The organism is Paraburkholderia fynbosensis (assembly GCF_902859935.1).
Lineage (GTDB): Bacteria > Pseudomonadota > Gammaproteobacteria > Burkholderiales > Burkholderiaceae > Paraburkholderia > Paraburkholderia fynbosensis.
The window spans coordinates 1-57671 of record NZ_CADIKI010000022.1 but is presented as its reverse complement, the minus strand read 5'-3'; the positions used below and the strand labels follow the sequence as shown (position 1 = coordinate 57671).

Sequence of the window (57671 nt, the reverse complement as noted above, 5' to 3'; positions counted from 1 at the left end):
CGTGTCGGCAATGAACGACCGCGTGCAGGGCTGGCTATTCGACCCGAACCGTCTCGCACCGACCTACACCGAAGCACAGATCACACGTCCGTTCCCGTTCAATGCGTTCTATGGGATCGACGATGTGCCGCACGTCGATGGCGGCGATTTCCGCCTGAAAGTCAGCGGCCTCGTGCAGGACAGGAAGGACTGGACGCTTGCCGACCTTGACGCATTGCCGAAGGCCGAACAGATCACGCGGCATATCTGCGTCGAAGGCTGGAGTGCGATCGGCCGATGGGGCGGCACGCCGTTCGCGGCGTTTCTCAAGCGTGTCGGTGCGGACACGTCGGCGAAATACGTCGGCTTCAAATGCGCTGACGACTACTACGAAAGCATCGATATGCCCACGGCGCTGCATCCGCAGACGCTGTTGACCTTTACCTTTGACGGTCAGCAATTGCCCGCCAAATACGGCTTCCCGATGAAGCTCAGAATGCCGACCAAACTCGGCTATAAGAATCCCAAGCACATCATCGAGATTTTCGTGACCAACACGTTTCCGGGGGGCTACTGGGTCGATCAGGGCTATAACTGGTTTGGCGGATCGTGAGTCGCAGGCCGAACACCGGAGCCGGCTGAGGTGCGCATGCAGTGGGTGCGGAGTAATATCGCTACCAGGCTCAGATTCCCGCCCGAGCGCGATCGGGTGCCCGTGCGCACGTCGGTCCATGAGCCGGAAGCGGGCTCACCGGAACGCCTTGACGCCGCGCCGAGGAAACGCACGGCGGTGTCGGCATTGCCGAGGACATCGATCGTGTCAAGCGAATGGAAGCGCCGCCTGCGGTTGTTTATCCAGCGTTTCTGGCAGCCGACCAGCGCGTGCATGACCTGTATGCCCGGCAGCTGGGGCAATGTCATGAGCCTCGCCCACTGGACGATCGCCTTGCAGACAGGTCTGCTGACCGGGCTGCTGGCGGTCTTGCTGACTTTCACGCCTGCGGCCCGATTCTATAAGCACCGATATAGCAATGCGCTGCTCGTCGGTTTGCTGACGGCGATAGGCGACGCTTATGGTCACGAGAGCCACTACCGCATCCCCTATGTGGAGCACATCGTGACCGGTGTGGTCTCCGCTCTCCTCACGTTGGCCGCGTCATATATCTTCGAAGATCGGGCGCGACGCCTTCGCGCGGCGTGGGCTCGGGTTTTCGGGTAGCTAAACTGTGACGCGCTGAGCGGGCGGTCGGGTCAGTCGTGACCGCGGTCCGGATCTTCGATCCTTCGTGGGGTTGCCTTATATTTGCCCTCAAGCAAAACCGGCGACTCGCTTCGCGACGAAGTAAGGCGTATCGACACGTGCCAACGCGTCCCGCCCGCGAATCCGGTCGGCGATCTTCTCGGCCAGCATGATGGTCGGCGCGTTCAGATTGCCGGTCGTGATGCGCGGCATGATCGACGCATCGACGACCCGCAGCGCGTCGATGCCATGCACGCGGCCCTCGTTGTCGACCACCGCCATGTCGTCATAGCCCATCTTGCACGAGCACGACGGATGAAACGCCGTTTCCGCGCGCATCCGTACGAACTGATCGAGTTGCGCGTCGGTGCTCAGTTCGGCACCGGGATTCAGCTCGCGGCCACGATAACGATCGAGCGCCGGTTGACGCATGATTTCACGCGTGATGCGGATGCCGTCGCGGAATTCGCGCCAGTCGAGCGGATCGGCCATGTAGTTGAACAGGATGCTGGGGTGTGCATTGGGATCGCGCGAGGTGAGCTTCACGCGGCCCCGGCTCGGCGAACGCATCGAGCCGACGTGCGCCTGGAAGCCGTGCATCCTGATCGCATTCGAGCCGTTGTAGTTGATGGCGACCGGCAGGAAGTGATACTGAAGGTTCGGCCACGGATCATCGTCGCGCGTGCGGATGAAGCCGCCCGCTTCGAACTGATTGCTGGCGCCGATGCCCGTGCCGTTGATCATCCATTCGAGTCCGATGGCAGGCTGGTTCCACCACTGCAATGCGGGGTAGAGCGACACAGGCTCCTTACATTCGTACTGGATATACATCTCCAGATGGTCCTGAAGATTCTCGCCGACACCCGGCAGATCGTGCACGAGCGGCACGTCCAACTCGCGCAGCCAGGTCGAGCGGCCCACGCCGGAGCGCTGCAGCAGTTGCGGCGACGCGATTGCGCCGCTGCACACGAGCACTTCGCGGCGCGCATGCACGTTCGCCGCCGTGCCATGACGCAGATACGCGACGCCGACCGCGCGCTTGCCCGAAAACAGCACGCGCTCGGTTACCGCATGCGTGACGATCGTCAGATTCGACCGCGTTTTCGCGCGATCCAGATAGCCGCGCGCGGTACTCGCGCGCCGGCCGTTGGCCGTGACCGTGCGATCCATCGGACCAAAGCCTTCCTGCCGATAGCCGTTCAGATCGTCGGTACGCGCAAAGCCCGCCTGCACACCGGCCTCGACCATCGCGGCGAAGAGCGGGTTGTTGCCCGGCTTGCTGGTGCTTACGTGTACCGGGCCGTCGCCGCCGTGATACGCGTTCGCGCCGATGTCGCGCGTTTCGGCTTTGCGGAAATACGGCAGGCAGTCCAGATAGGTCCAGGTCTCGAGACCAGGCCGCGCGGCCCAGCCGTCGTAATCGAGCGCATTGCCGCGGATGTAGCACATGCCGTTGATCAGCGACGAGCCACCGAGCCCCTTGCCGCGTCCGCACTCCATGCGCCGGTTGTTCATGTGCGGTTCGGGGTCCGTCTCGTATGCCCAGTTATAGCGGCGTCCTTGCAGCGGATACGCGAGCGCGGCCGGCATCTGGGTGCGGAAATCGAAACGGTAGTCGGGGCCGCCTGCTTCGAGCAGCAGCACGGTCACGTCGGCGTCTTCGGTGAGGCGCGACGCGAGGACGTTGCCCGCGGAACCCGCGCCGACGATGATGTAGTCGTATTCGTTCGAGGCCATCGCCGCCACTCCTTAGAACACCGGTTGATAGGGGCCGAGTTCGACTTGCACGGACTTGATGCGCGTGTAGTGTGCGAGCGTCGTGATGCCGTTTTCGCGACCGACACCCGATTGCTTGTAGCCGCCCACCGGCATTTCCGCGGGCGACTCTCCCCACGTGTTGATCCAGCAGATGCCGGCATCCAGGCGATGAATCACCCGGTGCGCGCGAGAGAGATTTTCGGTGACAACGCCCGCGGCGAGGCCATAGGAGGTAAGGTTCGCGCGCGCGATCGCTTCGTCCTCGTCGTCGAACACGAGGATGCTCATCACCGGGCCGAAGATTTCTTCGCGCACGATGCGCATGTCGTCGTGGCAACAGGTGAAGACGGTCGGCGCGACATACTGGCCGCGGGCGAAATGACCTTCGGTCAGGCGCCGGCCGCCCGCCAGCAAGCGCGCGCCTTCCTGCACACCGCTATCGATATAGCCGAGCACCTTCCGCAATTGCGCGGCACTTGCGAGCGGGCCGAAGTTCGTATCCGCGTCAGTGGGCGCGCCCACGCGGATGCGTTCGACCCGCGCGAGCAGCAACGCTTCGAACCGGGCGACCACGCTGCGTTGCACGAACACGCGCGTGCCGTTGGTGCAGACCTGCCCCGCGCTGAAGAAGTTGGCGCTCATCGCGATGTCGGCGGCGCGCTCGAGGTCGGCGTCGTCGAACACGAGGAGCGGCGACTTGCCGCCGAGCTCCATCGTCACTTCTTTCAGCGACGACGACGCGGCAAGCGACATCACCTTTTTGCCCGTTTCGACGCCGCCGGTAAACGAAATCTTCTCGATGTGAGGATGGGCGGCGAGCATCGCACCGATCCGGCCATCGCCCTGGACGACGTTGAATACGCCCGCCGGCACGCCAGCCTCGGTGTAGATCTCCGCGAGCTTCAACGCCGACAAAGGCGTGATCTCGCTTGGCTTGAAGATCATCGCATTGCCGGCCGCGAGCGCCGGTGCCGATTTCCAGCACGCGATCTGGATCGGGTAGTTCCATGCGCCGATGCCCGCGCATACGCCGAGCGGCTCGCGGCGCGTGTAGACGAACGACGACGGGCGCAGCGGAATCTGCTGGCCTTCGATCGCGGTGGCGAGTCCCGCGTAGTACTCGATCACGTCGGCGCCGGTGACGATATCGACCGCGCGCGTTTCGGCGATCGGCTTGCCGGTGTCGCGGGTTTCGAGCAACGCAAGTTCGTCGTTGCGCTCGCGCAGCAGGTCCACCGCGCGACGCAGAACGCGCGAGCGCTGCATCGCCGTGAGCGCGGCCCACTCGCGTTGCCCGGCTTGCGCCGTTAGCACGGCGCGCTCGATATCGGCCGCCGATGCCTGCTCAACGCTCGCGAGCGTCTCGCCGGTGGCGGGGTCGAGCGTGTCGAAGGTTTCTCCGCTGGTTGCATCGACGTAAGCGCCGCCTATGTACAGACGTTGCGTTGCGAATACCGCCATCACGTGCTCCTTTCAGGAAATGCCGCCGGCCTGATTGCGCGCCGTCAGCATCAGGTCGATATAGTCGTTCGCGACGCGTAGCGCCGCCCTGGTGTCGAATGGTTCGCCCGACAGCGCGCCGCGCAGCCACAAGCCGTCGATCAGCGCCGCGAGGCCGCTCGCCGCACGGCGCGCCGCCGCGCGCGGCAGCGCCTTCGAAAAATCTGCGCACAGATTCGAGTTCAGGCGGCGCGTGTTCACGTATTGCAGCCGCCGCAGCTGCGGCTTGTGCATGCTCTCGGACCAGAACGCGAGCCACGTTTTCATGACCGGGCCGCTGGTTTGCGCGGCGTCGAAATTCGCGGCGACCACCGCGCGCAGTTTCGCGCGCGGGTCCGCCTTCGCCGCCCGCCGACGGCTCGCGGTGGCCTGCCACAAATCGCGCAGCACGTGACGCATGGTGGCTTCGAGCAGACCGTCCTTGTCGCCGAAATAGTGGCTGACGATGCCCGTGGAAATGCTCGCGCGTTGTGCGACCGAGGCGACCGTCGCGCCCGCGAGGCCGCTCTGGTCGATCGTGAGCAGGGTGGCGTCGATGAGCTGCGCGCGGCGGATTTCGCGCATTCCGAGTTTGGGCATGGTGCTGGAGGTGGGAGCGCACCCAGGTGCGAGCTGCCCGCATGGAGTCGATGGCGCATGATAAGTTTATTTATATTGAACGGTCAATCAATAAAAACTGACGTTCCTCCGCTTGTCGGTTCCAGCCAAACCTGTGTCGCGTCAGATACATGTGCTCGATGCCGGTGCACGCTACGCTCGTTGAACGGCGTGCCGCGCTGACAACCCGCACTCGGTCACGCCGCTCACAAGACATGGAGACGGACAATGAGCAGCAATCGCGGCGTCGTGTATCTCGGGCAGGGCAAGGTGCAAGTGCAGTCGATCGACTATCCGAAGATGGTCGATCCACGCGGGCGGTCGATCGGCCACGGCGTGATTCTGAAAGTGGTGAGCACGAATATTTGCGGCTCCGATCAGCACATGGTGCGAGGCCGCACGACCGCCGAAGTCGGCCTCGTGCTGGGCCACGAGATTACCGGCGAGGTGATCGAGGTAGGCCGCGACGTCGAAACGCTCAGAATCGGCGACCTCGTGTCCGTACCGTTCAACGTTGCGTGCGGACGCTGCCCGACCTGCAAGGCGCAGCACACCGGCGTGTGCCTGAACGTGAACCCGTCGCGGGCGGGCGGCGCGTATGGTTACGTGGACATGGGCGGCTGGATCGGCGGCCAGGCCGAGTACGTGATGGTGCCGTACGCGGACTTCAATCTGCTGAAGTTTCCCGACCGCGCGCAGGCGATGTCGAAAATCCGCGACCTCACGTGTCTGTCCGACATTCTGCCGACCGGCTATCACGGCGCGGTGATGGCGGGCGTGAAACCCGGCGCGACGGTGTATATCGCGGGCGCGGGGCCGGTGGGCATGGCCGCGGCGGCGTCAGCGAGATTGCTGGGCGCGGCCTGCACGATCGTCGGCGATATGAACGAGGCGCGTCTAGCGCATGCGCGCAAGATGGGCTTTCAGACCATTGATCTTTCGAAGGACGCGACGCTCGGCGAACAGATCGAGCAGATACTCGGCAAGCCCGAAGTGGATTGCGCGGTGGACTGCGTCGGCTTCGAGGCGCACGGCCACGGCAGCAGCGGCGCGCACGAGGAGGCGCCGGCCACGGTACTCAATTCGCTGATGGAAATCACGCGCGCGGCGGGCGCGATCGGCATTCCGGGCCTGTATGTGACCGACGACCCGGGTGCCGCCGATGCGGCCGCCCGCAAAGGCAGCCTGAGCATCCGTTTCGGGCTCGGCTGGGCCAAGTCGCATTCGTTCCACACCGGGCAAACGCCGGTGATGAAGTACAACCACAATCTGATGCAGGCGATCTTGTGGGACCGTTTGCCGATTGCGGATATCGTCAACGTGACGGTGGTGTCGCTCGACGAAGCGCCCGATGGTTACCGGCAATTCGATGGCGGTGCGCCGAGGAAGTTCGTGATCGACCCGCATGGGTTGTTGAAGGCTGCTTGAGGGTACGCTCGAGCGTGCCCTGAAGCACGATCACGACAAACGCGCTGAGCGGCTTCCCGTTCAGCGCGTTTGTTTTTGCGGTGATGAATGGCGCTGATGCAAAGTGAAGTCGATTATGCGTAGCGCCACCAGATGCTTCAGGCGGCCATCACCGGCACCGCGGCCAGCGAAGGCGCCTGCTTGCGCCGCTCGCGCGTCGGCGCCGTGCCGAACGCATCGCGATAGCTCTTCGAGAAGTGGCAGGCGGACTGGAAGCCGCAAGCCATCGTGATATGCATGATCGACATATCCGTTTGCAGCAGCAGCTCGCGCGCGCGCCGCAAACGCAGCGTCAGATAGTAATGGGTGGGCGTCATCCCGAGATGCTCGCGAAATAGCCGCTGCAATTGCCGTTGCGACATGCCCGCAAGACGCGCGAGTTCTTCGCGCGACAGCGGCTCTTCGATGTTGTTCTCCATCAGCGAGATCACTTCGAACAGCGACTTGTTGGCCGAGCCGAGCCGCGCGACCAGCGGCATCTTCTGTTGCGCGCTGGTGTCGCGCACATGTTCGACGATGAACTGCTCGGCGATCTGCGTGACGCGTGCGGTGCCCACACGCGGCGCGATCAGGTTCAGCATCATGTCGAGCGGCGCGACGCCGCCCGTGCAGGTGACGCGATCGCGATCGATGACGAATAGCTCTTTCAGAAAGCGCGTATCGGGAAACTCCTCCTTCAGTGCCGACATGTTCTCCCAATGAATCGCGCATGCATAACCGGCCAGCAAGCCGGCACGCGCGAGCGCATAAGTGCCGGTGCACAGGCTGCCAAGCACGCTGCCCATGCGCGCGAAGCGGCGCAAGGCGGACAGGTGAGCGGGCGTGGTGGCGCGCTGCACGTCGATGCCGCCGACCACGAACACGATATCCGGCTGGCCGACGCATTCCACCGGCCCGGTGTCGACCGACAGACCGTTGCTCGCGCTAACCGGCCCGCCTTCCGGGCTCACGATCGACCAGCGGTAAAGCGTCTGTCCCGTCAGGTAGTTCGCCATGCGCAGCACTTCGATCGCGTTGGTGAACGCGATCATGGTGAAGTTGGGAACTGGCATGAATGCGAAGTGCGACAACGACGCCGTGCGATCGGTGGACATGGGAGGAGTGAATCCTTCGAATCTATGTAATGTCGCGTCGCCGTGGGGGGAGCGGCGGCTCATGCAATTTTGAGTACGAGTGCAACTACCGTGCCATCAGGCTAAACCCTTGGTTGGCATCAGGAAAGCTCGGATAGCTAAACAAATGGGCACTACAACGGCGCCGTTATCGACGCCGTTGCACTCGAACGGCGCACGACGATCAACCGCAGTGCAGCAAAAGGCCCCGCTTTTCTTAAGCGCTTGCCGGGCGACTTTGCCGGGAAGTGACGGGCTTTTCGCGGCGCGCGCACGCCGACTTGTGGAAAAAGGACGCGCATGGCGGAAAAGGCAAAGAACGCGTCTGAATTCGTAAATTGGCGCGTTGCCCGAGCGTCAAGAATAGACGCAATGCAGACCGGTGGCGGCAATGCGCAAGCGCCGCTTCCGGCCCTCCGTCAACGACCCCACGGACCTTTCATGTCGAACCCGAATCCTTTTTTCGAAGACTCGCTGGCCACGCGCGATAGGGCGGTGCGCGGCGCCTTACTGAAAGAACTCGAGCGTCAGCAGTCGCAAGTCGAACTGATCGCGTCGGAAAACATCGTGTCGCGCGCGGTCCTCGAAGCGCAAGGCTCGGTGCTGACCAACAAGTATGCGGAAGGGTATCCGGGCAAGCGCTACTACGGCGGTTGCGAATACGCAGACGTGATCGAGACACTGGCGCTCGATCGCATCAAGCAGTTGTTCGACGCGAAGTATGCCAACGTGCAGCCGCATTCGGGCGCGCAGGCGAACGGCGCCGTGATGCTGGCGTTGACGAGGCCGGGCGACACGGTGCTCGGCATGTCGCTCGACGCGGGCGGCCATCTGACCCACGGCGCGAAGCCGGCACTCTCGGGCAAGTGGTTCAACGCGGTGCAATACGGCGTGAATCGCGACACGATGCTGATCGATTACGAGCAGATCGAGGAACTCGCGCAACAGCACAAGCCCACCTTGCTGATCGCCGGCTTTTCCGCTTATCCGCGTGCGCTGGATTTCGCGCGGCTGCGTGCGATTGCCGACGGCGCCGGCGCGAAGCTGATGGTCGATATGGCGCATATCGCCGGTGTGATCGCGGCGGGGCGTCACGCGAACCCGGTCGACCATGCGCATGTGGTCACCTCGACCACGCACAAGACCTTGCGCGGTCCGCGCGGCGGCTTTGTGCTGACGAATGACGAGGAGATCGCGAAGAAGATCAACTCGGCGGTGTTTCCCGGCTTGCAGGGCGGCCCGCTGATGCACGTGATCGCCGGCAAGGCGGTCGCGTTCGGCGAGGCGCTGGAGCCCGGCTTCAAGACTTATATCGACCACGTGCTCGCGAATGCGCAAGCGCTCGGCGACGTGCTGAAGGCGGGCGGCGTCGATCTGGTCACGGGCGGCACCGATAACCATCTGCTGCTGGTCGATCTGCGGCCCAAGGGACTCAAAGGCAATCAGGTCGAACAGGCGCTGGAGCGCGCGGGCATCACCTGCAACAAGAACGGCATCCCATTCGACACCGAGAAGCCGACGGTCACGTCAGGCATTCGCCTCGGCACGCCGGCGGGTACCACGCGCGGCTTCGGCGTGAGCGAGTTTCGCGACATCGGGCGGCTGATCGTCGACGTGCTCGATGCGCTGCGCGAGCACCCCGAAGGCGACGCCGCCACCGAACAACGCGTGCGCCGCGAGATTTTCGCGCTGTGCGAGCGCTTCCCCATTTACTGAGAACGCCTGGAGCAAACGATGAGCACTTTGCACGAGAACAGCATCATCATCGACGGTCTGAACATTTCGAAGTTCGAGCGCTCGGTGTTCGAGGACATGAGAAAAGGCGGCGTGACCGCGGTGAACTGCACGGTATCGGTCTGGGAGAGCTTCCAGAAGACCGTCGACAACATCGCCGAGATGAAGCAGCAGATTCGCGAGTACGGCGAGATTCTCACGCTCGTGCGCACCACGGACGACATCTTGCGCGCGAAGAAAGAAAACAAGACCGGCATCATCTTCGGCTTCCAGAACGCGCATGCGTTCGAGGACAACCTCGGCTATATCGAAGCGTTCAAGGATCTCGGCGTGAACGTGGTGCAGCTTTGCTACAACACACAGAACCTCGTGGGCACCGGTTGCTACGAGCGCGATGGCGGCCTGTCCGGTTATGGACGCGAAGTGATCCAGGAGATGAACCGCGTCGGCATCATGGTCGATCTCTCGCATGTGGGCGGCAAGACGTCGTCCGAAGCGATTGCCGCATCGAACCGCCCGGTATGTTATTCGCATTGCTGTCCATCGGGGCTCAAGGAGCATCCGCGCAACAAGAGCGACGAGCAGCTGAAAGAGATCGCCGATGCGGGCGGTTTCGTCGGCGTGACGATGTTCGCGCCGTTTCTCAAGCGCGGCCCGGATGCGACCGTCGACGACTATATCGAGGCGATCGACTACGTGGTGAACCTGATCGGCGAAGACCAGGTGGGCATCGGCACGGACTTCACGCAGGGCTATAGCACCGAGTTCTTCGACTGGATCACGCACGACAAGGGTCGTTATCGCCAGTTGACGAATTTCGGCAAGGTCGTGAATCCCGAAGGCATTCGCACGATCGGCGAATTTCCAAATCTGACCGCGGCGATGGAGCGCGCAGGGTGGAGCGAGACGCGCATCAAGAAGATCATGGGCGAAAACTGGGTGCGGGTGTTCGGCCAGGTCTGGAAGGTCTGAGCCGGTCTGCCAAGCCATCGTCTACCTATAAGCGGAGCCCCCACATGCAACCCCAACTGCCTATCGACGTCGACGCGAACACCGGCGTCTGGACCACCGACGCGCTGCCGATGCTCTACGTGCCGCGCCACTTCTTCACGAACAACCACACCGCCGTCGAGGAAGCGCTCGGCCTCGACACCTACGCGGAGATTCTCTACAAAGCGGGCTACAAGTCGGCCTATTTCTGGTGCGACAAGGAAGCCAAACAGCACGGCATCAGCGGCATGGCGGTATTCGAGCATTACCTGAAACGTCTGTCGCAGCGCGGCTGGGGCATCTTCACGATTACCGAGGCCGATCCGTCGAGCTCGCGTGCGCGCATCGAATTGCATCACTCGTCGTTCGTGCTTGCGCAGCCGGAGAAGGTCGGCAAGCTCTGCTACATGTTCGCCGGCTGGTTCGCGGGCGCGATGGACTGGGTCAACGACAGCGCGCCCGATGCTGCGCGCAAGGGCCCGCCCTCGTATTCGAAAGAAGCGCGCTGCGCGGCGCAAGGGCACCCGCACTGTGTGTTCGAAGTGTCGCCGCTGAAGTCCTGAACGCAGCGCACGGCAGTACACAGCAACAGCAGCACGGTAAAGCGCAACAAGCCTATCCATTCCGAGGTCGATCGCGATGCGTTACCCGAACCTTTTCAAGCCTCTCATGCTGAACAAGCTGACCTTGCGCAACCGCATCGTCAGCACCGCGCACGCGGAGGTCTATGCGGAACCGGGCGGCCTGCCCGGCGACCGTTATATCCGCTACTACGAAGAGAAGGCGAAGGGCGGCGTCGGGCTCGCCGTGTGCGGCGGGTCGAGCCCGGTGTCGATCGACAGCCCGCAAGGCTGGTGGAAGTCGGTGAATCTGTCGACCGACAGGATCATCGATCCGCTCGCACGGCTCGCCGAAGCGATGCACACGCACGGCGCGAAAATCATGATTCAGGCCACCCACATGGGACGCCGCTCGGCGTTTCACGGCGAGCACTGGCCGCATCTGATGTCGCCTTCGGGCGTGCGCGAGCCGGTGCATCGCGGCAACGCGAAGATCATCGAAGTGGAGGAGATTCGCCGCATCATCGACGATTTCGCGGCGGCGGCGAAACGCGTCAAGGATGCGGGCATGGACGGCGTCGAAATTTCGGCGGCGCACCAGCATCTGATCGATCAGTTCTGGAGCCCGCGCACCAATTTTCGCACCGACGAATGGGGCGGCTCGCTCGAAAACCGCCTGCGTTTCGGCACCGAGGTGCTGAAGGCGGTGCGTGCGGCGGTGGGCGCGGACTTCTGCGTCGGGCTGCGCATGTGCGGCGACGAGTTCCATGAAGACGGGCTCGATCACGAACAACTGAAGGAAATCGCTCAGGCGATGAGCGAAACCGGCCTGATCGATTACCTCGGCGTGATCGGCTCCGGCGCGGACACGCACAACACGCTCGCCAACTGCATGCCGCCGATGGCGCTGCCGCCCGAGCCGTTCGTGCATCTCGCGGCCGGCATCAAATCGGTCGTGAAGGTGCCGGTGATGCACGCGCAGAGCATTCGCGACGCGGGCCAGGCCGAGCGGCTGCTGGCAAGCGGCATGGTCGATCTGGTCGGCATGACGCGCGCGCAGATCGCCGATCCGCATATGGTCATCAAGATTCGCGATGGCCGCGAGGACGAAATCAAGCAATGCGTCGGCGCGAACTATTGCATCGACCGCCAGTACAACGGCCTCGACGTGCTGTGCGTGCAGAACGCCGCAACCTCGCGTGAAGCGACCATGCCGCACGTGATCGCGAAGACGCGCGGCCCGAAACGCAAGGTCGTCGTGGTCGGCGCGGGGCCGGCGGGGCTCGAAGCGGCACGCGTCGCCAAGTCGCGCGGCCATGACGTGGTGCTGTTCGAGAAGAACGATTACGTGGGCGGCCAGATCATGCTGGCCGCGAAAGCGCCGCAGCGCGAGCAGATGGCGGGCATCGTGCGCTGGTTCGACATGGAGACGAAGCGCCTCGGCGTCGACCGGCGTCTCGGTGTCGCAGCCGACGAGAAAACCATCATGGCCGAGAAGCCGGACATCGTCGTGCTCGCGACGGGTGGCTCCGCGTTCACGTCGCAAGTGGCGGCGTGGGGTGTCGACCAAGGCCTCGCGGTCAGTTCGTGGGACGTGCTCTCAGGCAAGGTGGAACCGGGCAGGAACGTGCTCGTGTACGACGGCGTCAGCACCCATGCCGGGGCGGGCGTCGCCGATTTCATGTCGAGCCGTGGCTCGCACGTCGAGATCGTGACGCCGGACGTGAAGGTCGCCGACGATGTCGGCGGCACCACGTTCCCGATCTTCTACCGGCGTCTCTATGCCCAGGGCGTGATTCATACGCCGAACTACTGGCTCGACAAGGTCTACGAGGAGGACGGCAAGAAGATCGCCGTGATCCGCAACGAGTACACCGAGGAGCAGGAAGAGCGCGCGGTCGATCAGGTGGTGATCGAAAACGGCAGCACGCCGAATGACCGGCTTTACTGGGCGCTCAAGCCGGAGTCGGTGAACCGCGGGCAGGTCGACGTGCACAAGCTGTTCGCGTCCGAGCCGCAGCCATCGCTTAGCGAAGAACTTGGGCATGGCCGCTTCCTGCTGTTCCGTGTGGGCGACTGCATTTCGATGCACAACATTCACGGCGCGATTTACGACGCACTGCGCCTTTGCAAGGATTTCTGACGATGAGCCCCGTGTTTGTCATCACCGTCCTGCTGTGGCTGTCGGTCGCGGGCCTCGCGTTTGCGCTCGCCAAACGCGCGGCGTACTGGCGCGAAGGCCGCGCGAGCGCAGCCGGCGCTTATGGCTGGTTCAACCTGCTGGCGATTCCCAAACGTTACTTCGTCGATCTGCATCATGTGGTGGCGCGCGATCCGTATATCGCGAGGACGCATGTGGCCACCGCGGGCGGAGCGATTGTCGCGATGGCGCTGGTATTCGTCAACTACGGTCTTGCGATCTACTCGCCGTGGCTCGACAAACTGATCTTCGTCGCCGCGCTCCTGATGCTGGTCGGCGCGGTATTCGTCTGGCGCCGCCGGCATGGCGCGAAGGCGGTGCCCGCGCGGCTCTCGCGCGGAGCGTGGGATCAGCTGCCGCTGCTGCTCGGCTCGTTCGCGCTCGGGCTGGCACTCTTCATCGCGTTGCCGGCGGCGGCCATGTCCGGCGCGCTGGCGGTGCTCGTCGCGCTGCTGATCGCGGCGGGCGCCTTCACGATGACGTTCGGCGCGGCGCGCGGCGGCCCCATGAAGCATGCGCTTGCCGGTCTGCTGCACCTCGCGTTTCATCCGCGTCAGGAGCGCTTTGCCGAGCGCAATGACAACGACGTCGTGCCGCCCACTGCACTGAAAGTGCCGCTGCTTGATGCGAAGGAGTACGGCGTGGGCAAGCCGGTCGAATTCCGCTGGAACCAGTTGCTCGGTTTCGATGCGTGCGTGCAATGCGGCAAGTGTGAGGCGGCCTGTCCCGCGTTCGCTGCGGGCCAGCCGCTCAATCCGAAGAAGCTGATTCAGGACTTGGTGACGGGCATGGTCGGTGGCACCGATGCCGACTACGCGGGCAGCCCGACGCCCGGCATCGCGATCGGCAAGCATGCCGGTGCGCCCACGAAGCCGTTGATTTCGAGCCTGATCGAAGCGGACACGCTGTGGTCCTGCACGACCTGCCGGGCCTGCGTCCAGGAGTGCCCGATGCTGATCGAGCACGTCGATGCGATCGTCGATATGCGGCGCAATCAGACGCTGGTCGAAGGCATGGTGCCGGGCAAGGGGCCGCTCACGCTCGCGAATCTGCGTGAGACCGGCAGCGCGAACGGCTACGACATCGGCGCGCGTTACGACTGGGCGGTCGATCTGCAAGTGCAGGTCGCGCAGCCGGGGCGTCGTGTGGACGTTCTGCTGATTGCCGGCGAAGGTGCGTTTGACATGCGTTATCAGCGCACGCTGCGCGCCTTGGTCAAGGTGCTGAACCGCGCGGGCATCGACTACGCGGTGCTGGGCGGCGTCGAAACCGATACCGGCGACACGGCCCGGCGTCTTGGCGACGAAGCGACGTTCCAGCAGCTCGCGCACAAGCTGATCGGCACGCTTGCGCGGTATTCGTTCGGCAGGATCGTCACCGCCGATCCGCACGTGCTGCATAGCTTGCGCAACGAATATCGCGCGCTGGGCGGCTTCTATGAAGTGCAGCACCACACCGCGCTGATTGACGAACTGGTTGCGAGCGGCAAGCTCTCGCTGCAGGCGGTCGCCGCGTACGCGCAGCGCAAGATCACCTATCACGACCCGTGCTATCTGGGCCGCTATAACGGTGAAACCGAAGCGCCGCGCCGGTTGTTGAAGAACATCGGCATCAAGGTCGTGGAGATGGAGCGTCACGGCATGCGCGGACGCTGCTGCGGCGGCGGCGGTGGCGCGCCGTTGACCGACATTCCGGGTAAGCGGCGTATTCCCGACATCCGCATCGACGACGCGCGTGCCACCGGCGCGGAGATTGTCGCGGTGGGCTGCCCGAATTGCACGGCGATGCTCGAAGGGGTGGTGGGGCCGCGTCCGGAAGTGCTGGACGTCGCCGAACTGGTTGCTGCGGCGCTGGAGTAACGCGATGAACTCGCTCAAACGAATCGATCCGCGCCGCCCGTTCACGGTGACGGCGCAAGGACTCAAACGCATCACGCTCGGCGTCACCGGTGTGGCGGGCGTGACGGAATTCAACGTGCCTCTCGCGGCGCATGGCGAACAGCCGAAGCCGCGCCGCACCACGGCCGCGCCGCAACGCGTGCTGCTGGTGGCCGCGCACGCCGATCGCGGCGCGCTCGACGATCACGCGCGCCAGACTTTGGCCGGCGCGGCATTGATCGCCGATGCGAGCACCGAAGTCGTGCTGCTCGTTTTCGGCGAATTCACGGACGACGCCGCCGCGCTCGGCGCCGACAAATTAATCGTGTTGCCGATGTTCGAGCGCCGCACGTTCGCGCCGCTCGACGAATTGAACGCACTGGCCGCGTGCGTCGCGGCTTATGCACCGGTGCATATTTTCCTGCCCGACAACGCGACCGGCGACGGCGATCTCGGCCGTCGCTATGCGGCAGCCGCGAACGCGAGCGTCGCCACGCACGTCGTCGAGATCGATGCGGCGCACGTGGCCGCCTATATCCATGCGAATACGGCGCTTGCCGCACGCGCATTGCCCGACGTCGTGCTCCTCGCGCCGAATGCGGTCGAGCCGAAGCTGCCATTCATCGGGGCGGGCGAGCGGATCGTGTGGCGTTTCGACAATGACACTGTGGCGTCGAAAGGGGTCGTGCGCGATCTCGGCGTCGAGGAAATCGACGCGGCGCAACTGGCGCTCGAAGAAGCGGATTTCATCGTGTCGGCGGGCAACGGCGTAAGCGACGTGCCCGCGTTCGAACGGCTGGCCGCCACGTTGGGCGCGGCGATCGGCGCAAGCCGCGTCGCCGTGGACGACGGCAAGTTCACCCGGGACAAGCAGATTGGCGCGACCGGCAAGACCGTCGAAGCGAGCGTCTATATTGCGTTCGGCATTTCCGGCGCCGTGCAGCATCTGCAGGGCATCAAGGATTGCCGGCACGTCATTGCCGTGAATCTCGACGCCAGCGCGCCGATCGCTAAGCGCGCGAATCTGACGGTGATCGCGGATGCCCGCGAAACCATCGCGGCGCTCAATGAAGCGGCGGCCGCGGCACGTAGCGCGCGGGGCACGGGTGCCGCCTTGCTCAATTCGACTGCTGTCGCTGAAGGAGTGCTCGCATGAAGATCGCCGTGCTGGTTTCGGTGGGCCGCCATCCGGTCAGCGGCACCGCGCGCTATAGCCGCAACGACGCGGCCGCGCTGAGCATCGCGCTATCGCTCGCCAAAGCGCACGGCGCGAAGCTCGACGTGCTGCACGCCGGCGATCCGTCCAGCCCTGCGTTGCGCGAGTATCTGGCGCTCGGCGCACGCTCGGTCGAGGTACTCGAAACTGCCGCCGCGCAAGCGCAAGCGCGGGCAGACGAGGCGACGCTGCTCGCCGCGCGCCTGCAAGGCTACGACCTCGTGTTGACCGGCACACGCGCGGAAGGCGCGTTCGATAGCGGCATGCTGCCGTATCGCGTTGCGCACGCATTGGGGATGCCGCTCGTCGGCGCCGCCGTCGACCTGAGCGTGCGCGACGCTTGCGCGCAAGTCAGGCAATACATGCCGAAGGGTTTGCGCCGGCGCGTCGAAGTCCGACTGCCGGCGCTGATCGCGGTGCATCCGCTCGCCAATGCCACGCCGACTTACGCGTATGCACGGCTGCGCGAAGGCTCGATCGACCGGAGCGTGCCGCGAGCCGCAGCAGATGCGCATGCCGGCAATTCCGACGACCTCGCCTGGACCATCCGTTGCGCTACCGCCAAACCGGTGCGCCTCGCCGCCGCCGAAAAGCGCTCGGGCCATGCCCGCATGCTCTCGGCGACGACGACCGAAAGCCGCGGCGGCAGCGTCGTAATTGAAGGGAGTTCCGTCGAAAAAGCACAAGTGATCCTCGCGTATTTGCGCGAGCATCAACTTGTGGATTACTGAATTCCGGTTCGGGCCAGCATGCGTCCAGGAGGGCCTGGCGCGGCGCCAGACGTGACATGCAACGGAGCACACAATGAAAGTTTCGGCAGACGTTCGCGCGATGATCGAACGCCGCAAGAGGAATTACACGCTGGAAGCGCCGTTCTATACGAGCGAAGCCATCTTCGCACTCGACATGGACGCGATTTTCCGCCAGCACTGGATTCAGGTCGCGGTCGAACCCGACGTGCCGGAACCGGGCGATTACATCACCGTGGAGATCGGCCACGATTCGATTCTGATCGTGCGCGACGACGACATGCAGGTGCGCGCGTTTCACAACGTGTGCCGCCATCGCGGCGCGCGTCTGTGCAATCAGGACAAAGGCTCGCTCGGCAACATCGTGTGTCCGTATCACAGCTGGACGTACAGCCTGAACGGCGAACTGATGTTTGCCGAACACATGGGCGAGCAGTTCGACCGCTGCAAGCATAGCCTGAAGGCGGTGCACGTCGAGAATCTCGCAGGGCTGATCTTCGTTTGCCTCGCCGAGCGGCCGCCCGCGGATTTCGCCGTGATGCGCGCCGCGATGGAGCCGTATTTGCGGCCGCACGATCTGGCCGGCTGCAAGATCGCCGCGCAGATCGACATCGTCGAAGAGGGCAACTGGAAGCTCACGATGGAGAATAATCGCGAGTGCTATCACTGCGTCGCGAATCATCCGGAACTGACGATTTCGCTGTACGAATACGGCTTCGGTTATCAGCGTACGCCGGCCAACGAAGAAGGCATGGCCGCCTTCGATGAAACCGTGGCACGCCGCACCGCGCAATGGGAGGCCATGCAGTTGCCGTCGGCGGAGATCGAGCGGCTGGCGGATCTGGTCACGGGCTTTCGCACGCAACGCTTGCCGCTCGATCGCGACGGCGAATCGCAAACGCTCGACGCAAAAATCGCATCGAAGAAGCTGCTTGGCGGTTTCGAGCAGGCCGATCTGGGTGGCCTGTCGTTCTGGACGCAGCCGAATTCGTGGCATCACTTCATGAGCGACCACATCGTCACGTTCTCGGTGATTCCGCTATCCGCCGGCAAAACGCTGGTGCGCACCAAGTGGCTCGTACACAAGGACGCGCGCGAAGGCATCGACTACGACGCCGACAACCTGACCGCGGTCTGGCGTGCGACCAACGATCAGGACCGCGCGCTAGTCGAGTACTCGCAGCGCGGCGCAACCAGCAGCGCGTATGAACCGGGGCCGTATTCGCCGTTCACCGAAGGCCTCGTCGAGAAGTTCTGCGAGTGGTACATCGGCCGTCTCGCGGCTTACGGCGACGCCCCGCAAACCGATGACGCCGGTGCCGCCGCGCCGGCTTCGCACGGCGAAAAAGTCGTGTCCTTCATGCGCTGAGCGCGACACCGCAACCAGGAGCGGGAGAAAACCATGATGCGCGATCAGGCGACGTTTCAGCCCGGCACCGAGCCGCCCATTCCCCGCGCCGCGAGCCGTGTCACGCAGCCGCGCTTCTGGGAAGCACTGCCTGCGCGCTGGAATAGCGATGCCGACGATACGCTGGTGTGCTGCCAGGTGCGCGACGAAACGCACGACGTGAAGAGCTTTTTCTTCCGCGCGCCGTCCGAGCGGGCATTCGTGTTCGAGCCGGGCCAGTTCTTGACGCTGGAGTTGGAGATCGACGGCGAAGCAATCAATCGCTGCTATACGATCTCGTCGCCGCCGACCCGGCCGCATACGATTTCGATCACGGTCAAGCGGGTGCCGGGCGGCAAGGTGTCGAACTGGCTGCACGACAATCTACAGGCGGGCATGGAGGTTCGCGTGCTGGGGCCGTCCGGCGAGTTCACCTGCGCGCGCCATCCGGCGCGCAAGTTCCTGTTTCTGTCGGCAGGGTCGGGCATTACGCCGCTGATGTCGATGAGCCGCGCCCATCACGAGCTCGGCGAGGATAGCGACATCGTGTTCGTGCATAGCGCCCGCACGCCGGACGACATCATCTTCGCGCGCGAACTCGATCTGATCGCGTCGAATCAGGCGCATTTCCGTACCGCGTTCGTATGCGAGCGCGTCGGCGCACGCACGAACTGGCCAGGTGTGACCGGTTTTCTGACGTTGCCGCTGCTCAAGCTGATTGCACCGGACTTTATGGAGCGTGAGATTTTCACGTGCGGGCCCGCGCCGTATATGCAGGCGGTGCGCACGCTGCTGGACGAGGGCGGTTTCGATCGCAGCCACTATCACGAGGAAAGTTTCTCGTTCGAAACGGTGGGCGAAGTCGCGGCGCAGTTGACTACCGCGCATGTCGCGGATGCGTTGCAGCATGCAGGCGCGTCTGATATGGCGGAGTATTTTGTCGAAGCGCGTGCCGACGCTGCCGGCTTCGAGCCGGCCCCCGCGCCGCTCGAAACGGAAACGCGCTTCAAGGTGAGCTTTGCCAAAAGCCGTCGTGAGATCGAATGCGGCGGTGGTCAGCACGTACTCGATGCGGCGAAGAAGGCGGGCGTGCGGCTGCCTGCGTCGTGCACGCAAGGCATGTGCGGCACTTGCAAGGTCAAGCTCGTATCCGGTGAAGTTGCGATGAAACACGCGGGCGGGATTCGTCAGCGCGAAATCGATCAGGGCATGGTGCTGCTGTGCTGCAGCAAACCACTCACCGATCTCGTCGTCGATAAGTAGGACGAGAAATGCACGCGCAAACGCGCTCGAAGTCGCATGCGGACAACTGCATGTCGCAAAACAACGCTACCCGGCAATTCTGGCTGGCGATTCTAAATGCTCAATGGGTCGTATGACGGCAACTGGCAAACGGGAGAACGGCGATGAGACTGATCAGAAAGATATTCGTGGCGAGCGCATTGAGCGCGGCGCTGGCAGCCAGCAGCGTGAGCGTGTCGGCCGATACGAAGCCGACCATCAAGATCGGTTACGTGGAGGGCTGGGACGATAGCGTCGCGACCTCCAACGTGGCCGCACGCGTGATCGAAAAGCGTCTCGGCTATCAGGTCCAACTGGTGCCGGTCGCAGCCGGCGTGATGTGGCAGGGCGTGGCGCGCGGCGACCTGGACGCGACGCTGTCCGCATGGCTGCCGGTCACGCATGGTGCTTACTGGAACAACTTCAAGGAGAAGGTGGTCGACCTTGGGCCGAACTTCAACGACGCGAAGATCGGCCTGATCGTGCCGGACAACGCGGATGTGAAAACCGTCGGCGATCTCGAAGCGAAGAAGGCGGAGTTCGGTTCGCGCATCGTCGGCATCGATGCCGGTGCGGGCGTGATGCAGAAAACCAGCGAGGCCATCAAGGCCTATGGACTCGACTATCAGCTGATGCCGAGCTCGGGCAGCGCAATGACCGCGGAACTGGCGCGCTCGGAAGCGGCGAGCAAGCCGATCATCGTGACCGGCTGGAAGCCGCACTGGATGTTCGCGAAGTACAAGCTGAAATTCCTCGACGATCCGAAGAAAGTGTTCGGTGAAGCGGAGCACGTGGACAGCGTGGTGAATCCGGAACTCGAGAAAAAGGCGCCGACGGTCGTGGCATTCCTGAAGAAATTCCAATGGAAGCCGGGCGAGATCGACAGTGTGATGCTGGCGACGCAGAACGGCGAGAAGCCGACCGCCGCGGCCGATGCGTGGATCGGCGCACACGGCGATCGCGTGGATAGCTGGGTGAAGTGATTGAACCGGTGGGCCGTATGCAGGCATTGCCGCCTGGTTGAAGCGGCGATGCCGTCACGGGTGTGATTCAAAGGAAAACGCCGCTTTTCAGCGGCGTTTTCCGTTTGCTTCTTCTTATTGCAACACCACCGTCCGATCGCCGTTGATGAACACGCGCCGCTCGACAAACGCCTTGACGGCCCGGGCGAGCGTGATGCATTCGACGTCGCGTCCGGTGGCGAGCAGCCGCTCCGGGCTATACGCATGATCGACACGCTCAACCACCTGTTCGATGATCGGGCCTTCGTCGAGATCGTCGGTCACGAAGTGTGCCGTGGCGCCGATCAGTTTGACCCCGCGCGCGTGCGCCTGGTGATAAGGTTTCGCGCCTTTGAAACCGGGCAGAAATGAGTGGTGGATGTTGATCGCGCGCGCGGCGAGCGCGCGGCTCGTTGCGCCGGACAAAATCTGCATGTAGCGCGCGAGAATCATCAACTCCGCGCCCGACGTCTCGAACAGGTCGAGCAGACGCGCTTCCTGCTGCGGTTTGGTATCGGCGGTGATGGGCAGGTGGTGAAACGGCAGACCATGCTGCTGCGCAAGCGGTTCGAGATCGCGGTGATTCGAGCCGATGCCGACGATGTCCATCTTCAACTCGCCCATGCGCCAGCGGAACAGCAGATCGGCGAGACAGTGTTCGAGCTTCGAGACCATGATCAACACCTTCGGCCGCGTGCCGACGTCGTGCATCGCCCATGTCATCCGAAAGCGCTCGGCGATCGGGGCGAACTCGCGTTCGAGCGCGGGGACGTGCAGCGCCTCGTCGTACGCGACGCCGTGAAAGACGCAGCGTACGAAGAAGCGTTCGCTGAGATCGTCATCGAATACGGTCAGTTCGTCGATATAACAGTGATGCCGGTCGAGAAAGCCGACGACGGCGGCGACCTGGCCCGCGGCGCTCGGACACGCTACGGTGAGAACCAGTTGAGCGGGACGGAAATCGGCGGACATGCGCTCTCCACTTGAACGATAGGGCGACGCCGCGGGGCGCGGCAGCCATCGTCGCAGTAGAGCAAACAGGCAGGGCTCGCGGATAGAAGCTAACCGCCGTCCCGCTGGAACGGGAACGTCAGGCTCATTGCGCGTCGAGTCCGCACTCGTCGAGCAGCCACCGGCGAAACGCGTTGACCGCCGGCGTCGCCGCGCGTTGCGTGACGAGCAGATAGCCACGTTCGGTCACGACCGGCGCGTCGAACAGTTCGACGAGCTGGCCGGTTGCGAGCAGTTCGTCGATGAGCGGCGCCCAGCCCAATGCGACCCCCTGGCCCATGATCGCCGCATGGGCCACCAGCGCGAAACTGTTGAACGTGATGCCGCGGTGCGCGGCCGGTGCGTCCAGGCCGTGTGCGGCGAACCAGTCGGCCCACGACAGCCAGCGTGCCGGCTGGGTCGCCTCCAGATGCAGCAGCGGCAGGCTCGGCAGGTCGGCTGGCGCGCGCAATGCCGGATGCGCGGCGCGAAAGGCCGGGCTGCACACCGGCGTGACGCGTTCGGCGAAGAGCTTGATCGCGCCTCGTGCGGTCCAGTCCGCGTGCTGATCGCCGAAGGCAATCGCGATGTCTGCCTGGTCGTGCGAAGGATCGAACACATTCTGCGACGTGACGATCTTCACGTCGACGTCGGGCATGAGCGCCTTGAACTGCGAGAGACGCGGCATCAGCCAGTAGGTGGCGAAGCCGAAATCGGTCGACAGCGTGAGCGTTTGCGGCGTGCGTCGCGCACGGATGTCGGCGCTCGCACTGCGGATCGTGTCGAGTGCGCTGCGCACCGCTTCGAAGAGGCGCACGCCGTCTTCGGTGAGGGTAACGCCGCGATGGCCGCGCTCGAAGAGCGGCGCACCGAGCGCTTCTTCGAGTTGCACGACGCGCTGGCTGACTGCCGGCTGCGTCGAACCCAATTCGCGCGCGGCCGCACTGAAACTGGCCAGACGGGCGGCGGATTCGAACATGGTCAACGCCTGCATTGGCGGCAAGCGATCCTGCCTCGACATAAGCCCCCCTTATAGGCACATAACGATTTGCCGTCTTCACAGTGGCGAATTGACCGGCAATAGTGATGCTCGTGCTGAGTTCACCTGTTGGACTCAACGCCTGCATCAACCTTCTGCAATTCTATTCGAGGCGCGTCCCATGCTTGAAAGCGGAAAGAATATTCTGATTCTAATGGCCGACCAGATGACCCCGTTCGCGCTTGCCGCATACGGACATTCTCTGACGAAAACGCCCAATCTCGATCGTCTCGCGAAAGAGGGCGTCGTATTCGAATCGGCCTACTGCGCGAGTCCGCTGTGTGCGCCGTCGCGCTTTTCGTTTCTATCGGGCAAGCTGCCGTCCGCGATCGGTGCGTATGACAATGCCGCGGAGTTTCCGTCGCAAACGCTGACGTTCGCACATTATCTGCGTGCCGAGGGCTATCGTACCGTGCTGTCCGGCAAGATGCATTTTTGCGGCGCGGACCAGTTGCACGGTTTCGAAGAACGGCTCACCACCGACATCTATCCCGCCGATTTCGGCTGGACGCCCAACTGGGACGATGGCGAGGCGCGCCCCACCTGGTATCACAACATGAGTTCGGTGATCGATGCGGGGCCCTGCGTGCGCACCAACCAGCTCGACTTCGACGACGAAGTCACCTTCACCACTCGCCAGAAGCTGTTCGACATCGCACGTGACCGTCACGCGGGGAAAGACACGCGGCCGTTCTGCATGGTGGCCTCGTTGACGCATCCGCACGATCCGTATGCGATTGCGCAAAAGTACTGGGACATGTATCGCGACGATGAGATCGACATGCCCATGCACCGCGATTCGCTCGCCGAAGCCGACGCCCACTCCAAGCGCTTGCGCCACGTGTGCGAAACCGATCTCACGCCGCCCACCGAGCAGCAGATCCGCAATGCGCGCCGCGCATACTACGGCGCGATTGCCTACGTCGACGACCAGTTCGGGGCGATTCTCGACGCACTCGAACAGTCCGGGCTCGCGAAAGACACCGTGATCGTCGTCACGTCCGACCATGGTGAGATGCTCGGCGAGCGCGGCCTCTGGTACAAGATGACGTTCTTCGAAGGCGGCTGCCGCGTGCCGCTGATCGTGCATGCGCCGCAGCAGTTCGACGCGCATCGCGTGCAGGCGTCGGTGTCGCACCTCGATCTGCTGCCGACGCTCGTCGAGCTGGCGCGCGGCGAAGCACCGGCCATGTGGCCCGATTCGCTCGACGGCCGCAGCCTCGTGCCGCATCTGCGCGGCACGCGCGGCGCTCACGACGAGGCAATCGGCGAGTATCTGGCGGAAGGGGCCATTGCACCGATCGTGATGGTGCGGCGCGGGCGCTTCAAGTTCATTCATACGCCCGCCGATCCGGATCAGATTTACGACGTGCAGGCCGACCCGCTGGAGCGAGAGAACCTCGCCCAGCGAAGCGAATACGCGTCACTGGTTGCGGCGTTTCGCGAGGAAGTCGCCCGGCGCTGGGATCTCGCGGCGCTGCACGACCGGGTGCTGCAAAGCCAGCGGCGGCGGCGCTTTCATTTCGCGGCGACCACGCAAGGCTCGGTCGCGTCATGGGACTGGCAGCCGCTCGTCGATGCGAGCCAGCGCTATATGCGCAATCACATCGATCTCGACACGCTCGAAGCGATGGCGCGCTTTCCCGCCGTTGCACGGTGACGATCACTTCTTTTTCTTTCGACAGGAAGCCAGCATGATGAAAAAGCGCTTAAAACAGGCGGTATTTGGCGCGGCGGCGCTGTGCGCGAGCGTTGGCTTCGCGGCGGCCGCAGAGCCTCAGTCGTGCACGCGGGTCAACATGGCAGGGCCCGGATGGAGCGACATCGACGCGACCAATGCGATGACGGGCGTGTTGCTGAAGGCGCTCGGCTACCAGCAGAGCGTCGCCAATCTATCGGTGCCGATCACCTATCAGGGGTTGAAAAAAGGGCAGATCGACGTCTTCCTCGGCAACTGGATGCCGGCGCAGGCGCCGGTGGTCAAACCGTTCGAAGATGAAAAATCGATCGACGTCGTGCATCCGAATCTGAGCGACGCGAAGTTCACGCTCGCCGTGCCCGATTACGTGGCCGCCGCCGGCGTCCATTCGTTCGCGGACCTGGCAAAGAATGCGGACAAATTCGACAGCAAGATTTATGGCATCGAGCCCGGGGCGCCCGCGAATCAGAACATCAAGAAGATGGTCGGCGACAAGGTATTCGGACTCGGCAACTGGCAACTCGTCGAATCGAGTGAGACAGGCATGCTCACGCAGGTTGAACGCGCGGTGCGCGACAGAAAGTGGATCGTGTTCCTCGCGTGGGAGCCGCATCTGATGAACACGAAGTTCAAGCTGAGCTATCTCGATGGCGGCGACAAGTACTTTGGACCGAACTACGGCGGCGCCACGGTCAATACGGTGACGCGCAGCGGCTACGCCGGTGAATGCCCGAATCTCGGCCGTCTGTTCAGGCAGCTCACTTTCAATGTCGATCTGGAAAACGGCGTGATTACCGAAGTGCACGAGAAGAAGACCGCTGTCGACGCTGCCGCAACCGACGCGTTAAAGCGCCACCCCGAACTGTTGAAGTCATGGCTCGACGGTGTGCGCACGGTCAATGGCGCGAATGGTTTGCAAGCGGTGCAAACTGCGCTCGGCGTGAAATAGCGGCGATATTCGCGGCGCATCTCAAAGTCGTCGAGCGCCAGATTCATGTCGCTTTCGCGCGAATGGTCATGAATCTGGACCCGTATTCTTGGTTCGTGCGACTTAACGTTCAAAGACAAAGCGTGTATTGCCGCGCGCGCCTCGATTGCGCGGGGCATGCGTCGTTGTATCCGGAAAAATACATAGGCAAAGAGCGGGGAGAAGCATATGAAGAACAGAAATGCGCTGGGTCTGTCGGCCCTCGCCATGGTGGCCAGCGCCGCCTGCGCGCCAACTGTCGTGCACGCGCAAAGCAGCGTCACGCTGTATGGCATTCTGGACGCGGGCGTTACCTATGTGAGCAACGCGGGCGGCTCCCACCAGTTCAAATTCGACGACGGCATTTCATATGGCAACCGCATCGGCTTCAAGGGCGTTGAAGATCTCGGCGGCGGCTTGCAAGCGGTGTTCGCGCTCGAATCGGGTTTTCACCTCGGCAATGGTCAGCTGGCGTTCGGCGGCGCTCAATTCGGACGGCAGGCGTATGTGGGGTTGAAGAACGGCTGGGGCACACTATCGCTCGGCAACCAGCTCGACATGACGGAGGAGTTCGTGTATCTGTACAACATCTCGGCGTGGGCGAGCGGCTATGCGATCCATCAGGGCGACTTCGACCGGATGAATGGCGACCGGCTGCCGAATTCGATCAAGTTTCTCTCGAATGATTTCTCCGGCTTGACGTTTGGCGGCATGTACTCGTTCGGCAATACCGCGGGCGATTTTCATGAGAAGAGCGCGTGGAGTGTCGGCGCGCACTATGAGCACAACGCGTTCAACATGGGCGCGGCCTATACGCAGTTGAACGACCCGTACGGCATCTATGCGTTCGATCCGTTCGCGATGCTCGGCGTGCATACCTTCCTCGGCCAGCCTGCCGTCTCCGTCGATCCGGCGACGGGTGCGATAACGGACCTGTATAGCACGTCGTCGTTTCCGGTCGACCGGCAAGGGGCGTTTGCGATCGGCGCGGCCTACACGATCGGCAAGGTGATGCTCAGCGGCAATTTCACGTACACGACCATCAAGGGCGTCGGGCAGACCTCGCATATGCAGGTCTACGAAGGCGGCGCCGCGTACACGTTCACCCCCGCGCTATTGCTGTACGGTGGCTATCAGCACACGCGATTCGAAGGCAATCACTGGAATCAGGGCTCGCTCGGTCTGCATTACCTGCTGTCCAAACGCACCGACGTTTATCTCTCCGGCGATTATCTGCGCGCATCGGACGGCGTGAACGCGGTGATCGGCTATAGCTTCACGCCGTCGAGTTCCAGCACGCAGGCCGATGTGCGGATCGGCATGCGGCATTCGTTCTGATACTGCGTTACGTGGGATCAGCAAGCTGTCGCTTCAGCGTTTCAATCAATGCGCGCACTTTCGCCGGGGGGTGGCTGGTGGGCGGGAATACGGCCTGGATACTCGCGGCATCGGTTGCCCAGTGCGGCAGCAGACGAATCAGCCGCCCCGTCTCGATGTCATTGCCGATCGAAAAATCCGTCAATAAACCGAAGCCGCCGCCCGCGAGTGTCGCTGCGCGGCACGCGTCGGCGGTGTTGACCAGAAACGCATTTTCGCATCGCACGCTGTCCGTTGTGCCGTCGTCGCGCCGCAACTCGAGCGCCAATGGGTGCGGCAATACCGTCAATGCGCAAAAGGGCAGCGCCGCCAGGTCGGCCGGTGTTCGCGGTGTGCCCCAGGTGTCGATGAACGCCGGACTCGCGACAATCCATTTAACGAAACTGCCAAGCTTCACTGCCCGGTAATTCGAATCCGCCAGCCGGCCCAGCCGAATCGCGACGTCGATCCCGTCGGCGATCAAGTCCACGTATTGGTCGCTGCACAGCAATTCGACGTCGAGTTGCGGATGTTCGCGGCGCAGTTCGACCAGTGCGGGCGCTACCATCAGTGCGCCGTAATCGATCGGCGAACTGACGCGTAACGTGCCGCGCACTGGCGCCGTCTCTCCGCTGACTGCGTTCAGCGCTTCTTCGGCCGCTCGCAGAATCTTCACGCTCGCTTCGTAGAACGCGCGGCCTGCTTCCGTGACGCCGAGCCGCCGCGTCGTGCGCACGAGCAGACTCGCGCCCACTTCCGCTTCGAGCCGCTGCATGTGCGTGCTGACCATCGTTTTGGCGAGTCCCAGGCGGGCGGCGGCAGCGGTCAGCGAGCCGGCGTCGACGACCGCGACGAAGACCGCCAGACGATTCAGGTTCACGTCACGTACGTCGGCCATAGTCGATTGTCCATCTTCGATTGAATGTGTTTCCGGGATTATCAGGCTTCCGCGAGCTACCGCGTGCGCCTATGCTGGCTACGTACCTCATCGAACTCCGGAGTCTGACATGCCTGCTGCCAAACCTGCCCAACCTATCCGACTGTATACGACGCTGCTGTCCGGGCATGGGCATCGGGTGAAGCTGTTTCTGTCACTGCTCGATCTGCCGTTTGAAGTCGTCGAACTGAACATGAAGGCCGGCGATAACCGCAAGCCGGACTATCTGGCGCTGAACCCGTTCGGCCAGGTGCCGACGATTCAGGACGGCGAGCTCACGCTGTTCGATTCAAATGCGATTCTCGTCTATCTGGCCAAGCGTTACGGCGATGCGTCGTGGCTGCCGGACGATGCGCCCGGCGCCGCGGCCGTGCAACGCTGGCTCTCGCTTGCCGCCGGGCAGATTGCGTACGGACCTTGCGCCGCGCGACTCGTGACGGTATTCGGCGCGCCGAATGATCATCAGACCGCGAAGAACATCGCCGTCAAACTGTTCGACGTGATCGAACAGGAACTGGCCGATAAACCTTTCGCGGTGGGCAATCACGTAACGATCGCCGACATCGCCGCGCACACCTACATTGCCCACGCGCCGGAAGGCGGCGTGTCGCTGCAAGCGTATCCGAACATTCGTGCATGGCTGCGTCGCGTGGAGGCGTTGCCGCGTTTCATTGCGATGCCGGCGACGAAGGCGGGTCTGGTCGCCGCGTAACCTGTGCTTGGCTGTTGGCTGGAGTCCGATCATGTCCGCTTTTGTTCCACTGAATGGCTGGGGTGTCGACGCATCGCCGTTTCACGCGGGCGAGGTGACCGCGCAGCAACGCGCCGGGGTGACTAGCCAGGCGGAATCGGCTGGACGTCGCGGGATTCGGCGCTATATGCCGGAGCAGCATCGACAGTTTTTTGCCGACCAGCCATTCGTGGTGTTCGGCGGCGTCGATGCGAACGGTCAGCCGTGGGCGACGCTGCGCGCGGGCAAGCCGGGTTTCGTGTCGTCGCCGGATGCGAAGACGCTGCGCATCGACGCAGGCGTGCTGCCCGGCGACCCGCTCGCGGGGCACTGGCAGCCAGGCGCGATGATCGGAGGGCTCGGGCTGCAGCCGCAGACGCGGCGGCGTAACCGGGTCAACGGTGTGGTGAGGTCGGTGGAAGGCGAAACGCTGTTCGTCGAGGTGACGCAGAGCTTTGGCAATTGCGCGAAGTACATTCAGAGCAGAACGCCGACCTTTGTGGAAACGGGTGCGCCGTTGGCTTGCGAGCCGGAAGTCGCTGCACAACTCGGCGACGCGGACCGTGCCTTGATCATGCGCGTCGACACGTTTTTCATCGCGAGCGCCAACCTCGAAGAAGGGGCGGGGCTCGCGCGTGGTGTCGACGTCTCGCATCGCGGCGGTGCGCCTGGCTTTGTTCGCGTCGACAACGCAAGCACGCTGACTACCCCGGACTACAGTGGCAATCGCTTCTTCAACACGATCGGCAATCTGCTCCATGACCCGCGCGCCGGTTTGCTGTTCATCGACTTTGCGACGGGCGATCTGCTCTATCTCGCGGTGCGGGCGGAAGTGATCTGGGACGGTGCGGAACTGGCGGGCTTCGCAGGCGCGGAGCGGCTTGTCCGTTTTCGTATCGACGCAGTACGTCGCAGCCGTGGTGCATTGCCGTTCCGGTGGTCGGAAGTTGAATTCGCTCCGCAGTTCGCAGCCGCTATCCGTCAGCAAGGCACGAGTACTTCCGCCTGGCAGAATCTGAAGGTTGTGGAAGTTATCGAAGAAACGCCGTCGATTCGCTCGTTTTACTTTGAATCAATTGACGGTGTGCCGTTGCCGCCGTTCAAGCCGGGACAATTTCTGCCGATTCGTGTACCGGTGACAGGACCGAACGCACCGCTGGTGCGCACCTATACGCTTTCCGATTCGTATGACGCGCGGCGTTATCGGATCAGCGTAAAACGCGAGGGGGTTGCGTCGAGCTGGTTGCACGATCGCCTCGTCGTCGGTAGCCGGATCGAAGCGAAACGGCCCGGCGGGACGTTCGTCTACGACGAGGACAGTCAGCGGCCCGCCGTGCTCGTTTCCGCAGGCATCGGCATCACCCCGATGATGGCGATCCTGCATCACGTACTGCATTCGCCGGAGGGCGATAAGGCGCGCGCGAAACGGATGTTCTTTTTTCATGGCGCGCGTAGCGATGGCGAACGGCCATTCAGCGGTCATTTGAAAGACGTCGCGAAGCGTTATCCGGCGGTTTCAGTGCATCTGTTCGATAGTGCCGCAGATGGATCGACGCAGGGCGCGCCGGCCGGGCGTATGAGTATCGACACACTCAAGCGCGTACTTCCGTTCGATGACTATGATTTCTATCTGTGCGGGCCTGAGCAGTTCATGCGCGACATGTACGACGGGCTGCGCGGCCTCAATGTGGCAGATGAGCGGATCCGATTTGAGGCCTTTGGACCGGCGAGTATCAAGCGCGCGGTGATCGAACGTGAGACGCCGGCGGCAGCGTCGATCGCGCGCGGCGCTGGCGTATTACCTGTGACTTTTGCGAAATCGGCGCGCACGCTTCAATGGTCGCCGCGCGACGGCAGCTTGTTGGAATTCGCCGAGGCGCACGGTGTCGACGCGCCGTCGAATTGCAGGTCGGGTACGTGCGGGACATGTTCGACGCGGTTGTTGTCAGGGCGGGTTCGGTACGAGGGTGAGGTCGTCGCGGATATCGAAGCTGGGCATGCGCTTGTTTGTGTGGGACGTCCTGCGAAAGGCAGTGCGCCGGCGGGCGTCGTGCTGGATTTGTGAGCGGCGGTTGATGCCGTTCTTCGAGATCGGGATACGAGCCCGTACATTCGGAACCTGCCACGCGCACTACCAGCCGATCCGATGCTTCTCATCGGTCTCCTTGTGACGCCGATCATCGTCGGCATGCAGATACTGGCTGGTCGTGGTGAGTGACGCATGCCCCAGGTTGTCGCGCACCAGACGAAGGTCGACCTGCTGATCCACCATGTTCGATCCCGCGCTATGCCGCAGCCAGTGCGCTGAGGCCAGTTCGAGTTGATCGGCTTGCTGCGTGTACTCGTCGCCACGAGCACGGAGCGCCTGCGCCGCGCCGCTGAAAACCTGCTTGACGATGAGGTGCAAGGCGGCCCGTGTCAACGGTTTGCGCGACTGCCCGATCGGCAGCACGAGCGGCGTGTCCTCGTGCGGTGAAGGCAACGGCGGCAATCCCTGTTGATGGCGATAGGCGGAGAGCTCCGCCATCATTTCCGCCGTGGCAGGCACCAGTCGTTCCTTGTCGCCTTTGCCCAGCACCTCGAGCCACCAGCGATCGACGCCGTTCGCATCGCGACGGCAGAAAAAACTGCCCATCGTATTGGTGGCCACCTCGGTAATGCGCAAACCGCCCAGATAGAGCAGGGTGAAGAGCCAGCGCACGCGCACGGCGTGCTCACGCTCGCGGTCCGTCTCTTTCGGCATGGCCTGAATCCAGTTTTTGACTTCGAGCCATCGCTCCGGCGAAAGATAGCGGGTGACGCGCGGCTTCGCGCGGCGCGCGCGCTGACGGGAGAGCGACAGCGGGTTGCCGGCAAGATAGCCTGCCTGCACGAGCCACGCGAACATGACGTTGAGAATCACCAATGCCTGACGCTGACTGGTGGCGCAGAGCGGTCCGTAGAACGGACGCCAGCGCGGATCGCCACGCGGATGCTTGCGCCCGCCGTTTGCGGTCCATTGCGCGCCCGGTTGCGGATCCGAGAGAAAGTGCTGATAGACGAGCAGGTCCTCGTGCGTCAGCGAAGACAGCGGCTTGCCCAATTGAAGCAGCGACCACAGCAGCAGGCGCTCGGCTTCCTTGCGGTAGGTGTCGAAAGTGGTTTTCTTGTCGACGACACGCGCGAGCCAGGCACGAATCGCGTCGAGATCGTTTTGCGCCGCAATCTGGGCGATGACGTTCTGCGCGCGGTTGATGCCCGTGCGGCCATCCAGGTCCGGGGGGATGACCAGCGTCTCAATAGGGCATGGGGTTGGCAGAAGGACGGTCACGGAGGGTTTTGGGTGCGAGGTGCGTCTGTTACACATACGGCTGGATAATTCTCAACATTATAGCCGTAATGTCAAACTGTCCGTGTAGAATGATTGTTTATAATACACAATACGTTGTACTACCAACGTATCGAACGTTGCTGACCATTAGTACGACGCACCGGGCACCAAGCGACGCGGTCGTAGTGAAGAGACCCGAGGAAAGGGAATGCTCACAACCGAAGCCGCAAGCGGGGAAGGGGGATGCGATCCAAGAGGGGTGCCGTCAAGAAACGGCATTTTCATACGCTAAGCTGCGCAGGCACACCGTTCCTTGGTCGGCGCGTTGGCGTTGGCTGCCAGCATGCTCGCACTGACCCACCAACCGCCAAGCCCGATTCAATAAGCCGACCCTGTTCCAACGGGGATTTGAAACCGGTAGCTCGTTCGTAACAGCACTTTCAGCATGCCTTTAAGCTCTCGAAGGCCGCGTAAGGTTTAGGCCCGAGCCATAGAACCGGCAGCGAGCGGCTTGCGCCAGGCAATCCAGCCGACAACAATCGATAGTATCGCCGCGACAAGCGGCGCCACCCCATGCCCGTATTCGCCGTGGACTGTGACGGTTGCCAGCGCAGCCAACATCACGGTGCAGCCGAGCGCCGAGCCCCCCAGCCGCGTCCGCGCTCGCGCCAGCAGAATGGCGGCCATGAGTTCCAGCGAACCGGTCACGAAATGGAACCAGTGCGGATATCCCCACTTCAGGTATTCCTCAAAGATGGATCGCGGGGCGACGATGTTGCTGAGCGATCCCACGACGAAAAAAACGGCAAGAACCCAAGGTAATACTTGGCGCCAGTAAATCTTGGACATTCGTTCTACCTTCTCTGATGAGATGCTGCCGAGGAGCAGTGCGGCCACCTGGCCGACGAGGCGGCCGAACTCCGCTGTTCATGCCGTTGCCTTGTGGGCCGCCGCAAAGACATCGCGAGGGGACGTGGTGCCGGCGACGTGCTCCGTACCCGCGACGCCGAGATCCATCCAGCCCGAGTTGACGGCATCGAACATCGCTTCTGCCGGTGCGGTCTGGCCCTGGGGGATGCCTAACTGTTCGAACGCTGCTGACCACTCGGCCCGCGGGATGGCAAAGGCCTTGACGTCGCGCTGTAAAACTTCGCCGAGCTGGGCCGCGACTTCATCCGCGCTGACCATCGAGCCAAGCTCCACGACGCGATGCCCGGACCACGCCGGGCCGGTCAGCAGCGTCGCCACCTTGGCGCCGATATCGTCGGTCGCGACCATGGTCGACTTCCGACTCGTCGGGTTGTAATAGACGGGTAACGTGCCGCCCTGGGCGACGTGCAGGCCGTAAAGGAAATTCTCGAAGAACCCGCCGGCGCGCACGAAAGCGACTGGCGACGCCAGGTGGCGCAGTCCTTGTTCCAGCAGCGACAGGGCGGTGATCATTCCCAGTTCGCTGTTTCTGTTCGCACCCATCGACGACAGCGCAACCACCCGCGGCGGCGCTGCCCTGGTCAGCGCCTCGACATAGCTCGCGATGACGGCCTTGGCCTCCTTGAAATCCGGCGTGGGGGCCCAAACGGTCGGCAGCATGACGAATGCGCCGTCGACGCCGTCGAGTGCCCGCTCGATGGCGGCCGCATCGTTCCAGTCGCCATCGACCAGTTCGACACCTTGCTTCGCCCAACTTTCGGCCTTAGCTCGGTCGCGGACGAGCGCGCGGACCTGCTGGCCGCGGTCCAGCAGATGTCTCGCCGTTGCGCCGCCGACTTTTCCTGTGATTCCCATAACCAGAAACATGTATGCTCTCCTAGCGGTTGATGGTCTACGTCATAGACAAGGTCTAATATATAGACCTTGCGACTGCGCCGTAAGGAGGCAGTTATTTGTAACCAGGTAAGATCAAAGGAACCCGTATGAGCCCCGCCGCAAGCGCGATCGAGCGTTTTACCCGATACCAGTCGGACGACGCCCAGTCGGCAGGACCCGTGCACTGTCCGGTGCGCGACGTGCTCGACCGCATCGGGGACAAATGGAGCATTCTCATGATCATGACCCTCGCGACGCGCCCACAGCGCTTCAGCGAGCTTCACCGAGCTGTGCGCGACATCTCCAAGCGTATGCTCACCCAGACCCTGCGCGACTTGGAGCGCGACGGACTGATCACCCGGCAGGTCTTTCCGACCAAGCCGCCGAGCGTTGAATATGGCCTTTCGCCGCTGGGCCAATCGTTGTTGGACCCGATGGCGGCCCTCATCGATTGGGCCGATCGTCGTTATTCCGACATCCATGCCGCGCGCGTGCGCTTTGACGGCGCAGCTCGCGATGTCTCGCGCTAGATGCTCAGCCCGATGTGAGGTGGTGGCGAAAGCCTGAAGCGGGCAGTTCATATGTACTGGCTTTGCAGATGGCGCGGAAGGAGGTATCACGCGTTACGCGCTCGTCGCTTACTCCGAAAGGGGACCAACGGTTTTCGGCGCGACTGGCCGCTACGCGAAGAATCTGGATGGCAATCGTGAGCGCTTCAGCGCGGTCCTGGAGCAGGGGCGCGTGCATGCGGTTCAACTGCATTCCAGGGCTTCATCTAAGACAATCGCGCGTTCCATCAGGAAATCGTGCGTGTGTGCGGCAATCCGCAATTAGGCGAACTGATCGATAAGTACCAGTTGCCGGCCTTCGTGATCCAGTTGCGCCAGACTGTTGGCGCCGACCAGATGATCGGCAATTCGCTCGCCGAACACGAGGATAGCTGGGCGTGCGGCGTGGTGGCGTGCCTAGTCGTGAGTGGAATGCTGAGTTCTCCAGTTGAGTACTATCCGGTTTCGTGATTTGACATAAGATAAATTATCAATTTTTATGGTGTAGGTCCCAAATAGAAATGTCGGGTTTCCGCTAAATAGAAATGTCGTGTTTTGGTAGTTTGAGCGCCGGACATCTGCACTGGGAGCCGGCGATGAACGCGACTGGGACGATCACGATGACGATGCGCGAACTGGACAGGTTCAAGGTCATTCAGGACGTCGCCGACGGCAGGCTCAAGCCCTGGCGCGCGGCGGAACGGCTCAGGCTGACGACGCGGCAGGTTCGCCGTCTCGTTGGACGGTTGCGCGAACATGGACCCGCAGGTGTGGTGTCGCGTCGGCGCTCGAAGCCCAGCAACAACCAGCTGGACGCGGTGACGGCCGATCGGGCACTCTCGATCATCCGTGAGCGCTATGCCGATTTTGGGCCGACGCTGGCCTGCGAGAAGCTGTACGAATGTCACGGCATCCGGCTTGCAAAGGAGACGGTCAGGCGCCTGATGACGGATGCAGGCCTCTGGATTCCCCACCGGCAGCGGCCACCGAAGGTTTACCAGCCGCGCGCGCGGCGCGCGCGTGTGGGCGAACTGATCCAGATCGATGGCAGCGATCACCGGTGGTTCGAGGAACGGGCGCCGGCCTGCTCGCTGCTGGTGTACATCGACGATGCGACGAGCCGGCTGATGATGCTGCATTTCACGGCCACCGAGTCCACGTTCAGCTACTTTGAAGCGACGCGTGCGTACATCGAACAGCACGGCGCACCCGGTGCGTTGTACAGCGACAAGTACAGCGTGTTTCGCAAGACCGGCGCGAACAAGGATGGCAGCAGCGTGACCCATTTCGGCCGGGCGATGTACGAGCTGAACATCGACACGTTCTGCGCGAACAGCAGTCCAGCCAAGGGGCGCGTCGAACGGGTGAACCTGACGCTGCAGGACCGGCTGGTCAAGGAACTACGGCTGCGCCACATCGACACGCGGGAGGCTGCCAACGCTTGTGCGCCCCACTTCATCGCCAGCTACAACGCGCGCTTCGGCAAGGTGCCGCGCAGCGCCTTCAACGCGCACCGGCCGCTACGTGTGGACGAGAATCTCGACACCATCCTGACGTGGCGTGAACCGCGGCGGGTCACGTGCGCCCTGACGCTGCAGTACGACCGGGTGATCTACCTGCTCGATGATACGGGCACGGACCGCAGGCTGGTGGGACGCTACATAGACGTGTGTGAGTATCCCGACGGGCGCCGAGATCCGCGCCGATGGCGTCGCCCTTCCCCGCAGGCCTTATGGCCGGCTCTCCGAGATTGATCAGGGTGCCGTGGTCGATCACAAGCGGCTGGGGCATGTGCTGCAGGTCGCGCAACTGATCCGATGATGGACGTTCGCAGGGTCTGCCAAGGCATCACTAACTGCCCCTGCGCAAGTCGTCCGGCGCCCGGCGCCCATGGTGGTGACTGGTGCGCGACAGGGTTGTCGACAATTCGAGGCAGGTCGTCCCGATTGCACCTACCAAGTCGAATGCGCCGGACTCAACGTATTGCGCTTGCGCCGGCATCCGTTGGAACGAAAGCCCCGATTACGTATTTTCTATTGTAACTTCATTTTTTGAAGTAACATGCCGCTTACGGATCTGCTGATGACCGAAACATTGAAGGACTCGATATCCGGGACATCACCCGTCTGATCGTGACACGGCAAAGGCCGCGGCTCCCAAAGAGCGTTCTTCATCGTCGAGCGCACCCTCAATCGCAAGAAGGAGCTTTCCATGGCAATCCCAACCTACTCTACTGATGTGTCCGCACTTGTTCTCGTTGATGTGCTGAACGACTTTCTTGCCGAGGACGGAAAGATCAACAGCCTGATCCGGGAGCAGATTGAAAACGTAGGCTTGATCGAAAATCTGTTACGTCTTCTATCGGGAGCACGAGCCGCTTCTCTTCCGATCTTCTATGCGCCACATGGCCTGCACGAGCATAGTTTTGATGATGTGAAGTACGTGCCCGTGCGAATGCAAGGGGCAATGCAGAACCACATCTTTTGGGAGGGCGAATATGGTTCCGACTTCTATGAACCGTTGCGCCCTCATGACGGCGACACCGTCGTGGGGCGCCATCGCACATTCAATGCGTTCATGGGAACGGACCTCGATGCGCAACTAAAAAAGCGCGGCATAGAGAAAGTGATCCTGGCAGGTTTGACGTCGCATACCTGCGTCGAGGGGACGGGCCGACATGCGACGGAGGCTGGCTACCACCTTACGTTCCTGAAGGATGCCGTCGCGGAGTTTACCCCCGTGGCTCACAAGATGGCGGTCGAGATTTCATACCCGACTTTTGGGCATGAGGTGCTCACCGTTGACCAATTCCTCGCGTCAGTGCGCCAATCCGGTCAGTGAAAGCTTACTGACTCCAGCCGTTTCACATTCGCCTTAACGGAGTTGCCATGTCCGCATCCAGTTACGAACACGACCAGACAGCATTGCTGATCGTAGACCCCTACAATGATTTCATGAGCGAGGGCGGAAAACTTTTCAACGCGATCAAGGAGACGGCCGACGCGTCGCATATGTTCGACAATCTTCGCCTCATTATTCCGCGTGTGCGTTCGGTGGGAATCCGGGTGTTCATTGTTCCGCATCATCGGTCGTGCCCGGGCGATTTCGATCATTGGCAGCACATCAACATGTTCCAGAAGGCGGGACTGCCGACGAAGGCGTTTGAAGCGGGGAGCTGGGGTGGCGAGTTTCATCCCGAGTTCGGTCCGCAGGAAGGCGACGTCGTCGTCAAGGAACATTGGGCGCAAAGTGGCTTCGCCAACACCGACCTGGATCTTCAACTCAAGCAGCACGGCATCCGGAAAATCATCCTGGTCGGTCTCATTGCGAACAGCTGCATTGAGTCCACCGGTCGTTTCGGCATGGAACTGGGCTATCACGTGACGCTTGTAAAGGACGCAACAGCGGCGTTCAGCCATGAAGGAATGGTGGCTGCCGAGACGAACGGACCGATGTACGCTCACGCCATTCTGACGACCGAAGAACTGCTGTCGAGGTTACCGCCGGCGCCGTGAGCGACGAGTCGTCACATTGCCGGCCATCGGTGAACCAGGTCGGACCGGATTCGCGCCTGCTTCTGACCGGCTTCTCACGGTCGGCATACCGGAACCGCGCATTGGGGCGGACCGCATAGCTTCAGTATGAAGGGACATATAATGGAGCCAATTAGCTGGAAACAGTCGTTGCCTTCGCCGTGACATGCGCGGGCAAGCAGATTTATGCGGTCGGTCTAGGGGGCAACAATGAGTTGGGACGAAGTATGCGACAGCGTTTGCCCTATCGCGCGGTCGCTCGCCGTCGTCGGAGATCGTTGGACGCTGCTGATTCTTCGTGAGCTGGCGATGGGCACACGCCGGTTCGACGAAATTCAAGCGCAAACAGGCATGTCATCGTTCCTCTTGTCGAGCCGGCTGAAGCGTCTCGAGAAAGATGGTGTCGTTGAGCGACGGCCGTATAGCGACCGCCCTCCCAGGTTTGAGTACCACACGACGGAAAAGGGAAAAGACCTCGACGGGGTGCTGCTCCTGCTACGGGCCTGGGATATGAAATGGGGACGTGGTGCGGACGAAGAGCCGGCGGTCCATATGGTCCATAAGCGAACCGGGAAAGTGGTCGACGCCGCGTGGCGTCCTCCTGCGACCGGAAAGCCGTTCTCCTTCGACGACGTCAATTCAACCGTCAGTTCAGCGTTCGCGGCTGAACGGGAAGCCAGACGGACGGCGTTTCTTGCCGCGAAGCGCGGTGACGATTCCTGACGGAACCTTGTTGCCGCTTAGCGATTGTTCTTCTACGGCGCCGCGCGGACCTGCACGATGCGTTTTGCTGACATCAAGGTCATCGATGGGCGAGCGGCAGAAAAGGAAACCTGTAGCCGCATTATCGGGTCCTTGCGTGAAACGTCAGCGAAGCCCGCCGCCGCTATGCAGAGCATTGCTGCCCTCGCGTCCGTTAATGAAGCGGAGCAGTCGCACCAATGTCCATGCCACGGACTTGGGAATGGCGGCTCTCGGCCGTTCAGTGCCTCATGCAAGCGGCACATGCACGCCCAGGCAGCGCTAGGCAGCGATGGACAGCAGCCGACCCAACGCAGCCACTCAAGGCTTGGCATCGTCAGCGTCTCATAACGGCGAACTCAGTCATAGGGGGGCCTCCATTCGTCGCTGCGGTCGGTGTCACGACCAACAAAAGACACCGTTATTCGGGATAAGGCTGCGTTTTGTGCAAACATTAAAACAGCAATCTGATTTAAAAAGATCCATTACACCGAAGGCCGCTCCCCGGGAGATGCTCTGGTCAGCGCTTCGACCAGTTCCGCAAGCGCAACCGGCTTGACGAAATGCTGCTCGAATCCTGCGTCGTTCGAACGCCTGCGGTCCTCGGCCTGCCCGTAGCCGGTCAGCGCGAACACCCTCACGGGCGTCGCCGTCTGCTGTGCGCGCAGCGCGCGGGCGAGCTGGTATCCGTCCATTCCGGGCAAGCCAATGTCGAGTATCGCGAACGCCGGCGAGAACGCCGCCGCTACCTCGAGCGCGGTCGCCGGATCGGTCGCCGTCGCCACGTGGAAACCCATCTCGACGAGATAGGCTTCCATCGCCATCAGGCCGTCCTTGTTGTCGTCGACCAGCAGCACGCGCACGCCGACGCCGTTGCCGTCCGGATGCGGCGCGGCCGGCTGCTTCCCGCGATCGGTCGTGGGTGCCGATGCGGCCGGGAGCGTGACGGTGAAAGTCGCACCCCTACCCGGTCCGTCGCTGCTTGCGACGACCGTGCCGCCGTGCAGTTCGACAAAGTTCTTCACGAGCGCAAGACCAACCCCGAGCCCGCCGTTCGCGCGGTCGATCGTCGTCTCTCCCTGCTCGAAGAAGGAGAACAGACGCGGCATCAAATCCGCGCTGATTCCGACGCCGTTGTCCGCCACCGACACGACGATTTCAGTGGTGCTCGACACGGCTTTTACATGAATGCGCCCATCCGTCTGCGTGAACTTTGCGGCGTTGTTCAGCAGGTTGCCGAACACCTGCGTGAGACGGACGGGGTCGCCGGACACTGTGCCGCCGTCGTCTGCGAGGTCCAGCGACAGTGTCTGTGAACGTTGTTCGAGCAACGGATTCGCTGCCTCGATCGCGCGCGCAAGCACCGTCGCGATCGGCACGGGCTCGCGCGCCAGTTCGATCGCGCCGCGCGTGATGCGACTCACGTCCAGCAGATCCTCCACGAGCCTCGACAGATGCGCCACTTGACGCTCGATGATGTCGTAGTGTTTGTCGGTCGTGCCGCCGTTTTGCTTGCGCACGAGCACGAGCGCGGTCGAGATCGGCGCGAGCGGATTGCGAAGCTCGTGGCCGAGCATCGCGAGAAATCGATCTTTTGCACCGTTCGCGTTGCGCAGATCCGCGAGCAGCGCTTCGCGCTCGATGCGCGACTTCTCGACGGCCTCGCGTGCACGTACGTAGCCGGTCACCTCGACGGCACTGAGGATCACGCCGTCGACGTTTCCCGACGACGCGCGCAACGGTTCGAAATGAAGCGTATAAACGCGCTCGTCGCCGGTTCGGTTTGCCCGATACTCTTCATGGACGATCGGCACGCCATCGGCGAACACGCGCTGCAGTGCGGCTACAATCGCGCCGCCCTCCTCTTCCGGAAATGCGTCGAGATAAGCGAGGTTGATCAGGTCCGCGCGGCCGACCATCGCGAGATAGCGGGGATTCGTCAACTGAAACGTATGCCGGCTGCCGAGCAGCAGTGCCGACGCGATCGGCGAATTCATCAGCACGGCATCGCGCTGAAGCTCGGCGCTCCTTCGGCGGCGCATCTCGTCTTCGAGCGACGTCGCGCGCTGCTGCGCGAGCGCGAGTCTCAGATGCAGGTTCTGATCGCCCGCGTCGCGCAACGCACGGGTAAGCAATACATGCTGGTGTGCGTCGCAAATGTGACGAAATAGCGGCGTATGCTCGGCGCCGGTGAACGCCCGGTCCGGATACGCGCAGAAAAGCGAGAACCGGTGCTCGCGGGCGAGTCCGTTCCACAGGTCTTCCAGATGCAGCGCTGCTTCGCCGAGACCCTGCGCGTACAGGATCGCGACCATCTCGCCGAACGCGTGCACCGGCTGCCCCGCTCGCACGGTCCGCGCGACGAGCGCACCGACAGTCGACATGAAGCGCGCCTCGTCCGGCCACCCGTCGACCATGAAGCCGTCGAGCGCGGCGTGCGCGTCGACGAAAACGGCGTCGTGCGCGCGACGCGTGGCAGTATCGGCCGAGTCGAGCCATGACGTCAGCGAGGCAACGTGATCGGCGGTGGCGATCGCAATGGCACTCCCCCCCGCGTCCAGCGCGCGTTGCAAAAACGCGCCGACGTCCTCGATCAATTCGACGTCGGACTCGTAGAACTGGACGAAATGGCTGGAATCGTGTTCCGTGTGCCGAGCCGCAGCCGGCTCTGTGCTGATCGTCATCGTTAAGCCGTATGAAAACTCCGCTGCGAGCCGCGAGACTCGCAGTCGAACATTGGGGAAAAAGCTCGCGGGCATCGCTCCGCCCGCAAGAATCATACCTGCGGCGCGTTCGCGCGCGGTAAGGCGGGCGAACGCGTTGCGGCGCGAAGCGGGACGACACAGACGTCAGTTACGACCTGAAGGTTCAGCGACCAGTGCCGATAAGGCTGACACATCCTGGTAGAAGCCTCGTAACCCAGGTGCGAGCCAGAACGTCAGCATCCTGTCGCTAACGCTCGACGACGAAAAGGACGGACCGGCTTATCCGGTTGACGATACCCGCTGGGTTCCGGCGCCGGGACCGAACGGAGCGACATTCATGCTCTTCACAGACGCCAGCAACACGATCTACCGCGTAGATGCACCGTTCAAGCAGGGCGAAGCGTATAGCGCCGCGCAAGGCCAGGTTATGCAACTGGACGTCAAGTCTGGCCATCTCACACCGGTAGTTGCAGGCATTGGAAGCGCCTCTGCGCTGCAAGATCCGCAGGCGTACTGTTCGTTGCTCTATAAAACCGCACGGCCATCGCCTCCCCCCTTCATCTGCGTGTCGCAGGAAGAGGGGCACCGATCCAAGGCAAACCTGCCGCCGGGAGTGTTTCAACTGCGTGGTAAGCGGCCGATCCAGTTTACTACGGCGAGTTTGCATTAACTGAACGTCGCGAGCACAACAAAACTGCTCGGAGCTTCGGCTTCATGGCCATCATCGGCCCTGCAACGCCAAGTGTGTTCATGACCCGCTTCAGGTTGTAAGTCAGCACCCGCAGGCCGCCCCAATCAATTCCCGTCTTGTTGCCATGCTGAGTCGCCTCGTCATGAGTCGCCCCTGCCAGCCATCTGGAAGGTAGCAAATTACATGAGGCAACAACCCCGGCTTGGTAACAATAATCTGAGTCAATGCGTCTTCCGCTGAATCAGGCGGCATTACATTCGCAGGTGCGAGGAGGCAGCACTGCCGGTTCCGTCCTTAGTACTGCAGTTCAATTGATGAACTGGTGTTCAGTCAAAGTGCTGGTTGTCTGCTTTCTGGTAAAGAAAGAAATGCTCCTGGCTATCGCCCGGCCGCGATCCACTCCAGAACGGCTTCCAGGTGGGTCGCGCCGGCGCTGTCGCGGAGGGCGTCTGGACCACAAGGATCCTGCATCGCCATGAATCAGAGGTCCCTGCACCGACCACCTGGCGTTTCGTATAAAACTCGAACATCGGCGCCTCAGATTCACCAAAGCCGTCTGAGGTGACGCATCCTCCAGATGGAACAGTCGTCGTCATTGCGTGAGCGGCGTGCTCGAACACGACACGATAGCTCTTGGCGTCATCAATCCACGGTAGCACGAGCGTGGCCGCGAGCCCCCAACCAAGGGTGAGCGCGGCAGCCCAACTGGCAGCACCTCGCAAGCTCCCACTTCGGGCAATGGAACGCTGCGCTGCGATCCACGCCATCGTCAGCGCGAGCGCCGTAAGCACGGCAACCGGCTGTCGCGCTGGCAATTCGTATTCAAGCGGCAACCACCGATGGAGCGGTGCGAGCCAGTGATGTTGCCCGACCGGGCCCCGCATGATCCACCATGCTGACCAGACGATGGATAAACAGACGACCGCCACCATGCTCGCGAGTCCGGCCCATGCGCGTTGAAGGGCCAGAGGCAAGCGCGGCAGCGCATCGGCCCCTAGCGGCGTTAACGCCGGCAAAAGCGGCAAGAGATAAAGCTCACGCATTGTTGCCGACAGGCATAACGTTACCAGCCCCGTACAGGTGACCAATGCCGCGACGATCAAACCGGGCTGCCTCCAACTGGCAGCTCGAGTTATTGTCGTCAACGCGAGCGGACCAACAGGAAAAGCGAAGAAAAATAACGCTTTGAGCGATGTCGAAAGCGTGTTGTCGGAGCCGAGCTCAGGTACGGAAAATCCCAGGAATCGTCCGACGTTGTTGTCCCAGAACCATGTCTCGAAGAGCGATGTTGAACGCTCGGCAAGCAGCCACGGCCAGATGAACATCAGCGGCAATGCGACTCCCCCAGCGATCAGAAGTGCCGCCATGTAGCGGCGTGAGCGGCACGACCGGACCAGGGAGGGAACGATACATGCAGACGACCCAAGTACGCCCGGCATCAGCAAACCCTTCGTCATGAAAGTAGCTGCTGTGCTAATCCCCAGTAAGGAGGAGGCTACCCAAAGCCGCCCCGGGCTCGAATCATCAACAATAAGGACGATCTTTGTCAGCGCGTATAGCGCAACGGCGCTAGCTCCCATCTGTCCGACGTCCGTGAACAGATCGTGAGCGTGCTTGACGAGCCCGATAGTCCCTGCCAGGAGCAGCAAGGCGCCGGTCACATCGCGGGTATCCCAGCGGGCACCTCCTGAAATTACCCGAGCGGTCGCCGCGACTGCGGCAAACGTGATTAACATCGAGAGGAGCGTCGCAAGGCGTGCCCCGTCTGCTGGCCTCAAGCTGCCCGAACTTGCCCTCATCAGGCCGGTTGCAATCCAGTAAAAAAGCGGTGGCTTTTCCATGAACGGCACGCCAGCGTTCGTCGGAACGATCCAGTCTCCGCTCTTCGCCATGTGCTGGATGATGCCGAAGGTGTAGGTTTCGTCCTGCTTCCATGGCTCACGCCCTACGATACCTGGCACCAGATAGAGTGAAAGGCTGATGACTACGATAGCCACTCGCCAAACTCGACGCATCCGGCTTTGAAACCATTTCGACCACGCCGATCCCGGCATACAAACACCCTTCTGATTAGCGCCAGTACTCCCGGGACGCAGTCCGCGGCCATAATGAAACGCTGGCCGACCGCATGCGACCCTCCAGAATCGCAGCGGAACCCTTAAGCGAACCTTAACGGAGTCAGTGCGAAGGGCCAGCGTAGAGCCACGCTTTTAGAAGTCTTAGGAAATGCTTAAGAACCCGCCACGCCGTCGTACACCGTCAGTATCAGTAGCGCCGCGCACGCCATGCTTGCCGAAGCCAGCGAGACCTCAGTTCAAACCGCGCAGGAAGCAGGCAAGGGCGATCAGCAGGCGCAGCGTCTGCTGGCCAGGGAGGCGGCGGCCCGGGGCGCCTGAGTGCGTCGCAGGTTGTGTACCTGAAAGTACGGACCGCCGCGCTGGATCGGCGGCGGTCATGACCACACCGCGCTCGAACAGCAGCTCCTCGATATCGGGAAGGCTAAGCTGAAAGCGAAAATACCAGCGAACGGCGTGGCTGATGATCGATGCCGGAAACCGATGACCGTGATCCAGCGATTTCGGCTTTCTCATGACGTCATCTTAGCCCACGGCCCAACGAACGTGACAGAGCCTCTGAATTGTTAGCTATACAGAGCTTTCGCATCAGCCACAACTTGTGCGTGCCGATAGTCTTCGCGCTGATCGCGAACGTATCGGCAATCTCGCTGACACGTTTGCCGTGCGCGAGAATTTGCAAGACCTGAAATTCCCGATCGGACAGCAGTTCCTGGGGTGCGTCGCCAGATTGCGGGCCGAACACCAGGGCGTCGACGTGCCGTGGGTCAACGAACTGCCCGCCGCTCGCGAGCTTACGTATCGCGCCGATCAGGATCTCTGGATCGATGTCCTTCGCAACATAGCCCATTGCGCCGGCCCGCAGCGCGCGCGAGACGGCCGGCGCTTCGTTTTGCTCGCTCATGATCAGGATGGCGAGTGCCGGCCATTCGACTCGCACGCGGCGGATCACTCGATACCGTTAATATCGGGCATCGTCATGTCGAGCACCAAAAGGTCAAAACGGCTTGTGCGCAACAACTCGAGTACCGCGGCGCCTTGCGTCGCCTCACCAGACACAACGATGTCCGTCGTTTTCTCGATGAAGTGGCTGAGGCCAGACTGAATGGCCATCGGCACTCAGAAGATGAATCATGACGAATCTGTTGATTCATTCGCACCGCCCAGCCATACCTGTCCGTCGCACCGCGGGCCAGCTCTCCCGCATGCGACGCGTCCGGCCGCAGTACCGTGGCACGGTGCCGACACGCCGCGCACACATACGTGTAATGCATTTCAGTGAGTACTTCCATCGACCGTCTCCGAGCCATTGCGTCGCGGATTTTACCGTTGAGCGCCGGATGAACAGTGATCGCCGACGCGTCCATCTCGTCGTTTGCTCACTTTTTGAGAAGCCTCCGGATCGCTTTTCGGAACATGCCCTGTCGTTCATGGAGAACACGGCTGATGTCGACTGCCAGGTCGTTGTCTCTCGCGAACCGCCTGACAAATTCTAATGCGTCTGGACAGACGCGCCGCAGTTCGTGCGCAATGCGCAGCATTCGAAGCCCTGCTCCACCACCGGCATGCAAGTCGCGTGCAGGCGAGATGAATGCCGGGGCCGCGCTCCCCAACGAACAGCGTGATGACGCCGGCCAGGCGTTCGGCCCAGTCGCCTGGCCGGAACAGCTTGTGTTGCTGCGTCACGCCGCGGATCAGATAACAGTCAATGCCGTCGTCAGTCATGTTGCTGGAATCGTCGGCGTGTGCGCCGTCGCGTTGCGGGCTGGATGTCTGCGTTCGGGTAGTTTGTCCGACGCTGCGTGTCGACGTGCGCATGCCGGTCCGGAGAATCATTGTTCCGTTTGCACTGGTCACCAGGGTTGTTTCACGAACGACTCTTCCCTATCAATGATGCGATTCTAAGAAGGTAAAACCTTCGCAACGCTTTCACCAGTGATGACTTTGATCGGGGTTTTCCATGCCTGGGACCAGCCTCTCTCGAATCAGGCGGCGAAAGATCGGCACAGACGTAAGGTGGCCGCGCTTCGCGTCCGGCGACGGCGGTCTCATGGAAATCCCCTAAATGAAAGACGTGGCGGTGAAAGCCGGGGGAAGGATTCATGCGCCCATAATCGCGCCATCGACGCAAACAGGCATCACTTCGCAGCCGACAATCGGAGACTATCGATGCAATCGAAAATCACTGCGTTTCGTCACAATGCTCGCGCCTGCTGCCTGCTGTTTGGTCTTGGCTCGCAGCATGCAACGGCCGCCGACAGCGAGAAGATCACGATCATGGTGGGCGGCATCACGAAGTTGATCTATCTGCCGGCACGCCTGACTGAACAGCTTGGCTACTTCAAGGACGAGGGGCTTGACGTTGAACTGCTGTCGCAGCCTGCCGGTGTCGACGCAGAGAACGAACTGCTGGCCGGCGCCGTCCAGGCTGTCGTGGGTTTCTACGACCACACGATCGATCTGCAGACCAAGGGCAAGGACGTCAAGGCAATTGTCGTGTTCGGCCAGGTGCCGGGCGAAGTCGAAATGGTGTCGACCAAAGCTGCCGACACGGTCAAATCGATGGCCGATGTGAAGGGCAAAACGCTGGGTGTGACTGGACTGGGTTCATCCACGAGCTTTCTCACCCAATACCTCGCGGGTCAGCACGGCATCCAGTCGGACGAGTACACGATGCTACCGGTGGGGGCTGACGCCAGTTTCATCGCGGCAATCAAGCAGAACCGTATCGACGCCGGCATGACGACGGAGCCCACCATATCCGCATTGCTCAAATCGGGCGAGGCGAAGGTGCTCGTTGATATGCGCTCGGTCGAGGGCACGAAGGCGGCGCTGGGCGGCACCTATCCCGCGTCGAGCCTCTATGTGCGGGCCGCATGGGCTGATTCGCACAAGGCGCAAGCGGCCAAGCTCGCGCATGCCTTCGTTCGCACGATGCAGTTCATCCACACGCATAGTGCGGAAGAGATCGCGGCGAAGATGCCTGACGACTACCAGAAAGACAAGCCGCTTTACGTGAGCTCCCTGAAGGCGTCGCTGCCGATGTACACCGTCGACGGCAAGATGCCAGCTGACGGCCCGGCGACCGTACTCAAGGTGCTCTCGGCGTTCAATCCGTCGGTCAAAGGCAAGCATGTCGAACTGGACAAAACCTACACCAACGAGTTTGTCAGCTCGAAATAGGTTGCTGCCGCGGGCGGAGCGTTTGTGCAACGGGCGCCGTCCGGCTCCGTTGCACGTGCGGTGCCGCCCATGCGGCTCCGCTTAATTCCCATGGATGTACTGAATGAACCAAGTTGTTTCCCAGAGCGCGCCGGTCATCGAGTTTCGCTCGGTGTCATGTCGCTTTATCAGTCCCGATGGCAAGGCGACAGTCGCGTTGCGCAACTTCAGCATGGCCGTAGCCAAAGGCGAGTTCGTCGCGGTGGTGGGACCGACCGGTTGTGGCAAATCGACCACGCTCAGCATGATCACCGGTCTGCTCAAGCCGACCACCGGAGAAGTGCGTGTGATGGGCGCACCGGTTGACGGCATTGATCCACGCATCGGCTTCGTGTTTCAGGCCGATGCAGTCTTCCCCTGGCGCTCGGTGCTCGATAACGTTGCAGCGGGCCCTCTGTATCGCGGCCGCTCAAAGTCCGCCGCGCACGACGAGGCGAACGAATGGCTGCGCCGCGTAGGGCTCGAAAAGTTCGGTAAGCACTATCCGCATCAACTGTCGGGCGGCATGCGCAAGCGCGTCGCGCTCGCGCAGACTTTCATCAATAACCCGGAAATCCTGCTGATGGACGAGCCGTTCTCAGCGCTGGACATGCAGACCCGCACGCTGATGCAGGATGAACTGTTGCAGTTGTGGTCGGCCAATGCGGGCTCGGTGGTGTTCGTCACGCACGATCTCGAAGAAGCCATTGCGCTGGCCGACCGGGTGTTCGTGCTGAGTGCGCGGCCTGCGACGCTGAAAAAGGTCTATGAAATTGATCTGCCACGTCCGCGCGTGACGTCGGAAGTTCGCTACGACCCGCGTTTCATCGAGACTTCGCGCGATATCTGGCACGACCTGCGTGAAGAAGTACGTATCGCATGACAAAAACTCTGGCTCAAAAGACAATCATGGGCACCTGTGAAAACATGGCGGAAGCAGGCATCGACGCTATCTCACTCACCGCAGTTGAGCGAATTGCACAGCGACGGCTGCGCCAACGGCACGCGCTGATCATCGGCTTGCGTGTCCTCGTTCTGATGGTTGTGCTCGGCGGATGGGAAATCGGCGGGCCGACTAAGTGGATCGATCCTTTCTTCTTCTCGATGCCGTCGCTGATCTTCCAGCAGATCGTCGACTGGTTCCTCAACGGTACGTCACAAGGCCCGCTACTGGTGCAGGTCTGGGTCACGCTTGAGGAAACGTTCCTTGGGTTTCTGATCGGGTCGGTTGGCGGCATCGTCTGCGGGGTTGTGCTCGGTCGCAACAAACTGCTCTCCGATGTGTTCAGTCTATACATCCAGATCGCAAATTCAATTCCGCGTGTCGTTCTCGGCTCGGTGTTCGTCATTGCGCTTGGCCTTGGCATGGCGTCCAAAGTGGCACTGGCCGTGGTGATGGTTTTCTTCGTCGTGTTCGGCAACGCTTTCCAGGGGGTGCGGGAAGCTGACCGCTACATGATTGCGAACGCGCAGATTCTGGGCGCATCCAGGCGCCAGCTGACCACCTCAGTCGTGATTCCATCGGCACTGTCATGGATTCTCGCAAGCCTCCATGTGAGCTTCGGCTTTGCCCTCGTTGGGGCGGTGGTTGGCGAGTTCCTCGGCTCGAAACAGGGCATTGGCCTGCTGATATCGACTGCTCAGGGCGCATTCAACGCCAGTGGGGTTTTTGCAGCGATGATCGTGCTCGCGGTGGTTGCCCTTACGGCGGACTATCTGCTTACCACGCTCGAAAGGCGCCTGTTGAAATGGAGACCTGCTGCGTTCTGACCGTCAGGAATCGGAACGTTGCATTTTGCGACCAGCCAGGGGAGATCAAATGGCCAGTGCTGTTCGCAGTCGCGGCAGGCGCGCAACATGCCCGGGGAGTCCACGATGATGCATAGCCTGCGTGCACGCCTGCTTGGGTGGCTGCTGGTGCCGGTTGCGGCGTTCGTATCCGTCACCGGCCTGATGTCGTATGAAGCGGCGCGCGAGACTGCAGGCCTTCTGCAGGACAACGCATTGCTCGCGTCTGCGCGCATCATCGGCGAGGAAGTTAACTGGGAAGATGGCGTGCTGATTGCCAGGATTCCGCCCGCAGCTCTCGAGATGTTCGAGTCGCCCTACCAGGACCAGGTGTTCTACAGGGTCGTCAAGGGTGGTACGGGACTGCTCGGCGGGAATCCCAACCTGGCTTTTCCTGCACATGCAACGTCGCGCCCCGTATTTTACGATTCGGCGCTTGATGGTCGGCCGATTCGCGCGGTCGCCTATGAGCGGGAGCTATACGATTCTGGCACAACCGAACCGGTCACAGTTATTGTGGCCAAGACGCAGGCATCGTACCAGGCCATGCTGCTGACCCTGTGGCGTCCCCAGTTAGTCCGGCAGGGGCTAATGCTGGCTCTTGTGGTAGCACTGGCGCTGCTGGGGCTGACCTTCGAGTTGCGACCGCTCATCAGACTGAAGGATGACGTGGCCGATCGCGACGCGTTGCGACTCGAGCCTATTCGGATAGAGCGCCTGCCTTCCGAGTTGCGCCCTGTCGTCGACGCAATCAATCAGTGTATCGCGCGCCTGAAACTGCATGCGACCACACAGCGAAAGTTCATTGCGGACGCCGCGCACCAGTTGCGTACTCCCCTTGCGCTGCTCGGGGCGCAGATCGACTGTGCCCACCCGTGCAGGCATTGCGGGCCACTGCTGGCAGATGCGCTGGCGGGCATACGTCGCAGCAGCGCAAAGATGACCGAGATGACCAACCAGCTGCTGCTATTGGCCCAGGCGGAGTCGTCACCGCCCGATCGCGCCCTCGTCAGGGTCGACCTGGCCGCTATTGTGTCGTGTGTATTGGAAGAGCTCGTGGCAGCCGCACAGCGGCGCCAGATCGATCTCGGCGCCGAGCTCGGCGAAACGGCGTGCGTCATGGGTAGCGCGACGCTACTAACGGCGCTCGTGACGAATCTGGTTGATAACGCCATCCGCTACACACAAGAAGGCGGGCGGGTTACCGCAACTTGCTGGGAGGAAGACGACGAAGTTGTACTGCAGGTTATCGACAATGGTCCAGGCATTCCGGCCGAGGCGCGCGCCCACGTGTTTGAACGTTTCTACCGCGGGGCGACTGACGCCGAGGGAACGGGTCTCGGTCTGTCGATCGTGCGCGAAATCGCGCATTCGCATGGCGGATCGGTCGCATTGAAACCGGCTGCGGAGCATGCCGGCCTTATGGTCAGCGTCCACCTGCCGAGGCGGCGCGATTGAGGACAACGCGATGAAGTTACTACTGGTGGAAGACAACATTGAGCTTGCGCACTGGGTTGTCAATCTGTTGCGCCAAGAGAACTTCGCGGTCGATTGTGTCCCTGACGGTGAACGCGCGGATCAGGTGCTAAAGACGCAACGCTATGACGTGGTGTTACTGGATCTTCGGCTGCCACGAATGGACGGCAGGGACGTACTGGCACGGCTACGCCGCCGCGGCAACACCGTCCCAGTGTTAATGCTGACGGCGCACGGCTCGACCGAAGACAAGGTTGATTGTTTCAGTACTGGCGCCGACGACTACATTGTCAAGCCGGTCGACGCACGCGAGCTGGTCGCCCGTATCAAGGCGCTGATCCGCCGGCAATCAGGTGGCATGTCGTCATGCCTGACCTGCGGCGATCTCGAGTACATATCCGATACAAGGGAGTTCCGTCACCACGGCGCACCCCTGTCGTTGCGGCGTCGCGAGCACACCGTCCTGGAAACGCTGATGTTGCGACAGGGCAAAACGGTATCGAAGACCATCCTGTTGGAAAGTGTATTCAGTCTGGACGATGAGCCGAGTGCGGACGCCATCGACATCTATATTCACCGCCTGCGCAAACATCTCGCGAAGTCCAGCGCGCAGATCATGACGCTGCGGGGGCTGGGCTACATCCTTCGGAAGAAGGATCCCGAATAACGGGCATCGGGTGTCGCTGCGGATATCAGTGTATTCACTTAGTTGTACGAATGGCACGTGAAAGGCGCGCGAAGGATTGGGGTAACTAGGATAGCGTCCATCAATTACCCGTTTCACATGCCCCCAAAGGACGCAAAAGGACGGGCTGCAGCCGCCGCGCGCAGAAAGGCCAGATTTTCAACGCAGCAATCAGAGGAGACGATCTTGAAGAAAAAATATCTTACGCTGGCTATTGCGGCCAGTGCACTTGGAGTGACAGCCGCGCATGCGCAGTCGAGTGTCCAACTTTATGGACTGATGGACTTGAGCGTTCCGACCTACAGAACGCACGCGGACGCCAACGGCAATCACGTCATCGGCATGGGCAACGACGGCGAACCGTGGTTCAGCGGCAGCCGCTGGGGCCTGAAGGGCGCCGAGGACATCGGTGGCGGCTCGAAGATCATTTTCCGGCTTGAGAGCGAATTCGTCGTAGCCAACGGCCAGATGGAAGATCCGGGCCAGATCTTCGACCGCGACGCATGGGTCGGTATCGAGAACGACAAGTTCGGCAAGATCACGGCGGGTTTCCAGAACACCATCGCGCGTGATGCAGCGGCGATCTATGGCGACCCCTATGGCAGTGCGCGGCTGACAACGGAAGAAGGCGGCTGGACCAACACGAACAACTTCAAGCAGATGATTTTCTATGCGGCCAGTGCGACGGGCACGCGTTACACCAATGGTCTGGCGTGGAAGAAGCTGTTCAGCAACGGGATCTTTGCCAGTGCCGGCTACGCATTCGGTAACAGCACGAGCTTCGGCACCAACTCCAACTACCAGGCAGCGCTTGGCTATAACGGCGGCCTGTTCAACGTGTCGGGCTTCTATAGTCACGTGAATCGCGTTGGCTTTACAAACCAGACGTTCTCAGTAGGCGGCAACTATACGTTCGGCATCCTGCGTGCCAACGCCGGTTACTTCCGTTACCTGGGCAACCAGGGCGCGCTCGGCCAGCGTCAGGACAACGCATGGACGGTATCGCTCAAGCTGTCGCCAACGGGACCGTTCGACTACCAACTGGGTTACCAGCAGATGCGCGTGCACAATGCCGCGTACAACAGCGACGGCGACATCCCGAACGCGAACATCGGTGCTTTTGATCCGACGTCGGGTCTCCACAACGGCTACAAGGAAACCTTGTACTGGTCGGGTTTCTATCACCTGTCGAAGCGTACCGAAGTATATCTGGCCGGCGACTACATGAGGCTGCATGGCGGCTACACGGTCGGAACCACATTTGGTGCGACCAACCAGCTTGAACTCACGACGGGTGTTCGCACCCGGTTCTGATCCTGGAAGCCACTCCTCCTGGCTGATTCATCGACCAAAAGTGCTCCTATAGCGGCGACGGATAAATCCGTGCGCCGCTTTGTTCTGTGCCGTGGGTCGAGGACGACTACCATGTTAGAAATGCCACTATCCGCACCGCCCTAATAGTCACGATCGCCGGCTATACGGCGGCATTGGTGTTCGTGATCGCTGCGTCGGTCGCTGGTCTTAAGACGACCAACGCGGCGCTCGAAAAGATGTACGCCGAAGAGGCGGTCGCCTTGCTACCTCGCCGCGAGCCGCGAAGCAATTTTGCAGGTGCGCGACGATCTCGGCGCCTATGAAACGCTCGTCGCAAGGGAAAACCCACCGACTCGGTAGCTCCCCGTCTTTTTGCCGACGTCGTTGTACGTGCCTTTCTCGTCGACTAGCGGATGAAAGCTGCCTCGCAGAAGGACCGACACCAGTTCGGCCTGACGATGCGTGTCGGTCTTGGAAAGGATGCGCTTCAAGTAGCTACGGGCCGTTCCAACACCGATGTTCAGTTCCTTAGCGGTCTCTTGCAGGTCTGAGCCTTGCACCAATGCAACCGCAAGCGCTGCTTCCCGAGGAGTTAGACCAAACGCTGAGGTGAGGAGGGATGTGTCGATTACCGCTGGACGATCTGGCTCCATGATGAAGACGATTGTGCGTGCAGTTGCAATCCCCAACGAAAATGAATACGGCAACCCGATCGGGATGACTCTAGCGATCAGCGGACGACGCGGCGGAGCTCGGTGAATCGTGCAATTCCGCGCGGAAAATGCTGCAGTCGCCGACTCTGATGGGCTCCGGGACGCATCGGCGAATCGGGATACCGCTGAGATCGCATCCCCGAGCTTTGCTGCGTCGCTGGGTCGGATGGCTGACAATTTCCTCGCGTCGAGCAGCAAGCCGTCGCGGGCGGCCGCCAGTGCCTCAGCGCGCGGATTCGCTAGGACTGGATGCATTTTGGCATTCAGAAAAACCACGCCTAAGTTCAATCTAGCGATGGCTTCATAAGTCCATGATGCCCGCCCTTCCGAGTCCGCAATACGTCGCCAGACTTTTAGTGCGGTGACGACGTGCGGACTAATGACCGTGGCGGCGCGGAGATCCTCCGGTGAGAAATCCGCGGCGCCGGCGTTTCGTGCGAGCGTCAACAGGACTCGACACTCCGGGCCTCGGACCAGCGGTGCAACGATTCCATAGTACCCACCGGCCGGTCGTACGGCTTCGTTATACAGTTCCGAGCGTTCAAAATCGGTGTCTGTTATTGCCGAAGTCTGGCGCAGTGCGGTGCCCACGGGAATCGCTTCCACCCAGGCAGGTAGTCTGTTTTCGATTTCTTGCTGAAGGCGGGCCACGTCATCCATCCGAAAACCGCTGGATACGGCGAGGCTCGGTCCATCAGCGACAGCCGCGTGAAGTATCGCCCTATGCGCCCCTCCAGCTTCCGCCACCGACGCGACTGCGTTCGGCCAGTTCTCCGGCGCTAACGTCGCTTCATAAACGTGCTGGATCGCGCGATGAATTGCATCGACTCGTCGCATGCCGCCTCCCACTAGGAGTCTTCGCGTTTTGCGTTGAACGTTTCAACGATTCCGCCCTAGTGAAGCTCGATAACAAGTATAGGCATAGTTTCAAAATGCTTTCACGTGAATTTCAAACTGCGGCGGGTCACGAGTCAAGGGGCGCTCTTCGTGACGCGGCCAACGAACCTCCACCCTTGATCTGGTGACCAGACATACGTAAATCCGCTCGGACCATCGACGAATACGGAAACCGGACGTCCACTCTGCAAAGCATCCATTTCCCCAGCAACCGCGACCTGCTTCGCTTCGATCACTGCGGCCCCCCCGGCGCGGTGGTCGACTCTCCACCCGTCGTTCGCGCCATAAGTAAGGCGCGATTTATCGCCTGACATGCTTTCGACTGCGAAGGAAAGCGCCGGAGAATCTCCATTCGGCTGTACGCCTCCATCCGCCAAATCCTCATTCGCTGAGACGCAAAACGAGAGGGTGCTGGCAGTGAAGATTAAAATCGACCCTGCGAATTGAACGCTCGTCATTTTCGGACCTCCAGGCCTACGACCATCAAGGGCGCGACAGCACAATGCTTGCGGAAAAATGTCGCGCTCGCCGACCAAATGGTTTCCTATATCTTCTTGCGGGCGACGGGACGTCGATACTCCCATTTGGGGGCACCACTGAACGTTTCGCAGTAGAAGTTCGGGGCTTTTCACCGCCTCAAGCTACTAATTCCCGACACACTGAAGTCGATGGTTAGCGCTCTGCACCGCTTGCGGCTCGTTCAGAGTCGGGAAGGCGATACCGGACGGCTGCCCCCTATTCACCGCCCTGCCCCGTGACCACAAATGAAGGAGTGAAAAGATCCTACTTTCCCCCCTTCAAGTCGCGTGGCCGGTTTGTCTCGAACTGAAGGGATACATAGCCACAACTACTACCCTTCACTCTTCTCCGTGGCGCCGTTAACCCGCCGCCCGAGGCTGACCGCTGCATCCGTCGCTCAACCCGTGTCAGCGGTCACGAACGGGCCTTTCGCGGCGTTCAGGTGATGAGGCGCACTGCCGTCAAAGGTCACCTTTTACGGGGCGGCCCGCTTTCCTGACGACGCCAGCGATGCCGTCCGCCCGCCTCGATCGCTGTCCGCTTTCCCGCTGATGAGGCGAAGCGACGATCGCGACTCTACCGGGTCCCCGGGAGCTACTGATGACTCTGCAGGCTTCACCCGTTGCGGCCGCCGAACACCCGGCGGCCGCACCTCGTTCCTATCCACCGGCACACATCATCACGTCCGACGCTGAGGCGATCGGCGTCGCGCAGAATCTCGCCAGCCGATTCGCCGCGAATGCCGCGCGCCGCGATCGGGAGCGCACGTTGCCGCTCGACGGCGTGATGCACGCGTTCACACCTTGCATGGCCCGGTGCGCTGGAAATATGCCGCCGTCGGCAATTTCTATCTCAACGGTGTCAGAGCACCCATTAGCGGCCAGACCTGAACCGAACGTAGCCGGAAATACGCAGACCTGGTTGGGCAGCACCGCCGCCAACGACGAGGCAGTGGTCGTTCGCCTGACACGGCAACGGTGGAAAGAGTGAGCAGGGCGAGGGCTGAGAACGTGCGGCAGTTCGAGATCGCTTGGCCGACATTCGCGACCCGGTACCGGCGAATGTCCGCATTCGTTTTTGGCGAATGAGTCTTGTCGACCCGGAGCGGCCAGTCACCCGGTCGCCACCCGAGGACCGTAATAAAGTCAAGCGGTCATCGGATCGCCTCTCAGGCGGATCAGTGGCCGGTGAAGGATCGCCTACATGGTCGGCGGTGGCAAGCCGCAGAACGCGTTTCGCGGATAAGCTCTTAGGCATACCTCCAGAATCTCCCCACGCAGCCAGCGATGGGCCGGGTCACCATCAAGGCGTGGATGCCAAATCGCCGAGACGTTGAAAGCAGCTGTCGACACGGGCAGCTCAAACCACTGCAAGCCATTTGCGGCAGCGTGATCGGGCGCGAACGAGTTGCCCACGCATGAGTGCGGGATGACGGCGAGCAAATCGGAGCGACGCGCCACTTGCATCGCGCTGGTGTATGACGGCACGACTATCGAAATCCTCCGTTTAGTGCCGCAATCTGCCACTGCCACATCGACAGGATTCGATCCCTCGCCGGGTCGCGCAGTCAGTACGTGGTCGAACTCGAGCCAGCGTCCCACAGACACACCGGCGCCGCTCAAAATTGGATGGTCGAGCCGGCACACGCCCACATAGCGATCGCGAAGAAGCAGGCGCGTCAGCATTTCGGGAGCGGAAGTCCTCACGGTGCCGATCTCAACGTCGATTGTTCCATCACGCAACGGCTGCGCATCCCAGTCCGATTTGGGCGTGAAACGGAGCTGCACGCCAGGCGCTGCGCGACTGATCCGATCCGTCAGAGCGGCGCCGACCAGATCTATAAATCCTTCGCCCGCTCGAACGGCGAAGCTGTGTTCCAGAGCCGCAACATCGAATCGGTGGTCTGGCGGCTTAAGTAAAGCCTCCGCTTCCCGAGTCAGGGCGGGGAGCCGATGGCTCAGTTGCTCCGCATATGGCGTGAGGACCAGCGAGCGGCCTGCCTGCAGCAGCAACCGGTCGCCGGTGGCCGTGCGCAGGCGGGCGAGCGTGCGGCTCATGGCGGAAACGCTAAGATTGAGACGCTGCGCCGCTGCTGTGACGCTTCGCTCAGTCAACAGCGCGTCCAGGGCGGTAAGAAGGTTGAGGTCGACGCGTGACATCCCTTCAGCATAGCGGATCGGGGGCCGGTGTGGCGTTTCGTGCAATCGTGGTTTGTGGATCAGGCGTCTGGCGCAAATCGAGCGTGGGTTTCAGAATTGAAGCCAACGCCACGACCACTAAAGAGAAACCTTATGGCCCACGCCACATACGCTGCTCGCACTCCAACGATACTGATCATCGGCGCGTCGCGCGGTCTCGGATACGCCATGGCCGCAGAGTTCCTGACGAAAGGGTGGAACGTCATCGGCACCGTCCGGGCCACCAACGGCCCTACGCTGTTGCACGCTTTGGCTGACGCATATCCGCGGAGGGTCGAGGTCGAAACGGTGGACATCACCCGGCCCGACGAGATCGATTCGTTGCGAACGCGCCTGTCGAACAGGATATTCGACATTCTGTTCGTCAACGCTGGCACGACCAACCCTGATCCGACGCAGACCATCGGCGAAGTATCGACCGCGGATTTCGTCGACCTCATGATCACCAACGCGCTCAGTCCGATGCGGGTTGTTGAACGCCTGTCCGATCTGGTTCCCGCCGATGGTCTGATCGGAGTCATGTCATCCGGGCAAGGCAGCATCGCTGACAACGAGTCCGGGCAGCGGGAAGTCTATCGTGGCAGCAAGGCGGCACTGAACCAGTTCATGCGCAGCTTCGCGGCACGCCAGGCAAGAACGCAACGCGCCATGCTGCTGATGGCGCCGGGCTGGGTACGTACGGATCTGGGCGGGCCTGAGGGGCGACTGTCAATAGAGGAAAGCGTGCCTGGGATCGTGGAGGTGCTATTGGCCAAGCAGGGACGGCCCGGCCTCGAATTCCTCGACTACCGCGGTAGAACCGTTCGGTGGTGACGGCGGGGCGCGGCTCCCCTTACTACGTCGATTGCGCCGGCGTCAGCAGCGCTTGTTCTTTACCGTATCGGCGGCGCGAAGCAGGTCGCAGCCCTTGCGAATATCTGGAATTTATATCGTCGCACGTGATCCGTGCAAAACAATCGGGCTACGAACCGCGCTTGACAGTCCGATGCCAAGGAGATTGTGTTGAAAAAGTCTTGTTTTGGCTCGAAGCGCTGAAGTCCGCGGCACGTTTTCGAGTTGTGGTGATCGGCGAAGCGGCAAACTTGAACGAGGCAACGATCCCCGT

At 61.9% G+C, this 57671-nt stretch carries 45 protein-coding genes and 5 pseudogenes (1 of these 50 running past the window's edge); 33 read left to right on the top strand and 17 right to left on the bottom strand.

What is annotated here, in order from left to right; translation table 11 throughout:
- Together HV770_RS29655 and HV770_RS29650 are read left to right on the top strand one after the other, a co-directional pair.
- On the top strand, window positions 1-592 hold the 3' portion of the coding sequence (locus HV770_RS29655; protein ID WP_175165100.1) for a molybdopterin-dependent oxidoreductase. Its footprint begins 185 nt before the window's first position; only the last 592 of its 777 coding nucleotides appear in the window; its start codon lies beyond the left edge, outside the window; its stop codon occupies window positions 590-592.
- 204 nt (window positions 593-796) lie between these two features.
- Window positions 797-1198, top strand: coding sequence for a hypothetical protein (locus HV770_RS29650; RefSeq protein WP_175165171.1), 402 nt, complete (start codon window positions 797-799; stop codon window positions 1196-1198).
- Window positions 1199-1288: 90 nt separating this feature from the next.
- Here the strand turns inward: HV770_RS29650 and betA are convergent, their stop codons facing one another.
- The 3 genes from betA to betI are packed head-to-tail and all read right to left on the bottom strand — an operon-like array spanning window position 1289 to window position 5056.
- A complete protein-coding gene (gene betA / locus HV770_RS29645) occupies window positions 1289-2956 on the bottom strand; it encodes a choline dehydrogenase (protein WP_175165099.1) in 1668 nt (555 codons plus the stop codon).
- Window positions 2957-2968: 12 nt separating this feature from the next.
- On the bottom strand, window positions 2969-4438 hold the full coding sequence (gene betB / locus HV770_RS29640) for a betaine-aldehyde dehydrogenase (protein ID WP_175165098.1): 1470 nt from the start codon (window positions 4436-4438) through the stop codon (window positions 2969-2971).
- Window positions 4439-4450: 12 nt separating this feature from the next.
- Window positions 4451-5056: a transcriptional regulator BetI gene (betI, locus tag HV770_RS29635; RefSeq protein WP_175165097.1), complete on the bottom strand. Its 606-nt coding sequence runs from the start codon at window positions 5054-5056 to the stop codon at window positions 4451-4453.
- A 246-nt stretch (window positions 5057-5302) separates the two neighbouring features.
- Between betI and fdhA the strand changes: the two genes are divergently transcribed.
- The gene (gene fdhA / locus HV770_RS29630; protein WP_175165096.1) at window positions 5303-6502 is read left to right on the top strand and encodes a formaldehyde dehydrogenase, glutathione-independent; all 1200 of its coding nucleotides are present in this window, start codon (window positions 5303-5305) and stop codon (window positions 6500-6502) included.
- Between the two features lie 137 nt (window positions 6503-6639).
- Here fdhA and HV770_RS29625 read toward each other — a convergent pair whose 3' ends face one another.
- Window positions 6640-7635 carry a GlxA family transcriptional regulator gene (locus tag HV770_RS29625; protein ID WP_175165095.1) on the bottom strand — a complete coding sequence of 332 codons (996 nt, stop codon included), beginning with the start codon at window positions 7633-7635 and terminating at the stop codon, window positions 6640-6642.
- A 459-nt stretch (window positions 7636-8094) separates the two neighbouring features.
- Here HV770_RS29625 and HV770_RS29620 point away from each other — a divergent pair, with 459 nt between their 5' ends.
- The 10 genes from HV770_RS29620 (at window position 8095) to HV770_RS29575 (ending at window position 20630) form a co-directional block, all read left to right on the top strand.
- Complete coding sequence (locus tag HV770_RS29620; protein ID WP_175165094.1) at window positions 8095-9369, top strand: serine hydroxymethyltransferase; 1275 nt, start codon at window positions 8095-8097, stop codon at window positions 9367-9369.
- A gap of 18 nt (window positions 9370-9387) precedes the next feature.
- Window positions 9388-10359: a dipeptidase gene (locus HV770_RS29615; RefSeq protein ID WP_121322095.1), complete on the top strand. Its 972-nt coding sequence runs from the start codon at window positions 9388-9390 to the stop codon at window positions 10357-10359.
- A 44-nt stretch (window positions 10360-10403) separates the two neighbouring features.
- Window positions 10404-10940 (top strand): DUF5943 domain-containing protein, encoded by a 537-nt coding sequence (locus HV770_RS29610; protein WP_175165093.1) that lies wholly within the window; start codon window positions 10404-10406, stop codon window positions 10938-10940.
- A 76-nt stretch (window positions 10941-11016) separates the two neighbouring features.
- Window positions 11017-13080, top strand: a complete 2064-nt coding sequence (locus tag HV770_RS29605; protein WP_175165092.1) for an NADH:flavin oxidoreductase — start codon at window positions 11017-11019, stop codon at window positions 13078-13080.
- Window positions 13081-13082: 2 nt separating this feature from the next.
- The gene (locus HV770_RS29600; protein ID WP_175165091.1) at window positions 13083-14996 is read left to right on the top strand and encodes a (Fe-S)-binding protein; all 1914 of its coding nucleotides are present in this window, start codon (window positions 13083-13085) and stop codon (window positions 14994-14996) included.
- A gap of 4 nt (window positions 14997-15000) precedes the next feature.
- Window positions 15001-16170, top strand: coding sequence for an electron transfer flavoprotein subunit alpha/FixB family protein (locus HV770_RS29595; protein ID WP_175165090.1), 1170 nt, complete (start codon window positions 15001-15003; stop codon window positions 16168-16170).
- Window positions 16167-16961 (top strand): electron transfer flavoprotein subunit beta/FixA family protein, encoded by a 795-nt coding sequence (locus HV770_RS29590; RefSeq protein WP_175165089.1) that lies wholly within the window; start codon window positions 16167-16169, stop codon window positions 16959-16961. Before HV770_RS29595 ends, HV770_RS29590 begins: the two co-directional genes overlap by 4 nt.
- A 73-nt stretch (window positions 16962-17034) precedes the next feature.
- Window positions 17035-18348, top strand: coding sequence for an aromatic ring-hydroxylating oxygenase subunit alpha (locus HV770_RS29585; RefSeq protein ID WP_175165088.1), 1314 nt, complete (start codon window positions 17035-17037; stop codon window positions 18346-18348).
- 33 nt (window positions 18349-18381) lie between these two features.
- A complete protein-coding gene (locus HV770_RS29580) occupies window positions 18382-19629 on the top strand; it encodes an FAD-binding oxidoreductase (RefSeq protein WP_175165087.1) in 1248 nt (415 codons plus the stop codon).
- Between the two features lie 143 nt (window positions 19630-19772).
- A complete protein-coding gene (locus tag HV770_RS29575; protein ID WP_121322111.1) occupies window positions 19773-20630 on the top strand; it encodes a glycine betaine ABC transporter substrate-binding protein in 858 nt (285 codons plus the stop codon).
- Between the two features lie 114 nt (window positions 20631-20744).
- Here the strand turns inward: HV770_RS29575 and purU are convergent, their stop codons facing one another.
- Together purU and HV770_RS29565 are read right to left on the bottom strand one after the other, a co-directional pair.
- On the bottom strand, window positions 20745-21620 hold the full coding sequence (gene purU / locus HV770_RS29570; protein WP_175165086.1) for a formyltetrahydrofolate deformylase: 876 nt from the start codon (window positions 21618-21620) through the stop codon (window positions 20745-20747).
- 124 nt (window positions 21621-21744) lie between these two features.
- Window positions 21745-22659: a choline sulfate utilization transcriptional regulator gene (locus HV770_RS29565; protein ID WP_175165085.1), complete on the bottom strand. Its 915-nt coding sequence runs from the start codon at window positions 22657-22659 to the stop codon at window positions 21745-21747.
- Window positions 22660-22798: 139 nt separating this feature from the next.
- Between HV770_RS29565 and betC the strand changes: the two genes are divergently transcribed.
- The 3 genes from betC to HV770_RS29550 all read left to right on the top strand — a co-directional run bounded on the left by betC (window position 22799) and on the right by HV770_RS29550 (window position 26681).
- Window positions 22799-24337: a choline-sulfatase gene (betC, locus tag HV770_RS29560; RefSeq protein ID WP_175165084.1), complete on the top strand. Its 1539-nt coding sequence runs from the start codon at window positions 22799-22801 to the stop codon at window positions 24335-24337.
- Between the two features lie 34 nt (window positions 24338-24371).
- A complete protein-coding gene (locus HV770_RS29555; protein WP_425497488.1) occupies window positions 24372-25325 on the top strand; it encodes a choline ABC transporter substrate-binding protein in 954 nt (317 codons plus the stop codon).
- Between the two features lie 207 nt (window positions 25326-25532).
- Window positions 25533-26681: a porin gene (locus HV770_RS29550; protein ID WP_175165083.1), complete on the top strand. Its 1149-nt coding sequence runs from the start codon at window positions 25533-25535 to the stop codon at window positions 26679-26681.
- A 7-nt stretch (window positions 26682-26688) separates the two neighbouring features.
- Here HV770_RS29550 and HV770_RS29545 read toward each other — a convergent pair whose 3' ends face one another.
- Entirely contained in the window at window positions 26689-27597 is a 909-nt protein-coding gene (locus HV770_RS29545) for a LysR family transcriptional regulator (RefSeq protein ID WP_175165082.1), read from the bottom strand.
- A 109-nt stretch (window positions 27598-27706) separates the two neighbouring features.
- On the opposite strand from HV770_RS29545, the gene HV770_RS29540 reads away from it, so the two are divergent.
- Entirely contained in the window at window positions 27707-28348 is a 642-nt protein-coding gene (locus HV770_RS29540; RefSeq protein ID WP_175165081.1) for a glutathione S-transferase family protein, read from the top strand.
- 31 nt (window positions 28349-28379) lie between these two features.
- On the top strand, window positions 28380-30431 hold the full coding sequence (locus HV770_RS29535; protein WP_175165080.1) for a pyridoxamine 5'-phosphate oxidase family protein: 2052 nt from the start codon (window positions 28380-28382) through the stop codon (window positions 30429-30431).
- A 66-nt stretch (window positions 30432-30497) separates the two neighbouring features.
- Here the strand turns inward: HV770_RS29535 and HV770_RS29530 are convergent, their stop codons facing one another.
- From HV770_RS29530 to HV770_RS29520, 3 genes are all read right to left on the bottom strand, one after another.
- The gene (locus HV770_RS29530) at window positions 30498-31676 is read right to left on the bottom strand and encodes a tyrosine-type recombinase/integrase (protein WP_425497487.1); all 1179 of its coding nucleotides are present in this window, start codon (window positions 31674-31676) and stop codon (window positions 30498-30500) included.
- Between the two features lie 477 nt (window positions 31677-32153).
- On the bottom strand, window positions 32154-32525 hold the full coding sequence (locus tag HV770_RS29525; RefSeq protein ID WP_175165078.1) for a DoxX family protein: 372 nt from the start codon (window positions 32523-32525) through the stop codon (window positions 32154-32156).
- Between the two features lie 78 nt (window positions 32526-32603).
- Window positions 32604-33473, bottom strand: a complete 870-nt coding sequence (locus HV770_RS29520) for an NmrA family NAD(P)-binding protein (protein WP_175165077.1) — start codon at window positions 33471-33473, stop codon at window positions 32604-32606.
- A 116-nt stretch (window positions 33474-33589) separates the two neighbouring features.
- Here HV770_RS29520 and HV770_RS29515 point away from each other — a divergent pair, with 116 nt between their 5' ends.
- The 6 genes and pseudogenes from HV770_RS29515 (at window position 33590) to HV770_RS29490 (ending at window position 38286) form a co-directional block, all read left to right on the top strand.
- The gene (locus HV770_RS29515; RefSeq protein ID WP_175165076.1) at window positions 33590-34012 is read left to right on the top strand and encodes a winged helix-turn-helix transcriptional regulator; all 423 of its coding nucleotides are present in this window, start codon (window positions 33590-33592) and stop codon (window positions 34010-34012) included.
- Window positions 34013-34294: 282 nt separating this feature from the next.
- Window positions 34295-34501, top strand: coding sequence for a hypothetical protein (locus HV770_RS29510; RefSeq protein WP_175165075.1), 207 nt, complete (start codon window positions 34295-34297; stop codon window positions 34499-34501).
- A gap of 125 nt (window positions 34502-34626) precedes the next feature.
- Window positions 34627-35848: pseudogene (locus HV770_RS29505) on the top strand (ISNCY family transposase); the annotation flags it as partial.
- A gap of 393 nt (window positions 35849-36241) precedes the next feature.
- On the top strand, window positions 36242-36871 hold the full coding sequence (locus tag HV770_RS29500) for a cysteine hydrolase family protein (RefSeq protein WP_175165074.1): 630 nt from the start codon (window positions 36242-36244) through the stop codon (window positions 36869-36871).
- A 47-nt stretch (window positions 36872-36918) separates the two neighbouring features.
- Window positions 36919-37545 (top strand): cysteine hydrolase family protein, encoded by a 627-nt coding sequence (locus HV770_RS29495; RefSeq protein WP_175165073.1) that lies wholly within the window; start codon window positions 36919-36921, stop codon window positions 37543-37545.
- 228 nt (window positions 37546-37773) lie between these two features.
- The gene (locus HV770_RS29490; RefSeq protein ID WP_175165072.1) at window positions 37774-38286 is read left to right on the top strand and encodes a winged helix-turn-helix transcriptional regulator; all 513 of its coding nucleotides are present in this window, start codon (window positions 37774-37776) and stop codon (window positions 38284-38286) included.
- Window positions 38287-38789: 503 nt separating this feature from the next.
- On the opposite strand, the gene HV770_RS29485 is transcribed toward HV770_RS29490, so the two are convergent.
- Window positions 38790-40988, bottom strand: a complete 2199-nt coding sequence (locus tag HV770_RS29485; protein WP_175165071.1) for a hybrid sensor histidine kinase/response regulator — start codon at window positions 40986-40988, stop codon at window positions 38790-38792.
- A 232-nt stretch (window positions 40989-41220) separates the two neighbouring features.
- Between HV770_RS29485 and HV770_RS40045 the strand changes: the two are divergent.
- Window positions 41221-41540 (top strand): annotated as a pseudogene (locus tag HV770_RS40045) (hypothetical protein); the annotation flags it as partial.
- Between the two features lie 486 nt (window positions 41541-42026).
- Here the strand turns inward: HV770_RS40045 and HV770_RS29475 are convergent.
- The 4 genes and pseudogenes from HV770_RS29475 to HV770_RS29460 form a co-directional block, all read right to left on the bottom strand.
- Complete coding sequence (locus HV770_RS29475) at window positions 42027-43697, bottom strand: ArnT family glycosyltransferase (protein WP_175165070.1); 1671 nt, start codon at window positions 43695-43697, stop codon at window positions 42027-42029.
- Between the two features lie 455 nt (window positions 43698-44152).
- Window positions 44153-44291 (bottom strand): annotated as a pseudogene (locus tag HV770_RS29470) (IS6 family transposase); the annotation flags it as partial.
- A 4-nt stretch (window positions 44292-44295) separates the two neighbouring features.
- A pseudogene (locus HV770_RS29465) lies at window positions 44296-44888 on the bottom strand (response regulator).
- A gap of 266 nt (window positions 44889-45154) precedes the next feature.
- Window positions 45155-45500, bottom strand: a pseudogene (locus HV770_RS29460) (DUF3579 domain-containing protein).
- A 444-nt stretch (window positions 45501-45944) separates the two neighbouring features.
- Between HV770_RS29460 and HV770_RS29455 the strand changes: the two are divergent.
- The 6 genes from HV770_RS29455 to HV770_RS29430 all read left to right on the top strand — a co-directional run bounded on the left by HV770_RS29455 (window position 45945) and on the right by HV770_RS29430 (window position 52239).
- Window positions 45945-46958: an ABC transporter substrate-binding protein gene (locus HV770_RS29455; RefSeq protein WP_175165069.1), complete on the top strand. Its 1014-nt coding sequence runs from the start codon at window positions 45945-45947 to the stop codon at window positions 46956-46958.
- A gap of 103 nt (window positions 46959-47061) precedes the next feature.
- On the top strand, window positions 47062-47859 hold the full coding sequence (locus tag HV770_RS29450; RefSeq protein ID WP_175165068.1) for an ABC transporter ATP-binding protein: 798 nt from the start codon (window positions 47062-47064) through the stop codon (window positions 47857-47859).
- Between the two features lie 44 nt (window positions 47860-47903).
- Window positions 47904-48746, top strand: coding sequence for an ABC transporter permease (locus HV770_RS29445; protein WP_175165169.1), 843 nt, complete (start codon window positions 47904-47906; stop codon window positions 48744-48746).
- A 105-nt stretch (window positions 48747-48851) separates the two neighbouring features.
- Window positions 48852-50222 (top strand): sensor histidine kinase, encoded by a 1371-nt coding sequence (locus HV770_RS29440; RefSeq protein WP_175165067.1) that lies wholly within the window; start codon window positions 48852-48854, stop codon window positions 50220-50222.
- 10 nt (window positions 50223-50232) lie between these two features.
- Window positions 50233-50907, top strand: a complete 675-nt coding sequence (locus HV770_RS29435; protein ID WP_175165066.1) for a response regulator — start codon at window positions 50233-50235, stop codon at window positions 50905-50907.
- Between the two features lie 204 nt (window positions 50908-51111).
- On the top strand, window positions 51112-52239 hold the full coding sequence (locus tag HV770_RS29430; RefSeq protein WP_175165065.1) for a porin: 1128 nt from the start codon (window positions 51112-51114) through the stop codon (window positions 52237-52239).
- A 317-nt stretch (window positions 52240-52556) separates the two neighbouring features.
- On the opposite strand, the gene HV770_RS29425 is transcribed toward HV770_RS29430, so the two are convergent.
- The gene (locus HV770_RS29425; RefSeq protein WP_175165064.1) at window positions 52557-53789 is read right to left on the bottom strand and encodes a helix-turn-helix transcriptional regulator; all 1233 of its coding nucleotides are present in this window, start codon (window positions 53787-53789) and stop codon (window positions 52557-52559) included.
- A 1179-nt stretch (window positions 53790-54968) separates the two neighbouring features.
- Here HV770_RS29425 and HV770_RS29420 point away from each other — a divergent pair.
- Complete coding sequence (locus HV770_RS29420) at window positions 54969-55358, top strand: hypothetical protein (protein WP_175165063.1); 390 nt, start codon at window positions 54969-54971, stop codon at window positions 55356-55358.
- Window positions 55359-55567: 209 nt separating this feature from the next.
- On the opposite strand, the gene HV770_RS29415 is transcribed toward HV770_RS29420, so the two are convergent.
- Window positions 55568-56527 carry a LysR family transcriptional regulator gene (locus HV770_RS29415; RefSeq protein ID WP_175165062.1) on the bottom strand — a complete coding sequence of 320 codons (960 nt, stop codon included), beginning with the start codon at window positions 56525-56527 and terminating at the stop codon, window positions 55568-55570.
- 132 nt (window positions 56528-56659) lie between these two features.
- On the opposite strand from HV770_RS29415, the gene HV770_RS29410 reads away from it, so the two are divergent.
- The gene (locus tag HV770_RS29410) at window positions 56660-57379 is read left to right on the top strand and encodes an SDR family NAD(P)-dependent oxidoreductase (protein ID WP_175165061.1); all 720 of its coding nucleotides are present in this window, start codon (window positions 56660-56662) and stop codon (window positions 57377-57379) included.
- Window positions 57380-57671: the final 292 nt, after the last annotated feature.

Excerpts from the sequence above, each read along its gene's own strand:
- betA (WP_175165099.1), bottom strand. The coding sequence starts at position 2,956 with ATGGCCTCGAACGAATACGACTACATCATCGTCGGCGCGGGTTCCGCG.
- betB (WP_175165098.1), bottom strand. The coding sequence starts at position 4,438 with ATGGCGGTATTCGCAACGCAACGTCTGTACATAGGCGGCGCTTACGTC.
- betI (WP_175165097.1), bottom strand. The coding sequence starts at position 5,056 with ATGCCCAAACTCGGAATGCGCGAAATCCGCCGCGCGCAGCTCATCGAC.
- fdhA (WP_175165096.1), top strand. The coding sequence starts at position 5,303 with ATGAGCAGCAATCGCGGCGTCGTGTATCTCGGGCAGGGCAAGGTGCAA.
- HV770_RS29625 (WP_175165095.1), bottom strand. The coding sequence starts at position 7,635 with ATGTCCACCGATCGCACGGCGTCGTTGTCGCACTTCGCATTCATGCCA.
- HV770_RS29620 (WP_175165094.1), top strand. The coding sequence starts at position 8,095 with ATGTCGAACCCGAATCCTTTTTTCGAAGACTCGCTGGCCACGCGCGAT.
- HV770_RS29615 (WP_121322095.1), top strand. The coding sequence starts at position 9,388 with ATGAGCACTTTGCACGAGAACAGCATCATCATCGACGGTCTGAACATT.
- HV770_RS29610 (WP_175165093.1), top strand. The coding sequence starts at position 10,404 with ATGCAACCCCAACTGCCTATCGACGTCGACGCGAACACCGGCGTCTGG.
- HV770_RS29605 (WP_175165092.1), top strand. The coding sequence starts at position 11,017 with ATGCGTTACCCGAACCTTTTCAAGCCTCTCATGCTGAACAAGCTGACC.
- HV770_RS29600 (WP_175165091.1), top strand. The coding sequence starts at position 13,083 with ATGAGCCCCGTGTTTGTCATCACCGTCCTGCTGTGGCTGTCGGTCGCG.
- HV770_RS29595 (WP_175165090.1), top strand. The coding sequence starts at position 15,001 with ATGAACTCGCTCAAACGAATCGATCCGCGCCGCCCGTTCACGGTGACG.
- HV770_RS29590 (WP_175165089.1), top strand. The coding sequence starts at position 16,167 with ATGAAGATCGCCGTGCTGGTTTCGGTGGGCCGCCATCCGGTCAGCGGC.
- HV770_RS29585 (WP_175165088.1), top strand. The coding sequence starts at position 17,035 with ATGAAAGTTTCGGCAGACGTTCGCGCGATGATCGAACGCCGCAAGAGG.
- HV770_RS29580 (WP_175165087.1), top strand. The coding sequence starts at position 18,382 with ATGATGCGCGATCAGGCGACGTTTCAGCCCGGCACCGAGCCGCCCATT.
- HV770_RS29575 (WP_121322111.1), top strand. The coding sequence starts at position 19,773 with ATGAGACTGATCAGAAAGATATTCGTGGCGAGCGCATTGAGCGCGGCG.
- purU (WP_175165086.1), bottom strand. The coding sequence starts at position 21,620 with ATGTCCGCCGATTTCCGTCCCGCTCAACTGGTTCTCACCGTAGCGTGT.
- HV770_RS29565 (WP_175165085.1), bottom strand. The coding sequence starts at position 22,659 with ATGTCGAGGCAGGATCGCTTGCCGCCAATGCAGGCGTTGACCATGTTC.
- betC (WP_175165084.1), top strand. The coding sequence starts at position 22,799 with ATGCTTGAAAGCGGAAAGAATATTCTGATTCTAATGGCCGACCAGATG.
- HV770_RS29555 (WP_425497488.1), top strand. The coding sequence starts at position 24,372 with ATGATGAAAAAGCGCTTAAAACAGGCGGTATTTGGCGCGGCGGCGCTG.
- HV770_RS29550 (WP_175165083.1), top strand. The coding sequence starts at position 25,533 with ATGAAGAACAGAAATGCGCTGGGTCTGTCGGCCCTCGCCATGGTGGCC.
- HV770_RS29545 (WP_175165082.1), bottom strand. The coding sequence starts at position 27,597 with ATGGCCGACGTACGTGACGTGAACCTGAATCGTCTGGCGGTCTTCGTC.
- HV770_RS29540 (WP_175165081.1), top strand. The coding sequence starts at position 27,707 with ATGCCTGCTGCCAAACCTGCCCAACCTATCCGACTGTATACGACGCTG.
- HV770_RS29535 (WP_175165080.1), top strand. The coding sequence starts at position 28,380 with ATGTCCGCTTTTGTTCCACTGAATGGCTGGGGTGTCGACGCATCGCCG.
- HV770_RS29525 (WP_175165078.1), bottom strand. The coding sequence starts at position 32,525 with ATGTCCAAGATTTACTGGCGCCAAGTATTACCTTGGGTTCTTGCCGTT.
- HV770_RS29520 (WP_175165077.1), bottom strand. The coding sequence starts at position 33,473 with ATGTTTCTGGTTATGGGAATCACAGGAAAAGTCGGCGGCGCAACGGCG.
- HV770_RS29515 (WP_175165076.1), top strand. The coding sequence starts at position 33,590 with ATGAGCCCCGCCGCAAGCGCGATCGAGCGTTTTACCCGATACCAGTCG.
- HV770_RS29500 (WP_175165074.1), top strand. The coding sequence starts at position 36,242 with ATGGCAATCCCAACCTACTCTACTGATGTGTCCGCACTTGTTCTCGTT.
- HV770_RS29495 (WP_175165073.1), top strand. The coding sequence starts at position 36,919 with ATGTCCGCATCCAGTTACGAACACGACCAGACAGCATTGCTGATCGTA.
- HV770_RS29490 (WP_175165072.1), top strand. The coding sequence starts at position 37,774 with ATGAGTTGGGACGAAGTATGCGACAGCGTTTGCCCTATCGCGCGGTCG.
- HV770_RS29485 (WP_175165071.1), bottom strand. The coding sequence starts at position 40,988 with ATGACGATCAGCACAGAGCCGGCTGCGGCTCGGCACACGGAACACGAT.
- HV770_RS29455 (WP_175165069.1), top strand. The coding sequence starts at position 45,945 with ATGCAATCGAAAATCACTGCGTTTCGTCACAATGCTCGCGCCTGCTGC.
- HV770_RS29450 (WP_175165068.1), top strand. The coding sequence starts at position 47,062 with ATGAACCAAGTTGTTTCCCAGAGCGCGCCGGTCATCGAGTTTCGCTCG.
- HV770_RS29445 (WP_175165169.1), top strand. The coding sequence starts at position 47,904 with ATGGCGGAAGCAGGCATCGACGCTATCTCACTCACCGCAGTTGAGCGA.
- HV770_RS29440 (WP_175165067.1), top strand. The coding sequence starts at position 48,852 with ATGATGCATAGCCTGCGTGCACGCCTGCTTGGGTGGCTGCTGGTGCCG.
- HV770_RS29435 (WP_175165066.1), top strand. The coding sequence starts at position 50,233 with ATGAAGTTACTACTGGTGGAAGACAACATTGAGCTTGCGCACTGGGTT.
- HV770_RS29425 (WP_175165064.1), bottom strand. The coding sequence starts at position 53,789 with ATGCGACGAGTCGATGCAATTCATCGCGCGATCCAGCACGTTTATGAA.
- HV770_RS29420 (WP_175165063.1), top strand. The coding sequence starts at position 54,969 with ATGACTCTGCAGGCTTCACCCGTTGCGGCCGCCGAACACCCGGCGGCC.
- HV770_RS29415 (WP_175165062.1), bottom strand. The coding sequence starts at position 56,527 with ATGTCACGCGTCGACCTCAACCTTCTTACCGCCCTGGACGCGCTGTTG.
- HV770_RS29410 (WP_175165061.1), top strand. The coding sequence starts at position 56,660 with ATGGCCCACGCCACATACGCTGCTCGCACTCCAACGATACTGATCATC.